Source organism: Paenibacillus hexagrammi, from assembly GCF_021513275.1.
In the GTDB taxonomy this organism is placed as follows: Bacteria; Bacillota; Bacilli; order Paenibacillales; family NBRC-103111; genus Paenibacillus_E; species Paenibacillus_E hexagrammi.
This window is the reverse complement of sequence record NZ_CP090978.1, coordinates 5,698,527-5,756,197: the sequence shown is the minus strand read 5'-3', so window position 1 is coordinate 5,756,197 and position 57,671 is coordinate 5,698,527. Positions and strand designations below refer to the sequence as shown.

At 49.6% G+C, this 57,671-nt stretch carries 51 protein-coding genes, 7 pseudogenes and 1 riboswitch (1 of these 59 only partly in view); of the genes and pseudogenes, 35 read left to right on the top strand and 23 right to left on the bottom strand.

Features of this window, described 5'->3' with window-relative positions; genetic code table 11:
- The 12 genes from tnpC to L0M14_RS26260 all read left to right on the top strand — a co-directional run.
- Window positions 1-115, top strand: the 3' portion of a protein-coding gene (gene tnpC / locus L0M14_RS26315) for an IS66 family transposase (RefSeq protein WP_235119386.1). The gene continues 1,421 nt to the left of window position 1, outside the view; the window shows 115 of its 1,536 coding nt (coding positions 1,422-1,536); the start codon falls outside the window, past its left edge; it ends in the stop codon at window positions 113-115.
- Window positions 116-213: 98 nt separating this feature from the next.
- A complete protein-coding gene (locus L0M14_RS26310) occupies window positions 214-762 on the top strand; it encodes a hypothetical protein (protein WP_235119385.1) in 549 nt (182 codons plus the stop codon).
- 356 nt (window positions 763-1,118) lie between these two features.
- Window positions 1,119-1,376 carry a hypothetical protein gene (locus L0M14_RS26305; protein WP_235119384.1) on the top strand — a complete coding sequence of 86 codons (258 nt, stop codon included), beginning with the start codon at window positions 1,119-1,121 and terminating at the stop codon, window positions 1,374-1,376.
- On the top strand, window positions 1,367-1,756 hold the full coding sequence (locus L0M14_RS26300) for a retropepsin-like aspartic protease (protein ID WP_235119383.1): 390 nt from the start codon (window positions 1,367-1,369) through the stop codon (window positions 1,754-1,756). The genes L0M14_RS26305 and L0M14_RS26300 overlap by 10 nt, the downstream gene beginning before the upstream one ends.
- Window positions 1,757-2,447: 691 nt before the next feature.
- Window positions 2,448-4,010, top strand: coding sequence for a TIGR02677 family protein (locus tag L0M14_RS26295; protein WP_235119382.1), 1,563 nt, complete (start codon window positions 2,448-2,450; stop codon window positions 4,008-4,010).
- Window positions 4,011-5,222 (top strand): TIGR02678 family protein, encoded by a 1,212-nt coding sequence (locus tag L0M14_RS26290; RefSeq protein WP_235119381.1) that lies wholly within the window; start codon window positions 4,011-4,013, stop codon window positions 5,220-5,222.
- Between the two features lie 15 nt (window positions 5,223-5,237).
- Complete coding sequence (locus L0M14_RS26285) at window positions 5,238-8,885, top strand: TIGR02680 family protein (protein WP_235119380.1); 3,648 nt, start codon at window positions 5,238-5,240, stop codon at window positions 8,883-8,885.
- Between the two features lie 4 nt (window positions 8,886-8,889).
- Entirely contained in the window at window positions 8,890-9,414 is a 525-nt protein-coding gene (locus L0M14_RS26280) for an SbcC/MukB-like Walker B domain-containing protein (RefSeq protein WP_235119379.1), read from the top strand.
- Window positions 9,411-10,862, top strand: a complete 1,452-nt coding sequence (locus L0M14_RS26275; protein ID WP_235119378.1) for a TIGR02679 domain-containing protein — start codon at window positions 9,411-9,413, stop codon at window positions 10,860-10,862. Before L0M14_RS26280 ends, L0M14_RS26275 begins: the two co-directional genes overlap by 4 nt.
- A gap of 464 nt (window positions 10,863-11,326) precedes the next feature.
- Window positions 11,327-11,530 carry a cold-shock protein gene (locus L0M14_RS26270; RefSeq protein WP_235119377.1) on the top strand — a complete coding sequence of 68 codons (204 nt, stop codon included), beginning with the start codon at window positions 11,327-11,329 and terminating at the stop codon, window positions 11,528-11,530.
- A 125-nt stretch (window positions 11,531-11,655) separates the two neighbouring features.
- Window positions 11,656-11,844, top strand: coding sequence for a cold-inducible protein YdjO-related protein (locus L0M14_RS26265; RefSeq protein WP_235123040.1), 189 nt, complete (start codon window positions 11,656-11,658; stop codon window positions 11,842-11,844).
- 55 nt (window positions 11,845-11,899) lie between these two features.
- The gene (locus tag L0M14_RS26260) at window positions 11,900-12,097 is read left to right on the top strand and encodes a hypothetical protein (RefSeq protein ID WP_235119376.1); all 198 of its coding nucleotides are present in this window, start codon (window positions 11,900-11,902) and stop codon (window positions 12,095-12,097) included.
- Between the two features lie 155 nt (window positions 12,098-12,252).
- Here the strand turns inward: L0M14_RS26260 and mscL are convergent.
- Window positions 12,253-12,624, bottom strand: a pseudogene (gene mscL / locus L0M14_RS26255) (large-conductance mechanosensitive channel protein MscL); the annotation flags it as partial.
- Window positions 12,625-12,860: 236 nt separating this feature from the next.
- On the opposite strand from mscL, the gene L0M14_RS26250 reads away from it, so the two are divergent.
- Window positions 12,861-13,406, top strand: a complete 546-nt coding sequence (locus L0M14_RS26250) for a hypothetical protein (protein WP_235119374.1) — start codon at window positions 12,861-12,863, stop codon at window positions 13,404-13,406.
- Window positions 13,407-13,660: 254 nt separating this feature from the next.
- Here the strand turns inward: L0M14_RS26250 and L0M14_RS26245 are convergent, their stop codons facing one another.
- From L0M14_RS26245 to L0M14_RS26220, 6 genes are all read right to left on the bottom strand, one after another.
- Entirely contained in the window at window positions 13,661-14,497 is an 837-nt protein-coding gene (locus L0M14_RS26245) for a MurR/RpiR family transcriptional regulator (protein WP_235119373.1), read from the bottom strand.
- Window positions 14,498-14,783: 286 nt separating this feature from the next.
- Window positions 14,784-15,542: a PHP-associated domain-containing protein gene (locus tag L0M14_RS26240; protein ID WP_235119372.1), complete on the bottom strand. Its 759-nt coding sequence runs from the start codon at window positions 15,540-15,542 to the stop codon at window positions 14,784-14,786.
- A 78-nt stretch (window positions 15,543-15,620) separates the two neighbouring features.
- Window positions 15,621-16,709 carry an ABC transporter ATP-binding protein gene (locus L0M14_RS26235; RefSeq protein ID WP_235119371.1) on the bottom strand — a complete coding sequence of 363 codons (1,089 nt, stop codon included), beginning with the start codon at window positions 16,707-16,709 and terminating at the stop codon, window positions 15,621-15,623.
- Window position 16,710: 1 nt separating this feature from the next.
- Window positions 16,711-18,459: an ABC transporter permease gene (locus L0M14_RS26230; RefSeq protein ID WP_235119370.1), complete on the bottom strand. Its 1,749-nt coding sequence runs from the start codon at window positions 18,457-18,459 to the stop codon at window positions 16,711-16,713.
- 103 nt (window positions 18,460-18,562) lie between these two features.
- The gene (locus L0M14_RS26225; protein ID WP_235119369.1) at window positions 18,563-19,783 is read right to left on the bottom strand and encodes an ABC transporter substrate-binding protein; all 1,221 of its coding nucleotides are present in this window, start codon (window positions 19,781-19,783) and stop codon (window positions 18,563-18,565) included.
- Window positions 19,784-20,052: 269 nt separating this feature from the next.
- Window positions 20,053-20,448, bottom strand: coding sequence for a VOC family protein (locus L0M14_RS26220; protein WP_235119368.1), 396 nt, complete (start codon window positions 20,446-20,448; stop codon window positions 20,053-20,055).
- 864 nt (window positions 20,449-21,312) lie between these two features.
- On the opposite strand from L0M14_RS26220, the gene L0M14_RS26215 reads away from it, so the two are divergent.
- The 7 genes from L0M14_RS26215 to L0M14_RS26185 all read left to right on the top strand — a co-directional run bounded on the left by L0M14_RS26215 (window position 21,313) and on the right by L0M14_RS26185 (window position 26,972).
- Window positions 21,313-23,409: a pectate lyase family protein gene (locus L0M14_RS26215; RefSeq protein ID WP_405031144.1), complete on the top strand. Its 2,097-nt coding sequence runs from the start codon at window positions 21,313-21,315 to the stop codon at window positions 23,407-23,409.
- Between the two features lie 187 nt (window positions 23,410-23,596).
- Window positions 23,597-24,130 (top strand): RNA polymerase sigma factor, encoded by a 534-nt coding sequence (locus tag L0M14_RS26210; RefSeq protein WP_235119366.1) that lies wholly within the window; start codon window positions 23,597-23,599, stop codon window positions 24,128-24,130.
- A gap of 11 nt (window positions 24,131-24,141) precedes the next feature.
- Window positions 24,142-25,062 carry a hypothetical protein gene (locus tag L0M14_RS26205; RefSeq protein ID WP_235119365.1) on the top strand — a complete coding sequence of 307 codons (921 nt, stop codon included), beginning with the start codon at window positions 24,142-24,144 and terminating at the stop codon, window positions 25,060-25,062.
- A 128-nt stretch (window positions 25,063-25,190) separates the two neighbouring features.
- Window positions 25,191-25,754: a TetR/AcrR family transcriptional regulator gene (locus L0M14_RS26200; RefSeq protein WP_235119364.1), complete on the top strand. Its 564-nt coding sequence runs from the start codon at window positions 25,191-25,193 to the stop codon at window positions 25,752-25,754.
- Between the two features lie 28 nt (window positions 25,755-25,782).
- The gene (locus L0M14_RS26195) at window positions 25,783-26,187 is read left to right on the top strand and encodes a DUF3995 domain-containing protein (RefSeq protein ID WP_235119363.1); all 405 of its coding nucleotides are present in this window, start codon (window positions 25,783-25,785) and stop codon (window positions 26,185-26,187) included.
- A gap of 141 nt (window positions 26,188-26,328) precedes the next feature.
- Complete coding sequence (locus tag L0M14_RS26190) at window positions 26,329-26,586, top strand: hypothetical protein (RefSeq protein WP_235119362.1); 258 nt, start codon at window positions 26,329-26,331, stop codon at window positions 26,584-26,586.
- The gene (locus L0M14_RS26185) at window positions 26,577-26,972 is read left to right on the top strand and encodes a retropepsin-like aspartic protease (RefSeq protein WP_235119361.1); all 396 of its coding nucleotides are present in this window, start codon (window positions 26,577-26,579) and stop codon (window positions 26,970-26,972) included. The genes L0M14_RS26190 and L0M14_RS26185 overlap by 10 nt, the downstream gene beginning before the upstream one ends.
- 154 nt (window positions 26,973-27,126) lie before the next feature.
- On the opposite strand, the pseudogene L0M14_RS26180 reads toward L0M14_RS26185, so the two are convergent.
- Together L0M14_RS26180 and L0M14_RS32275 are read right to left on the bottom strand one after the other, a co-directional pair.
- Window positions 27,127-31,452, bottom strand: a pseudogene (locus L0M14_RS26180) (endo-1,4-beta-xylanase).
- Between the two features lie 153 nt (window positions 31,453-31,605).
- A pseudogene (locus L0M14_RS32275) lies at window positions 31,606-32,022 on the bottom strand (polysaccharide deacetylase family protein); the annotation flags it as partial.
- 477 nt (window positions 32,023-32,499) lie between these two features.
- Between L0M14_RS32275 and L0M14_RS26175 the strand changes: the two are divergent.
- The 3 genes and pseudogenes from L0M14_RS26175 to L0M14_RS26165 form a co-directional block, all read left to right on the top strand.
- On the top strand, window positions 32,500-32,826 hold the full coding sequence (locus L0M14_RS26175) for a Dabb family protein (protein ID WP_235119360.1): 327 nt from the start codon (window positions 32,500-32,502) through the stop codon (window positions 32,824-32,826).
- Window positions 32,827-33,056: 230 nt separating this feature from the next.
- A pseudogene (locus tag L0M14_RS26170) lies at window positions 33,057-33,203 on the top strand (SDR family oxidoreductase); the annotation flags it as partial.
- Window positions 33,193-33,315: pseudogene (locus L0M14_RS26165) on the top strand (carbohydrate ABC transporter permease); the annotation flags it as partial. The pseudogenes L0M14_RS26170 and L0M14_RS26165, both read left to right, overlap by 11 nt.
- Before the next feature lie 38 nt (window positions 33,316-33,353).
- Here the strand turns inward: L0M14_RS26165 and L0M14_RS26160 are convergent.
- Both L0M14_RS26160 and L0M14_RS26155 read right to left on the bottom strand, forming a co-directional pair.
- Window positions 33,354-33,647: an AEC family transporter gene (locus L0M14_RS26160; RefSeq protein WP_235123039.1), complete on the bottom strand. Its 294-nt coding sequence runs from the start codon at window positions 33,645-33,647 to the stop codon at window positions 33,354-33,356.
- Window positions 33,535-34,275 carry an AEC family transporter gene (locus tag L0M14_RS26155; RefSeq protein ID WP_235123077.1) on the bottom strand — a complete coding sequence of 247 codons (741 nt, stop codon included), beginning with the start codon at window positions 34,273-34,275 and terminating at the stop codon, window positions 33,535-33,537. The genes L0M14_RS26160 and L0M14_RS26155 overlap by 113 nt, the downstream gene beginning before the upstream one ends.
- Before the next feature lie 380 nt (window positions 34,276-34,655).
- Between L0M14_RS26155 and L0M14_RS26150 the strand changes: the two genes are divergently transcribed.
- Both L0M14_RS26150 and L0M14_RS26145 read left to right on the top strand, forming a co-directional pair.
- Window positions 34,656-35,519, top strand: coding sequence for an aldo/keto reductase (locus tag L0M14_RS26150; RefSeq protein WP_235119359.1), 864 nt, complete (start codon window positions 34,656-34,658; stop codon window positions 35,517-35,519).
- Between the two features lie 94 nt (window positions 35,520-35,613).
- A pseudogene (locus L0M14_RS26145) lies at window positions 35,614-37,046 on the top strand (MATE family efflux transporter).
- Window positions 37,047-37,172: 126 nt separating this feature from the next.
- Here L0M14_RS26145 and L0M14_RS26140 read toward each other — a convergent pair.
- The 4 genes and pseudogenes from L0M14_RS26140 to L0M14_RS26125 form a co-directional block, all read right to left on the bottom strand.
- Window positions 37,173-37,517 carry an SRPBCC domain-containing protein gene (locus L0M14_RS26140; protein WP_235123038.1) on the bottom strand — a complete coding sequence of 115 codons (345 nt, stop codon included), beginning with the start codon at window positions 37,515-37,517 and terminating at the stop codon, window positions 37,173-37,175.
- Between the two features lie 145 nt (window positions 37,518-37,662).
- On the bottom strand, window positions 37,663-37,923 hold the full coding sequence (locus tag L0M14_RS26135; RefSeq protein ID WP_235119358.1) for a hypothetical protein: 261 nt from the start codon (window positions 37,921-37,923) through the stop codon (window positions 37,663-37,665).
- An 18-nt stretch (window positions 37,924-37,941) separates the two neighbouring features.
- Window positions 37,942-40,613, bottom strand: a pseudogene (locus L0M14_RS26130) (peptidase domain-containing ABC transporter); the annotation flags it as partial.
- A gap of 122 nt (window positions 40,614-40,735) precedes the next feature.
- Entirely contained in the window at window positions 40,736-41,506 is a 771-nt protein-coding gene (locus L0M14_RS26125; RefSeq protein ID WP_235119356.1) for a peptidylprolyl isomerase, read from the bottom strand.
- 106 nt (window positions 41,507-41,612) lie between these two features.
- Here L0M14_RS26125 and L0M14_RS26120 point away from each other — a divergent pair, with 106 nt between their 5' ends.
- The 3 genes from L0M14_RS26120 (at window position 41,613) to L0M14_RS26110 (ending at window position 44,984) form a co-directional block, all read left to right on the top strand.
- Window positions 41,613-41,984: a hypothetical protein gene (locus L0M14_RS26120; protein ID WP_235119355.1), complete on the top strand. Its 372-nt coding sequence runs from the start codon at window positions 41,613-41,615 to the stop codon at window positions 41,982-41,984.
- A gap of 121 nt (window positions 41,985-42,105) precedes the next feature.
- Window positions 42,106-43,050, top strand: a complete 945-nt coding sequence (locus L0M14_RS26115) for a copper amine oxidase N-terminal domain-containing protein (RefSeq protein ID WP_235119354.1) — start codon at window positions 42,106-42,108, stop codon at window positions 43,048-43,050.
- A 236-nt stretch (window positions 43,051-43,286) separates the two neighbouring features.
- Window positions 43,287-44,984: a glycosyl hydrolase family 18 protein gene (locus L0M14_RS26110; RefSeq protein ID WP_235119353.1), complete on the top strand. Its 1,698-nt coding sequence runs from the start codon at window positions 43,287-43,289 to the stop codon at window positions 44,982-44,984.
- An 11-nt stretch (window positions 44,985-44,995) separates the two neighbouring features.
- On the opposite strand, the gene L0M14_RS26105 is transcribed toward L0M14_RS26110, so the two are convergent.
- Window positions 44,996-45,325 (bottom strand): ArsR/SmtB family transcription factor, encoded by a 330-nt coding sequence (locus tag L0M14_RS26105; RefSeq protein ID WP_405031142.1) that lies wholly within the window; start codon window positions 45,323-45,325, stop codon window positions 44,996-44,998.
- Window positions 45,326-45,574: 249 nt separating this feature from the next.
- Here L0M14_RS26105 and L0M14_RS26100 point away from each other — a divergent pair, with 249 nt between their 5' ends.
- On the top strand, window positions 45,575-45,982 hold the full coding sequence (locus tag L0M14_RS26100) for an SRPBCC family protein (RefSeq protein ID WP_235119351.1): 408 nt from the start codon (window positions 45,575-45,577) through the stop codon (window positions 45,980-45,982).
- A gap of 161 nt (window positions 45,983-46,143) precedes the next feature.
- On the opposite strand, the gene L0M14_RS26095 is transcribed toward L0M14_RS26100, so the two are convergent.
- The 3 genes from L0M14_RS26095 to L0M14_RS26085 are packed head-to-tail and all read right to left on the bottom strand — an operon-like array spanning window position 46,144 to window position 47,268.
- On the bottom strand, window positions 46,144-46,434 hold the full coding sequence (locus L0M14_RS26095) for a Rieske (2Fe-2S) protein (protein WP_235119350.1): 291 nt from the start codon (window positions 46,432-46,434) through the stop codon (window positions 46,144-46,146).
- A gap of 34 nt (window positions 46,435-46,468) precedes the next feature.
- A complete protein-coding gene (locus L0M14_RS26090; RefSeq protein WP_235119349.1) occupies window positions 46,469-46,816 on the bottom strand; it encodes a helix-turn-helix domain-containing protein in 348 nt (115 codons plus the stop codon).
- A gap of 11 nt (window positions 46,817-46,827) precedes the next feature.
- On the bottom strand, window positions 46,828-47,268 hold the full coding sequence (locus tag L0M14_RS26085; RefSeq protein ID WP_235119348.1) for a DUF6597 domain-containing transcriptional factor: 441 nt from the start codon (window positions 47,266-47,268) through the stop codon (window positions 46,828-46,830).
- 467 nt (window positions 47,269-47,735) lie between these two features.
- Here L0M14_RS26085 and L0M14_RS26080 point away from each other — a divergent pair, with 467 nt between their 5' ends.
- Window positions 47,736-48,470, top strand: coding sequence for a DL-endopeptidase inhibitor IseA family protein (locus L0M14_RS26080; RefSeq protein WP_235119347.1), 735 nt, complete (start codon window positions 47,736-47,738; stop codon window positions 48,468-48,470).
- 10 nt (window positions 48,471-48,480) lie between these two features.
- On the opposite strand, the gene L0M14_RS26075 is transcribed toward L0M14_RS26080, so the two are convergent.
- A complete protein-coding gene (locus L0M14_RS26075; protein ID WP_235119346.1) occupies window positions 48,481-48,873 on the bottom strand; it encodes a YuzC family spore coat inner layer protein in 393 nt (130 codons plus the stop codon).
- Window positions 48,874-49,008: 135 nt separating this feature from the next.
- Here L0M14_RS26075 and L0M14_RS26070 point away from each other — a divergent pair, with 135 nt between their 5' ends.
- The gene (locus L0M14_RS26070) at window positions 49,009-49,827 is read left to right on the top strand and encodes a YihY/virulence factor BrkB family protein (RefSeq protein ID WP_235119345.1); all 819 of its coding nucleotides are present in this window, start codon (window positions 49,009-49,011) and stop codon (window positions 49,825-49,827) included.
- Window positions 49,828-50,108: 281 nt separating this feature from the next.
- Here the strand turns inward: L0M14_RS26070 and pyk are convergent, their stop codons facing one another.
- A complete protein-coding gene (gene pyk / locus L0M14_RS26065) occupies window positions 50,109-51,521 on the bottom strand; it encodes a pyruvate kinase (RefSeq protein ID WP_235119344.1) in 1,413 nt (470 codons plus the stop codon).
- 109 nt (window positions 51,522-51,630) lie between these two features.
- Between pyk and L0M14_RS26060 the strand changes: the two genes are divergently transcribed.
- From L0M14_RS26060 to L0M14_RS26050, 3 genes are all read left to right on the top strand, one after another.
- Entirely contained in the window at window positions 51,631-51,855 is a 225-nt protein-coding gene (locus L0M14_RS26060) for an AraC family ligand binding domain-containing protein (protein WP_311198786.1), read from the top strand.
- Window positions 51,845-52,426 carry a helix-turn-helix transcriptional regulator gene (locus L0M14_RS26055; protein ID WP_235119342.1) on the top strand — a complete coding sequence of 194 codons (582 nt, stop codon included), beginning with the start codon at window positions 51,845-51,847 and terminating at the stop codon, window positions 52,424-52,426. Before L0M14_RS26060 ends, L0M14_RS26055 begins: the two co-directional genes overlap by 11 nt.
- Before the next feature lie 182 nt (window positions 52,427-52,608).
- Window positions 52,609-53,415: a glycoside hydrolase family 16 protein gene (locus L0M14_RS26050; RefSeq protein WP_235119341.1), complete on the top strand. Its 807-nt coding sequence runs from the start codon at window positions 52,609-52,611 to the stop codon at window positions 53,413-53,415.
- 158 nt (window positions 53,416-53,573) lie between these two features.
- Here the strand turns inward: L0M14_RS26050 and L0M14_RS26045 are convergent, their stop codons facing one another.
- A complete protein-coding gene (locus tag L0M14_RS26045) occupies window positions 53,574-55,250 on the bottom strand; it encodes a methyl-accepting chemotaxis protein (protein WP_235119340.1) in 1,677 nt (558 codons plus the stop codon).
- A 191-nt stretch (window positions 55,251-55,441) separates the two neighbouring features.
- Here L0M14_RS26045 and L0M14_RS26040 point away from each other — a divergent pair, with 191 nt between their 5' ends.
- Window positions 55,442-55,963 (top strand): hypothetical protein, encoded by a 522-nt coding sequence (locus L0M14_RS26040; protein ID WP_235119339.1) that lies wholly within the window; start codon window positions 55,442-55,444, stop codon window positions 55,961-55,963.
- 165 nt (window positions 55,964-56,128) lie between these two features.
- On the opposite strand, the gene L0M14_RS26035 is transcribed toward L0M14_RS26040, so the two are convergent.
- The gene (locus tag L0M14_RS26035; RefSeq protein WP_235119338.1) at window positions 56,129-57,277 is read right to left on the bottom strand and encodes a hypothetical protein; all 1,149 of its coding nucleotides are present in this window, start codon (window positions 57,275-57,277) and stop codon (window positions 56,129-56,131) included.
- A gap of 183 nt (window positions 57,278-57,460) precedes the next feature.
- Window positions 57,461-57,571: riboswitch (TPP riboswitch) on the top strand.
- Window positions 57,572-57,671: the final 100 nt, after the last annotated feature.

The following is a 57,671-nucleotide window of genomic DNA, read 5'->3' as shown; positions in this document are numbered from 1 at the left end:
CAAATATCTAGTTTATCTGTTGCAACAATTACCATCGGCTGCATTTCGCCAGCAACCAGAGCTACTTGATGCGTGCCTTCCATGGAGTACGGAGGTTCAAAAACATTGTACATAACGCAGAGCCTGTGGATCTTCATGAACCATGGGTTTTTCTTTTGCAATACACCTGGTTATTAGACGCTTACAATCGAGAAGCTGCAGCTGGAAGATACTGTGTTAGAAACTACTGCAAGAGACCCGGCGAACTTGAACAGGATTGAGAATCTACCTAACGAAGGCTTCCGGGGAAGTGTTATTGTCGATGACTTTCATAGATTTGATGACAAGGTAAAAGAAGAAATAGCTGATTATATGAAAGTCCTTGCAGATCGAGATGATGAAAACACTAAAATGGTTATCGTAGGTATTAATAAAACTGGCGATTCTCCGGTAAAGTTCGCTAGTGACTTAAACAATAGAATAGATCCTATAAGATTTAAGCCTACGTTGCCTGAGCAAATTTTTAAATTAATATCAACTGGAGAGTCGGTTTTGAATGTAGAGATCGATACTAAAGAAGAAATTTCTGCGGCAGCTCAAGGTAGTCTTCATATTGCCCAAATATTGTGTAAGGATCTATGTTTGCGAGCGGTAGTAATAGAAAAATGTGTTGATAAACAACGACTCTCAGTAAGTTTGGAGCTAATAAAGCAGAATGCTTATGAGAACCTAGAACGGACATTTGCGGAGACAGCCCGCATATTTGCGCGACAGAAGACCTAAGATTCGTTTACAATTGATATTTTGAAGAAATTAGAGATGCAAGTAAATGAAATTGTTGAAGATATTGTTGAAGATATTATAAAGAAACTTTCTGAAGTAAGGATTTAAGATAGAATAGAAGGAGTTCCATGATTAAATCTATGCCATAAAAATTGAGAATAGTAAACTACGGCGAATTGTGGATGAGCCAAGCTAGGGCTCGATTGTTTGAAGCTTTGTTCATGCAAACCTACAATATTTAATGCTGGACAGGGGGGCGATATGGCTGCACTTAAACGGACTCGATCTGGATGTTATCCGGTCGAGTTTTGTTATGTTATAATCAGTATATCAATCGGAGTGCGGGAGGGATTAGGATGCGATGGGAAGAAGTTCAAGAAAAGTTTCCTGAAGAGTGGGTAGTATTCGAGGCTGTGAAAGCTCATTCGCAAGATGGGTTCCGGTACATTGACTCGGTGTCTGTTATTGATCGTTTTGAAGACTCACTTGATGCGATGAAACGATACAAGCAATTGCACAAAGACCAGCCGGGAAAAGAAATTTATTTTCTGCACACATCGCGTCCGGATTTGAAAATTGAAGAGAAATGGGTAGGATTCAAAAGATGGCGGTAGATTTGAGGCTGTTGCACGGATTACCCATTGTTTGTATTGATGTTGTGTTCTTGGGTCGTCAACTTCGTCTGGAAAATGTGTTGCTGGACACTGGTTCGGCTGGAACTATCTTGGATGCGGATAAGGTCGCAGAAATTGGCGTAAGACCGGAAGGTACTGATCGAACGGCAATTATTCATGGTGTTGGTGGAACGGAAATCGTTTTTACAAAGTGGCTTGATGCTGTGGCTTTAGGTGATTGGACAGTGAATGAGTGCAAAGTTGAAATTGGGGCTATGGATTATGGTATAGAAATTGATGGTATCCTTGGGTTCGATTTCATTCGGACAGCAGGACTAATAATTGATACAAATAAGATGCAAGTGTATGCTCCTCATTAAACTACCTCCCCAAACAACCTCAGCATCACGCGGCGGCGAATTGTGGATTTCCTAAGCCACGTCTTAGGAAATCGAACCCATGTCCGTATAAAACCACAACTTTTAATGCAAGACGGGGGCGATACACCCCAATCAGGTATAGCTTAAAATCATCATAGCGAAAGAACCGCCAGTTGCGTCTTGATGACGCATTTGACGGTTCTTTTCGCTTTATAAGGGACTAAGTACATTACGTTATAAATAGGCGAGCGGGCCTGTGCGTCGGGCTGCTGCTCTGCGGCTGTGAGGGCTAAGAAGTGGATCGCACCGTCGCGGTTACATTCCTGCTTGATGAAGTTTAATAGTCGATGCTGTGTGTGGTTCATCGTCATGCTGCTCTTCTTCTTTAGAAGAGGATGCGGTTACTGTTATAACAACAGTCTTCTGCTACTAACAGAGACATAGACAGAGAGCAGCCAACTCTTGCTGGATTCCAGCATCTGAGTTCTTCGTAGGATCGACAAAATTTTCATCCGATTCCTCCATTCCATTGCCCACTTATAATCACAATAATGTATCCGCTCAGTCAGAGCAACGATAAATTGTAACATAATGGACCCGTCATCCGATTCCCATAGGTCCCCGCTTGTCAATCGGTGGAAGCTGAATTTATGATAGGTTTATGAATATTACGGGGATGGAGGGCTGGTACATGGAAATGAAAGGAGCGGGATTGTCCGTACAGTCGCTGCGAGGAGTGCCTGAACTGAAGTATGTGAATGCGGATAATGTTGTGCGTTATCGGGCGATTATGCGATTTTTTTATCAGGAGTATAAGAGGTTAAGGTATTGGCTGAAGCCGGAAGAGGTGTTTGAAGCTCTCGCTGCTTGGAACGTGTGGCCGGATTATACGTTGGAGATGTGCCAGAACGATCTTGATCAGCTAGTAGGGTGGAAAAACTTGACTGCACGCCACGACGGTGGGCGTTCCTCGACGCTGGAGGAATATTTGCGGAAGAAGATGCAATATTTACTGCGTCCATATTCGATTGAAATTGAGAGATTGCTAGAGTCGTTGGAAAAGGTAACCGGCTACGGCGGGTCGTTGGAGGCTTCTCTGTTCGATACGATAGCAGACAAGCTGTTCACGATTCGCAGCGAAGCCGGGCTCATGCAACCGGAAGCTGCGCTAGAGCTGTGGAATGTGTTGTACCGCTCTTTTGTCAGTTTGCACGAGAATGCGGCCGATTATATTGCCAGCTTGCAGACGGCCAGAGCGGAGGAAATGCTGGTAACGGAAGCATTTCTTCTATTTAAGGAGAAGCTGACGGATTACTTGCAGAATTTTATTCAGGCGCTTCAGCGAAGTGCTTATAAAATCGAGGGCAATCTGCTTCGGATTAATGAAAATATTCGAGATCAATTTTTGGAACTGGTTGTGGAAGGGGAGTTAAACAAGCCCAGGTTGGAAGAGGGACCTGATAAGGAGGAGATGTTGGAAGAAATGAGACAAGGCTGGGCGAATATCCAGCGCTGGTTCATTGGCGAAGGTTCTTCGCTCAGCGAGTTGACGCTCCTGGAGCGAGCGACCAAGGATGCGATCGCACGCATTGTGCGCAGTGCGATTCGCATTCAGGAGCGTAAACGTTCTGGGCTTAGCCGGAAAAAAGAGCTAGAACATCTGGCTCGGTGGTTTGCTTCCGTGGAGACTGTGGATGAGGCGCATCGTTTGTCCGCCTTGGTGTTTGGGCTATTTCCTACACGGCATCTGCAAGGGGAGGATTTACGCGATTCCGACAGTTCGGATATGTCTTCGTGGGAGGAGCGTCCGACGATGCGCACGCTTCGCTCACGCAGCCGCAAGCGTGGTGAACGACAGCAATCGGATGCAGTGCGCGATAACGAGCTGCGCAAACAGCGCGAGAGGGAAGCTTTCATGTTGCGGCAGGCGGAGGAGTGGCGGATGATTGAGACGCTGCTGAAGCGGGGGAGTGTCCGCATCTCTGAGTTAGGCCCCGTTACAGCCAAGGAACGCATGCGGCTGTTGCAATGGATCGGCAGGTGCATGACCGCCGGGACTACGTATTCGTTCGTCACGCCGGAAGGGGTTCGCATCCGCATGAATAATCCGCGAACAACTGAACGGACGGTGATGTATGCCGAGGACGGAGAGCTGGAGATGGCGGACTATGAGATGTATTTTATGTTGACGGAAGCGACGTCAGGTATGGTTGCGGAAGCAGCGACGGCCAGTGAAGAAAGGCAGGAACTGTAGATGGCGACAGGAGCATTACACAGAGCAAGCAAGCGTGCGAGGAATGCAGAGCAATTGGCCGAACGCAAGCGTGCGTGTGTGCATGCGCTGCTTAACAGGCCGTGGGTGGCGAAGGAAGACGATGCAGATTTGTATTTTACAATTAAGGATCATTATGAAGAACTGCGGGACTGGTTGATGGATAAAGCGGGGTTTCCGCTCATTGTCACCAGGACGATCGCCAAGCTGGACAAGACACCGGTTAAAGCTTATCCGTGGATGGGCTTCACGGAATTCCGCGAGAAGCGGGACTATGTTTTTTTTACTTACGGACTATGGTATTTGGAAGGAAAGACGGAGCTGGATCAGTTCTTGCTCTCGGATATTGTGGAAGAGATACGTGAACAGCTTGTTGCTGACGGTATGGAGGCCGACTGGGCAAATTACTTTGACCGACTGGCTATGGCGCGAGCGCTTAAGAAATTGAGGTCACTCGGCGTGCTTCATAATGTGGACGGGGATGAAAGTAGCTGGGCTCAGGATGCGGACCGCAATGCATTGTATGAGTGTTCGCCGAATGCTCGTTATGTGCTCAGACGGTTTCCACGCGATCTGACAGGATGTTCGCAGCTAGCGGACCTGGAAGACCCGATTCCCTATGCGAGCACGCAGGAAGGCCAGTCGATGCGCCGCAGGCATCGCGTGTATCGGAGACTGTTGCTGGAGCCGGTTGTAGCCGACAGACAGTGGGATGAGGATGACTTGAATTATGTGCTGTGGCAGCGGAGAGCCATTATGGATCAGTTGGAAAAAATGCTTGGTTGGGTGGGGCGTCGCTATCGAGAGGGCTTGCTGTTTTTCCACCCGGAGTTGACCGCGGAGAGCGATTTGTTCCCCACACTGTCGGCAGCATCAGATTTGGCGCTGCTTGCAGCAGGAGAAATCCGCAAAATGTTATCGAAAGAAGCCGGGTTGCATGCGGAGGAATACGGGATGGTTAGGCTGACAAAGGCGGAGCTGGAGACCATATTCTATCAATTGCAGGAACGGCATAAAGCCTTCTGGAGCAAGGAGCTAAGGGAGTTTTCCTCGCAAGAACTGGCGGAGTTGTGTATGAAACATTTGGCTGAATGGGGCTTTGGAGAGCATGAGGGAGAGTCCTCATTTCTCATATCGCCGATACTGGGCAGATGGCAGGCAGAGTATGCCAATACGGATTTTGACAGGGAATAAGGGAGGGAATGAAGGATGGAATCTACGTATACACAACAGAATGCTCAGACAAGGGATAAGGACGGTCAAGAGACGGGCCGATGGCAGATGAATCGTGTCGGGATTCTCAACTTCTGGTATTACGATGAAGAGGAATTCCAGCTGGAGGAAGGCAGGTTGATTCTTCGCGGGTCGAATGGCTCCGGTAAATCGGTTACGATGCAAAGCTTTTTGCCGCTCGTATTGGATGGAGATAAGCGGGCGCACCGGCTCGACCCTTTCGGTTCGCGGGATCGGAGAATTGAATACTATCTGATTGGGGAGGAAGACAGCGGGAAGACGGATGCGACAGGCTATCTGTGGATGGAGTTCAAGCACGGACGGACCGGTGCGTTCAAGACGGTGGGCATTGGACTGCGGGCGAGGAGGAATGCGCAGCAAGTACAATTCTGGGGCTTTTTGTTGGAAGACGGTAGACGAATAGGCCGTGATTTCTGGCTCTATGACCGTAATCGTTGGTTGGAAGACGAGCTGCGGATACCGCTTGATCGGAAGGGACTCGAGGCCAAGATCGGCTCCGGGGGACAGGTTGTGCACGATCAGAAGTCGTATCAGGAGCTAGTGAATAAACAGATTTTTGGTTTTGCAGATGGGGATGCTTTTCAGGATTTGCTGCAGCTTATGATTCAATTGCGTAGTCCGAAGCTGTCCAAGGATTTTAAGCCTACGGCTATTTACGACATTCTTCATCAAGCACTGCCGCCGCTGCTGGAGGAGGAGCTTCGTCCTCTGTCGGAGGTGCTTGAGGATATGGATCAAATGGCCGACAGACTTGATGAAATTAAAAGGCATCGCAGTGAAATGATGAAGCTGCAAGAGCGATACGATTTATATAACAAACAGGTGCTCTTTGTGAAGTCGGAGCAGATGTTGGATGCTAAAGCTGCGTATGATGAAGTTGCATCCAGAGTGAAGGCTTCCGAGGAGACCTTGGGACTTGCGGTAAGTGATAAAGCAGCAGCCTTGTCGCGGCAGAGCTCCATTCAGATCAGGGTACAGGAAATTGCAGCAGAACGTGGTGTGCTGGAGCAGCACGAGGCGATCGGTAAGCAAAGAGAGTATGAGGCTGCTTCGAAGACGCTGGAGGATACGGACAAGCAACTGGAGCGTTCCAAGGACAAAGTGGCCAAAGGACGGATCAAGCAAGAACGATTGGAGCGAGATGGACAGGATACAGAGGCCAGGAAGGATGCATCTGAACGGGAACAGCGGGAGCTGCTAGACGAGATGGAGGCGATGGCCGGAGATATGGAATTTGCCGGTCATGCCATTTACCACAGGTCATGGATGAAAGATGTGCCTGCAGGTGATGCTTGGAGAGATGGCTGGCGGAAGGATGTGAAGGCACACCGGGAAGCGATTGATCTGGCTTTGGCCAAGGCTGTTCAGGAGAAGGCTGCTGCTTCGCTGGTGAAGGAACGTGAGCTTGAGATGGGTGAAGCGAGCCGAATTCGAGATGAAGCCGAACGTGAGCGGGCGGATAAGGAAAGGCAGTTGGACGAACAGAAAGAAGCGATTAAGGACGAGATTATAGACTGGCAAGGCGACTTGCGCCACATGGAGTTTGACGACGAGGCCGTTCGGGAGACGTTCAGTGAGATACGCTTGTATGGTTCTGGATCGGGGCATACCGCATCACTTGAACCAATCCGTGCAGCGATGTTAAATCGGTATGCAAGTACCCGAGACAAAATGGTCGCGCAGCGAATAAGGATTGAGAACGAGCGACAGGCTTATCTGACCGAGCAAGATGTGCTGCGTCAAGAAAAGCTCGGCTGGGAACAAAGCCGCGAGCCGGAGCCTAAGCGCAATGCGGGGCGCTTGGCGGCCCGCAGCAGGAAGGGGCAAGGCGAAGGCGCACCGTTGTTCGCTGCTTGTGATTTTAGAACGCATGTGACGGATGAAGCAAAGGCTCGTATTGAAGAGGCATTGGAACGCTCCGGTCTTCTGGACGCCTGGATATCACCTGAGGGTCAGCTTGGCGCATGCGACACGGGTGAGGAAGAGATGTGGATTATGCCGAATCCACTGGAGTTCGGTTTCACTCTTGCGGACTTACTGGTCGCTGCCCCCGCGGAGAACAGTGGATTGACCTCGGATGCCGTGGACAGGGTGCTAAGAAGCTTTCTGTGGGATGAGGAAGGGCATTTTGTTGGGGACAGTGACTGGCATGGAGTGATTGCTGCCGACGGCTCTTATCGACTGGGACCATTGGTAGGTAAAACCAGTGTGAAGCCGCGCGCGGAGTATATTGGCAAAGAAACCCGCGAGCGTACGCGTCTCATGGAAATCTCCAGATTGGAAGAGGCGATTGCTGTCCTGACGAGTAGAATTGACGAAGTAGAACGGCAAGTTGTTAAGCAGCTGGACGCTGAGCGTGAGCTTGCAGAGGAACGCGATGCGTTCCCGAGCGGCGATGATTTGCTGCAGAGCGCCAGCGATTGGCAAGCTGCTACTTATCGCCTGCAAGCTGCTGCCCATCAGGAAGAGCGGGCCATCGAGCGGTATAAGTCGAAGTCTGCCGAGTGGCGAGAGCTTCAGCGTGAATTGCATGGACTAACGACTGGCTGGACACGGCTAAAAAGGGAGAAGGAGTTGGCGGAGGCTATCGCGATCCTTCGCGATTATGAAGGCTGTCTCTCCGAGCTGCACTCTGCATGGCGGCAGTACCAGGATGCTCAGACAACGTGGCAGAGATTGCAAGATGAACTGGAATCTGTTGTTGCTGAGTTGGAAGACGAGGAGATACTCGCTGACGAGCTTGATGAGCGGCGGCGGAAGTATCGGGCAGAGGTTGAAACGCTAAGACAACTCATTGAGGAACTGGGGCTCGCCGACGTAGCCCGCAAGCTCCAGGAGCTTCGCACCGAGCTCACAGGGTTGCTGGCACGGAGCAAGGAGCAGGAAGCGCTTCTGGATGAAGCGAAGAGCAAAGAGGCGCGTGCGGAGGCTCAATTGGTGCTGCTGAATGAGCATGAGGTAGAGCTTCGCACAAAGCTGGAACGTGCGAGGGGGCTGTGGCAAGGCGAATATCGCCGTGGTTTGGTGGCCGATTGGCGCGCCAGGGCAGACGAGACAGGCGACCCGGACGGTTCAGGGGCTTCTACATTTGCACAAGCGAAGGACATCAGGAGACAATATGAGACTCTGTTCGCAGCGCGTAACGCCGAGAATATCCTGAATCGATTGCTGGAGCAGTTTAATGCAGCGCGCATGTTGTTAACTGAATATGTGCTGGAGACGCTAACGGATGAGGCATCTGGACGGTTATTGCTGCTGTCGATGCGCAATGTTCAGCAACCTCTGCCGCCCCAAGCGCTGCTTGAGGAACTGGAGGAGCAGGAAGCGGAGCAGAGTTCTCTATTAAGCGAGAAGGACCGCGAACTGTATGAAGAAATTATTTTACGCAGTGTAGGGGAAAGCAATTCGGCAACGGATTCACCGTGCCGAGCAGTGGGTGAGGCAGATGAACAAGCTGATGGAGGAGCGCGATACGTCCAGTGGCCTGCGCTTGAAATTGGAATGGGAGCCGAAGCCGGCGTCCGGGGATCAACAGTTGGATGTCTTCGATCTGGTGGAACTACTCAAACGCGACTCGCAACGGCTTCGGGAGGACGAGATTGATGCGATGATTGGGCATTTCCGGGCGCAAATCACCAGCGCCAAGCAGTCCGCGCAGGAGGAGCAGGAGTCGCTTCGTCAGCATCTGTATCGTGCTCTTGATTACCGCAGTTGGTTCCGATTCGAGCTTAAATATCGTAAGGGGGAACAAACAGGATACCGCCCGCTGACCGATGCAAGGTTTAACGTGCTGAGTGGCGGCGAGAAGGCCATGGCGATGTACATTCCGCTTTTCGCGGCTACATGGTCCCGTTATTCCGATGCGCGCTCGGACGCTCCGCGTCTCATCTCGCTGGATGAAGCATTTGCTGGAGTAGATGAAGAGAACATGCGGGATATGTTTAAGTTGCTGACCGACATGGGCTTTGACTATATGATGACTTCCCAGGTACTGTGGGGGTGTTTTGACACGGTGCCGAAGCTTGCGATCTACGAAATTTACCGTCCAAAGGATGTTGACTTCGTCACGCTCTTCCGCTATCGCTGGAACGGCAGTCGGAAGGAATATGTGGAAGGCGGTATACGGGCTTGAGTCAGCAGGAGGGAGTGATTCACGTAGCCGTTGGAACAGACGTGACTCGGATCGAGAGAGCAAGAAGGTACTTCTCGCTGCCGGGGTTCGAGCGGATGCTGCGAGAGGTGTGGAAAAGGTATGCGGGATTGGAAGAAGCGAAGGGGCATGCTGTTGTGCGAGGAGCGACAGCCGAGGAATGCGAGGCGCTTAATTCATTCTTTGGCTGGTACAAGCGGCCTGGAACTGATATCCGAATTTCATTGGCGCAGTTTGAGACGGAGCTACAGGAATCAGCATTTCCTTTTACTATTACTGAACTGCATGAGATCATGACGGGGAGCCCGTTGTTGACGAAATCAGACTTGAAGCTGCTAGCGGAAACCGAGTGGCATTCTTTATTCGGGAAGATTGAAGAAGCATATATGGATGCGCCTGTACACCTCGCACAGGCTGTTCAGGACTGGCTCGCCGGGTTAAAAACTGGTGCGGCGGGCGGCTACCGAACGCTTCGGGAACTATGGCGAAGTTCCCCTGAGGCGGCTGAGCGAGAACTGGGGATTGCGGTAAGGGCTTGGCAATTGCTGCTCACAGGAGAAGCGGGAAGATTAGTAGGGGATCAAGCGCGGGCGGCGATCCGAATTCCAGTGCTGGCTGCTCTGGCGGCGGGACAGCCTCACGCGCTGGACCGGAACCAAGCAGCAGGCCGGTTGTTCTTTCAGGCACTGCGTTCGGCACTGCAGGAAGGACAATCCCTCAGCGAAGCGGATGCCTCAAGTCCCGGAGAAATCACAAACGTAGCCTCTGGCATTGACAGCCTGGTCGCCAGGAGCATTTATCGCAGCGTTGGTCTCCTGGATGATGATATCTCGTCATCTGTTCATCTCTATCATCCTAGCGGGGGAGCTATGAAAGGCCCGTATGTGATGACGCTTAGACAGGTGGATGCCGCCCCTGTGTTGCCGCTTGTTCAGCATATCTATGTTGTAGAAAATCCTGCTGTATTTTCTACCCTTGTAGATGCGGCGGATAAGCGTTCGTTTGTCGGGTCAGTAGAAGATCAAGATACTGTCGGACCTTTGCTGATGTGTACAAGCGGTCCTGCCAGCGCTGCCGCACTGCGGTTACTAGATCGATATATCGAAGAAGGCCGGATGCGGGGCAGTTTGTACTATTCAGGAGATTTTGATATTAAAGGTGTTGAGATTGGTAATGTTCTAGCTCTGCGGTACGCTGAACGCTTTGTTCCGTGGTTTTTTGATGGGGATCATTATAGAAAACGCGTTGAGATTGGTAGTCAAATGTTTGTACCGTTCTCCAATGAGGAGAAAGCTCGACTTGCGAGGACGCAAGCCGAGTGGGACGAATCACTTTGTGTAACAATGGGTTCAAGGGGCTATAAATTGTTTCAAGAGCAGTTTATTGTTCCGCTGGCACAAACATGGATGCTCGGGCTTGGAAGCGAGTAGAAGGGAGGACATGCAGACACTCAAAAAAACTGATTCCGGTATAATGGGAATAACACTATTAAAGCCAAAACATGCTTGGGAAATTAGCAGTAATTTTTAATGGATGGCAAGGTATTCCTCGGTTTGCTCTGACATTAGCGTCTAAGGGGAAATTTAAAAGCTACCTCATAGAAAACTGTGAAAAGTAGCTTTTAATTTCCTAATTTCATAAAACAAAATTGCTTCAATTTACAGATACATATCTAAAATCCAATCTAAGTGGAGTGTATCTTCTAGAGGCGCTGTGCATCATTACCAGCTGGCTTTTAGAAGATGGATGTGTTATAATGAAGTTAATTATATAAATGGAAACTAATTCGCATATTGGAAAAGGTCTCATTTTATGATGGTACTTTTTCCAATGTGTGAATTTTTTTATACACGGAAAATGAACATGTTAAAAAAATAGTAGCGGAGGTTTTATCATGCAAACAGGTACAGTAAAATGGTTCAACAGTGAAAAAGGTTTTGGATTTATTGAAGTCGAAGGTGGAAGCGATGTATTCGTACATTTCAGTGCGATTCAGGGCGACGGCTTCAAATCGTTGGACGAAGGCCAGTCCGTTCAATTCAATGTGGTTCAAGGAAATCGCGGACCGCAAGCTGAGAACGTTACAAAAATTTACTAAACGCACGCGAAGCTGCTCTTAACTTATCAAGAGCAGCTTCTTTTTTTAATAAAAATGATAAATAGGGGGATAAACATGTATTTTAATGCTCGCAATAAGTTTTTGAAGCACTCCCCGTTGAAGATATTCAAATTTGGTCTTGTACGAAGGAAGGGTGTAAGGGATGGATGCGGGATAATTTTGCATTTGAAACCCAACCACTCTGCTGTTTATGCTCATCACCTATGGTTAGGAATATGAAGCTGCTGCCGCAGCTTATTAATTCTAACAACGATTTAAAGGCGCTTAAGAGAGGCGTTCGGATTCAGCCGTAAGAGTGACCACTATGTCAATTCGTGAGGTCAGTGTATTCATTGGGAGGTGTTTGATTTGTTTATCAATCGTCAGCTGCTGCTGCATGAGGTGGATTTTGACAATGCCGTATTTACCAGAACTCCAATATCCGTTTGGAAAGAGAATCAGCAAGTTGATTTTGGTGGGAGAATGACCAAGCACGACGAAGCAGCTGTATATATTGAAGGTGGGTACTTTCTGAAAGAAGAATTTGTTTTTTCCGTGAGGCTGTAGAGCCGAACGGGAAAATTTTTGCGAGCTGAGGCGAATTGTGGATTATGTTGAATGAAAGGCACCCATCCTGTTTAATTGGATCGGTGCCTTCTTTCGTCCCGTGGAGCCATTCCTCGGAGAGTTATTTTGGTCTCGGCCGCGCCTTGATTTCGATATCTTTGTACGAGTAAATCCCTAATTTCAGAAAGTAATATTTCCTCTTTTTTAGGAGCGGGTGATTCGGATGCCTTGCTCTTTTCTTTTCGCTTGAATCTGTGGATTCCTTTCACAACGAAGAAAATGGACAGCGTGATGATCGCAAAATCAATCACGGTCTGAAGAAATGTTCCGTAGTTGATGACGGCTTCTCCATATTGGAAGTGTAGTCCGTGCAGGTCGACCCCGCCAATAAGTAAACCAATGAGAGGCATGATGAGATCATCGACTAGAGAGGTAACGATTTGTCCAAACGCCGCACCGATGATGACTCCTATCGCAAGGTCGAGAACGTTGCCTTTTAAGGCAAAAGTTTTAAATTCTTTCCACATTGACAGGCCCCCTTCGTTAAAGGATATGGGATTTTGAGTAGCAGTAGAACGAACGGTATCATTTGCTGGCTAAAATTTGGGTGCTTTCTCTTCTTGATTTATTATTTTATAGGCTGCACTTATGTGATGTTTGATATGGATTTTCACTCAAAAGCTAACTTACCCACAAAAGGGCATATGGTAAAATAAGGGGGAGTTTTGTTATCTTGAACTAGATCAAAGGGGGGCGTACTCTATTGAAAAAAATGCAATGGATCGGAGTCCTCGGAGGACTCTTGTGGATCGTATGCTGGACGAAGGTTTCTATGTATCCTCCAGCTCCTTTGGGGGGATATCGGGAAGGTGAGGATGTCCATGGTTTATTGATTACCGCTATTCTGTTATTGGTGATAGGGCAGGTGTTCTGGATAAGGGCTGAGCGTGCGCATGTCGGAACCGCAGCTTTGATTAGTCAGGCTGTCGTTAGTGCAGCGATTTTGCTTATGGCGATTGGTCGTTTTATTCAATCATTGGGCGGGGATCCTCAGCCTACTGTGGCGATCGGATGGATATTGACGGTGCTCAGCATGCTGGTATTCAGCATGACCTTAGGGAAACCGTATACATTTTGGAGCAGGGCTTTGATTTTATTAACGGCTTTGTGTTTTGCCTTTCTAAGTGAGCTCGATTGGCGGTCATGGCTTGCCTTGCCATACGGCATCTGTTGGTCGATTCTGTTTCTTGTTCCTGTGCGGCGAAAATCGAGGGAGAGCGCCAAGGTGCTAAATCGACTAAATCTGTAGGGAGGATGAGCTTTCGAGCGGTTCGGTAAGCCCGGAAAGGAAATCATAAACGGATGTCAGTGTCCGGAAGTATACAGAAAAACCTCCTGATCCTGTGTGAGGCATTCCTTAGAGTTTCAATGAAATAACCAGGGGGTTATTCGTTGTCGTTCTGAGAAAGGGCTTGGATCAAGAGGTTTTTTTCGTTATGAAATCGCATAGTTTGAAGAACGCCGCCGTATTTGATTACAGTGTACTAACGTTTATGCACCTCGCTACACTCGCTTCGGCAGTAGATGCTTGAACTTGCGCCGCAGCTCGTGGAGCTTCTCTCCATTCTCGAGAGCGGAGTGTTCCTGCATTTTGCCGACGGCGACGACAAGGGTTTCGATTAAGGCGATCGGGGCGGTCATGGAGTGAAACTCCCAGAGCTCTCCCCGCTCTGTGTACAACAAGATGTCTGCTTGATCCAGCATGTCGTTCACGGCCAGGTCCGTGACCAAGAGCGTCTTGCAGCCGCAATCGGCTGCGTACTCCAGCAGCGCCTTCATTTCCGGCGATTGCGAGACAAAGCCGAAGATGACGATCACGTCGCTTGGTCCCACGTGAATTAACGTGTTCAGGAGTTCATGACCGCCACGTGAGAACGTTTTGACGTTCGCTCCGAACCGCGACAGACGGAACTCCATGAGCGCAGTCAAGCAGACGGCCGATCCCGGCCCGTATAGATAGATGGTGCTGGCTTCATGCAGGACAGTCACGGCTTGCTCGAATGCTGCTTGATCCAAGCGCTCCGCTGTTTTCTGCAAATACTCCGTCAGTTGGAGTACACCTGAGGCGGCTGTGCCGGCTTCTTCCAGCTTGCCGAATGCGGACTGCAGCTTGATGGAAGGGGAGAGCAGCCATTCTTCCTTGGCCTGCTGCTTAAACTCGCGCAAATTGCGGTAGCCGATTTCTCCCCAGAACCGAGAGACGGTTGAGGTGCTGACTCCACAAGCCTGTGCGAGGTCCTCTTCGACCATGAACGGGATGTTTTCCGGGTTTTTGGCAATATAATCGGCAATTCGTTGATGTCCTTTGGACAACTTCGTGTCTTCTAGTGCAAAATTCATGGATGTATCACCTGCCTGCTATGTTTGGGGGAGCTTGTCGCGCTATCAGTCCGCTAACTTCGAGAGGATCTTGTTAAGCCTACTACATGCTATGTTTGAGGGAGCTTGTCACGCTAGCAGTCTGCTAACTTCGAGAGGATCTCGTTAAGCTAATCACCTGCTATCTTTGAGGAATCTCACTACGCCAACTGCCGCTCTCTCCGAGAGATCCCAAGATCTTATTACTCCTACTGCCTGCTACGTTTAAGCGATTTACAATACCTTCCGTACGTCTTTCAACGAAATACTACGCCACTTCCATGGTTCGCTTCAACAGCTTCTTAACCATTTGGGCTGCGCGCACCTGAAGGTCCAGCTCAGGTGACAGCACACGGTTAAACGCTCCTGCACGAACCGCTTGCTTCAATTCGGCGATGGTTTCGAAGTTTTGGTCGAATTCGTTGTAGACGCATCCGGCTTGCAGCAAGTGATGGGCATCGCTGCCTGCAACGACAGGTACGTTAAGACGCTGGCCCAAACCGAGAACTTTGGCTTTGTTGGCCTCAATTCCGATTTCGTGCAGGTCTTTGCCATTCAGGTCAAAGGCGTCGAATCTCCGTAGCAGGTTCTCATCCACGTGATGAAGCGGGTTGGATTCGCGGAACGGATGCCCGCCAATGACCATCATCTCCGGTGAATCGCAGAGCTCGAACAGCTTGGCAAGCGGGATGAACCGTTCCAATGACACATGGGGCTCGAGCTCCGAGCGGATGTCCAACAACCGGTCCTTGGGCCCGCTGACAAGGATATGTCCGCCTTCGGCTACGTCAACCTCCATACCGGTAAATACACGGAATCCGTCAATCAGATAATAATGTCCATTATATGGATATAAGTCATCCAGTGAACTGTAGACGTCATCAAAGCGATGCGTGTTAAAATGTTCCGTCAAGGTGATGGCTGTGAGCCCTCTTGCACGTGCCTCTTCCACAATTTGCCGAAAATGTTCGGCGTTAAATTCGGTTTTTTTCGAAAGCTTGGCGTGAATATGAAAATCAATTCTCATGAGAATACCTCCTGTTTGTGGGTGAGTAGGGCAGCATCCAGGGAAGGGGCTGCAGCTGCATGCAAGCGAACCGCTCGTCTAACACCGGTCGCTTGGTCGTAGATGTTCACGCATTCGCAGCGAATGTCGGCATGTACGATAGCACCAGGGGAGATATCGATATCCCCCGCCACGCGGGCGATCAGTGAAGCTTCGCCGAATTGAAGGCGCAGCAAAGGTTTCCGAGCCCGAATTGATGGTCTCTGTAACTACAGCCGTTACGCTCCGTCCGTTCGGGCGGTCATGCAGCAGCACGTCTTCCGGCTTGATCAGGACGGTCCAATTCGTATCTGCGGGTAATTGCCCGCCTTCGATGCGGAAGCGACAGGCTGGCGTTTGCAGCCATTGGATTCCTTCTTCCTCGATCGTTTGGCCTTGCAGAACATTCATTTGAAATCCGGTATGCCCGATGAAATCGGCGATCTGCAGGGTGGCAGGATGCCGGTACAGCTCACGGGGCGGCGCTGTCTGGACAATGCGCCCGTCAAAGAAGACGGCTACGCGATTGGAGAGCGTCATGGCTTCATATTGATCATGGGTGACGAAGATGATCGTGGTCTTCAGCTCCTTGTGCAGGCGGCGGATCTCTTCGCGCATCTCTACCCGCAGGCGGGCGTCGAGGTTGGACAACGGTTCATCGAGCAGCAGAATTCCCGGCTCGGTTACGATGGCCCGGGCAAGCGCCACGCGCTGCTGCTGTCCGCCCGACAGCTCACCGGGATAACGATTCGCCAGCTCTTCGATGCGCATCACCTTTAGCACACGATGAACGCGCTCCCCAATCTCTGCTTTCTTCATTCCCTGCACCTGCAGGCCGAAGGCTACATTATCGCGCACCTTCATGTGAGGCCAAAGCGCATAGCTCTGGAATACCAGGCTGACGCCGCGCCGCGCAGGGTCCGCATGCAAGCGGGTGCTGCCGTTCGCAACTTCTCGGCCGAGGATGGATACGGTGCCTCCGTCGATCTGCTGCAAGCCGGCGATGACCCGCAGCAGGGTCGTTTTGCCGCAGCCGGACGGCCCCAGGAATGTCATCAGCTCGCCCGGCTCAATCGTCAGGTCGATGCCGCGGAGCACGGGCTTGCCGCTTAGCGATACATGTATGTCCTCCAATTCGATAGCCTGCATCTTATTGCCCTCCGATTCCTTGTGTCAAATCCGCTTTGCCAAGCTTGACGCTCAGCGCATAAACGATCAGCACGATTGCAATGATGATCATCAGCATTACGTTCATGAGCTGCGTATAATTGCGTTCCGCGTAAAAGAATGTCAGTGTCGTGAGCGTCTCTGTGCGCGGCGTCACCAGGATGATGATCAGCTCCATCTCCTTCATGGCACCGATGAACACGAGCAAAAACAGAGAAACGAAGCTCTTCCTCGTTAGCGGCAGCAGAATACGCCGAAAGCTAGTTAGCCAGGATGCTCCCCCGACGACCGCTGCTTCTTCTAATTCCTCGCCAAGCTGCATGATCGCAGCGCCGCCTGCTTTGACCGTGAACGGCAGCTCTTTGACCACCGTAATTAGAACGAGCAGACTCAGCGTGCCGTATAAGGCTGGGAGGTACAGAACCGGCTTGGCGAACATGGTTATGTACATCGCGGACAGTGAAATCCCCGGAATGAGATAGGGGAAGAACGAAACGTTATCAATCAATCGTCCCAGCCATGACCTCTTGCTTCGAACGGTGACGTAACCGAGCAGCAGACCGCCTGCCGCTGCGAGAATGGACGAGATGCCGGCGATTTTCAGCGAATTCTTCAGAGCAAGCAGGAAAATGGGATTCTTCAGGATGCCGGGCTCCCCGCTGTTGATGTCCGGGTCAGAGCCTCCGATCCAATAGTGAAGCGTGAAGTTTTGCGGCCCGATCGGTGCCCCCTCCTTCAGCAGGAACGTTTGCGCGAGTAAAACGAGCAGGGGCAGCACCGCCATAGCAGCCATAAGCAGCAGCACGACAACCGCCGCAGGATTTCGCCAACGGCCGAGCGCCTGTGCGCTTCCTCCTGCGCTTTTGCCGGATACCGTGACAAAGCTGCGCCTTTTTCCGAGTGCCCGGAAATAAAATGCGATCGCCGCCACGGAGATCAGCAGCAGCAAAATACTGAGCACGCTCGCTTCCGACGTCATGCGGGAACGCATGCTCGAATAAAGCATAGTCGCGATCATCTGATAGTCGACCGGAGTGCCAAGCAATTGCGGGACGCCGTAGGAGCTTAGCGCTTTTGTAAATACGAGAATCACTGCGGACAGGATGGAAGGCAGCACAACCGGCAGCACGATCCTTCGAAGGATGGTAAATCGTCTCGCCCCAGCCAGGCTGGCCGCTTCCTCCAACTGCGGGTTAATCGTACTTAATGCCGCTCCGACGATCAGGAAGAAGTACACGCAGTCATGCAGCGAGAGTGTCAGCACGATCGGCACGAACCCGTAAGAGAGCCAATCCGGCGGCGATATATGAAAGATCGATTGTATAAAGCCCGGTACTCCGCCGATTTTCTCGTTCTTAAAAAACATCAGCCAAGCCTGCGACAATACCCAAGCCGGCAGCAAATACGGAATCACCGCTAGAAAGGTGATCGTCCGCTTCAACGGCATATCGGTACGAGTGACCAACCAGGCGAGTCCGCATCCAATGACCATGGATAGGAGAGAGGTTGCTGCACCCACACAAATGGAGTGGAACACAGGGTGATAAAACAGCGCATAGCTCGTGTCACTGGCCAGCACGCGAATCCAATGGAACCAGGTGAAATGTCCGGGAATCGCTTGGTCGCTTAATCGCAAATCCTGCAGGTTCCAACGGAACGTCGAGCTGACGATCATAAACACCGGCCATAGGACGACATAGCTCAAAAAAGCAAGGCCGGTATCCGGAGCCAATAGACGGGACTACGCAGCCTGTTCGCCGTACGATGAAACATCGGCAAAACGATGGGGAGTAAGAGTTGTTTCGTTCGGTTCAAAGCATGGCTCTCCTTGCTTTTTATTTGTTTTTGATCCAGAAGTCACGAACCTTAGGCTCGATCTTGTATAGGGCCTCACCGTCATAATTCCACAAGTTCAATTGGTCGAAGGCGATTTCGTTCTTCGTTTTTACATCGTCTCGCGGGACCCATGAGCCAACTTCATTGAAAGGTTCGATTCCTGCGCCCTGGCCATCCGCTTCTCCGAGCATCCAGCGTATAAACAGCTTGGCAGCAGCTTCATGCGGCGCATTTTTGGCTAGGAAAAAATATCCCGCATCCACAACCGACGTCTTTGGCTTCAAGTCGTAGATTGGCTTCGCGTGCCAACCTTCTTCCTTCAGGTCTGCCACCTCGCCTGTAACCGCAATGGCCAAAGCGTCACTGTCCTTTTTGCCGATCGCGTCCAGCACATCTGTGCTGCCGTCCAACGTTACAAGCTGGTTATCGAGCAGCTGCTTGATAAATTCATAGCCGGCGTTTTCCGTGCCGTGCAGTTCGATATCTTTGCCGAACTTCATCTTGTAAGCCGCCGCCATGTCGTCCGCGTGGACAGCGAATGTACTGAACAAGTTCATGAAGGAAGGATCACCAACCGGATCGGCTGTGTATACTTTCCCTTTCCATTCCGGCGTCGTCAGATCCCACCAGTTCGTAACAGGCGGTTTATCATAATGGTCGCTGTTGTACCAAAGTGTCCGGAATTCTGCGTAGCCGGCAACGCTTTCCGCTTGTGTGCGGAACGGCTCGTCTTCATGCGGCGCGATATCCTCCGGCAAATATTTGAGGTAACGGCCTTGCTTGACCATCTCGAAATCGACAGCACCGCTGACTTCTTTGGTGACGAGCACATCGGGGTTAAATTGACCTGCGTCTTGCTCGCGCGCGACTTTATCCATCATTTGATCCGACTTCACTTTGCTGACCTCGACTTGGATGCCCGGGTATTGCTTCATGAACGTCTTTGCAGCATCGTTGGCGCGACCTGATGTCGAGTAGACGATGACTTTTCCTTCCTTCTTCGCTTGCTCATACAAGGCGTCGACGGGACTCGCTGACACAGTTGCCGCTGGGGCCGTGGTTGTTAGGACCGGGCTTGTGGATGCCTCTCCCGCTGCCGAACTCTGTACTGCTGCTGCGCCCTCGCTTCCTCCGTTATTGCCGCTGCCGCAAGCGCTGAGTGTCACTGCCAACATCGTTGAACTCAACAAACTGCCGATGGTCTTCCAATTGCTTCGCATGCTTCAAATCCCCCCTCCTACATAGTCTGGTACCTTGTGGACAATTTGTCCTCTTCACTGCTTTTTATAGTAAAGGGGGTTTGTAAGAGCGGTATTAACGGAATTTCAAGATTTGGTAAATAATTATCATTTGATCAAAAATGGTAGTTTTCTACCGAAAGAACTAAAAATGCTCCCCATACGGCTCTCAGGCGTTCACGATCTCACCTGTTACCCATATGAGGAGCATGCTGTGTTTAAAAAATGGATCCGGCTAAGCCGGTAAACCCTTACTTCGCGTTCTGGTCGGGCTGATGGATGCCAAAAATATTGCCTTCCGTATCCATGTAATACCCTTGCCAAGCCATCCCCGGCAAAGCGTACTTCGGCAATGCGACCTTGCCTCCAAGCTCGAGAATCTTGGCTTCCGCAGCATCGTAGTTCTCCACGCCCATGGTGCAGGCATAGCCGCTTACAGCTTGTCCTGGCTGCGGAGAAGGTCCGCGGCGCTGCATCAACGCTCCGTTAATCCCAGGTTCATCGGTATTACCTGTCACTGCGCCATAATAAGGCATGCCCGCATAGCTGCTCCAATCCTCGAACTTCCACCCAAATACTTCACCGTAAAATGTTTTAGCACGATCCATGTCATCAACATGAATTTCAAAATGAACGAGTCTTCCCATAATTCCCTCCTTAGGTTAGGCCTTCCTATAACTTCTCTTAGTATGATCTCTATTCCTACTCGTTATATGTGAAATGCTTGCAGTCATGGAACAGACGAGAATGAAGTACGCCCAGAAGTGCCTAGGCATTCATTTTCTTAGCTTTAACCTTATAAGCAATCTAAGTATAAGAAGAATAAGAACTGCGTTAATGCCGTAGTATAGGTAGGCCAATCGCACTCTTTTTTATCCATTCATCCCCTAAATATCCGGATATAGCGATTTTCTTAACGTGGGATTCTAACTGCGAAAATGAATCGAATTTGGATTTGGATAACATCGGATATTCCAGGATCTCCAATTGAAAGTGGAGGAAAATATTCAACCCATGCTTGATGGGTCCAGCGGTCCGTTTTGTACCTAAAACCATTCTCATCAATGGAAGTACTGTAATTCCATCTGAAGTGTGCGAGGACTTGTAAGGAGCAGATCAGGATAATGAAAGCTGCCAGCACGGTTTTTTTCTGGACAGGAATCTCACCTCATTCGTCTTGTTCTTAAGAGCCCTCCTAAATCGTAGGCCATCACCAAGAGTCTTGGTGAAGGTTTCTTTGCTTATTTCCTAATCGTATCATTTCTTCCAGTAATAATCATTAACTCAGAAATGGTGGAAATACCTGGGTGACGTAGGCGATTGTGAGGTAATGATTGTTTCGGAACCGATTGCGGGGTTGATAAGCTTAGGGTGCTTCACCTGAAAGCCCATTTCATGATAAGGAGGGGAGTAGTCACAGCTTTTTGCAAGCGATTTCAGAAGTTAGTTCAATAGAACCTGGGAGGATCCAATTGAAGAAAAAAGCAGCCAAGTTAACGAACATCGTGGTCATGTTGTCACTTGTTTTGTCCATCATGGTTTGCGGAATCGTGAGTACGGCTAAAGCAGACGCTGCAGGTGTTACAATAACCGGTAGTGGAGGCTGGAATGAGACGGCCTATGTGGAGTGGGCGCCTGTAAGCAGTGCGGAAGGGTACAATGTGTATGTGAAGTCTAGCGGCGCAGCGGATTCCCAGTATCAACAAATCGATACCGAGCTTATTCGCAAGTATCCTTCTAATTGGAGAGCCGATGCAGTCGGGCTTGCTGCGGGAAATTACGTGATGAAAGTCGAAGCAAGGCTAGCCGGCGGCTCTACATCAAGTGCGGTTACAGGGGTAATCTCTGTGGCAGCGCATGACCGGTCTGGATTCGCTTTTTCATCAGATTCGATGTACGGAACCGGTTCAGGTGCTTACAACGATAACGGAACGCTCAAAAGCGGTGCCCAAGTCGTGTATATCACCTCTGAAACGGCCAAAACCGTTACGCTGGATGTAAAAGTCAGCAGCTCAGGCGAGAAGCAAACCGCTGTGGGCCTTGGTGAAATTTTGACATTAAGGCAGAAAGGTTATGATACGACGCCTCTTGCGATTCGATTCATTGGACAAGTGACGGCGGATGACCTGAGCGGACAACTGAACAGCAGCGGCTACCTGCAAGTCAAAGGCAAAAGCAATTATGCCGAAATGAATATGACGCTCGAAGGAATCGGCGACGATGCGTACGCGTACGGCTGGGGAATGCTCCTTCGGTATGTAGGCAACGTGGAAGTGCGCAATCTGGGCTTCATGCTATTCCCTGATGACGGCATTTCTTTGGATACGGGCAATGAAAACGTGTGGCTGCATAACAACGATATTTTCTATGGAACGGCAGGAGGGGATGCGGATCAGGCAAAAGGCGACGGATCCACCGACATGAAGAAAGGATCCACGTATAATACGATCTCCTATAACCACTACTGGGATTCCGGCAAAGCAGCTTTGGTAGGCTTGAGCGAATCCGCAGAATTTTTCATTACCTTCCACCATAACTGGTTCGATCATTCCGATTCGCGTCATCCGCGCATCAGAGTGGCGTCCGTTCATATCTATAATAACTTCTATGATGGCAACTCCAAATATGGCGTAGGGGTAACAACAGGGGCATCGGCCTTCGTCGAGTCGAACTATTTTAGACATGCCAAGAATCCTATGATGAGCTCCTTACAAGGGACCGATGCCTTAGGTGAAGGTACGTTCTCGGGTGAAAATGGAGGTATGATTAAAGCATTCGATAATAGCGTTGTGGATGCTCACAGCTTGATCTATGCGAACTCCAATGCAGGAACCGCTGCGGCGAATGCAACCTCCTTTGATGCCTACTTAGCTTCTTCGAGAACGGAAAGCGTTCCTAGCTCGTATAAAGCGTTGGTCGGCGGAACAGCTTATAACAATTTTGATACGAGTGTCGATATGGGTGTGAACGCAGCCGATATTGATCAGGTAGGCTCTGTTGAAAGTATTGTGACGACAGAAGCCGGTCGCATGAATAACGGGGACTTCCAGTGGAATTTCGATGATTCGGTGGATGACGAGTCGTATGCCATTAACCAGCCGCTGATGTCCAAAATCAGAAGCTACACAACCAAGCTCGTAGCTGTTGGGGGCAATTCCAGTTCGACTGATCCGACTCCGGATCCTACGCCAACACCGACTCCAGATCCTACACCAACCCCAAGCCCGGATCCGACTCCTGACCCTGCACCAACACCAACTCCGGGGACTGATACATCCTATGTTCAGAACTTCACATCAAGCGGAACAGCAAGCGACTTCTTTGATATTCAGGGGAATTTATCTACTACCAAAGGAACCGTATCCTACAACGGATTAACGCTTACGCAATGTCTGAAAATGGAGAGTTCAACAAGCATCGCATTTACGACAAACGCAGCATCGACGTTAACCCTGGTATTGAATTCCCCAGACGGAACCAAAATCAAAGTGGATGGCACCAGCTATCCGATGACAGGCGGTATTGTCACCGTTCCACTTGCTTCAGGCACACATACGATTACAAAAGATAACGTAGCGAATCTTTATTACATGGAAGTAGCTTACTAGAGGCGATGTCTCCATATTTTAGGATAAGACAGGATAGGCCACCTTCACGGGTGGTCTTTCTGCGTGCTAATCTTTGCAGGCCATATCCAGGAAGGGGTCTCTTCTTACCGTTGCACAAAACATTATATTATGTTTTAGGGAACCTTTGACATGTTGTCTTGTCTAATAGGTTGGAAGGAGGGCCTGCATGGAATCGGAATATTTAAAATTTATACAAGGCGTCGATAGCACGGAGCTATACAATCTGATGACTCAATACGGCGACGACGTGTGGAGATATGCCTATACATTGACCCGTAATTACGAGCAATCCAATGATATTGCACAGGAAGTGTTTATTAAGGTTCACTTGAAACTGTCTAGCTTTCGAGGTCAATGTTCTTTCAAAACATGGCTGTTCTCCATCACTAGAAATATCGCAATAAATGAAATGAAGTCCAGTTACGTTCGGAGGATTTTATTGTTTGAAAATGTGAGAAGTAACCGGACGGAGCAGTCGGCTGAGATTGTCTACCTGTCCGATCAGGCGGTGTCGGAACTTCGGAACATCATCATGAGTTTGTCCCGTAAGCTAAGAGAGGTTCTGATTCTGCATTTGGAACATGATCTGGCCACTCAGGAAATGGCGGAGCTGCTCCATGTGCCAGAAGGAACAGTAAAGTCCAGACTAAGCAGAGCGCGTAAAAGAAGTCGAGATGAAATGGGGGAGAATGAACAGTGAGCCCTGACAAAATGGATTGGGAAACCATAGTGAAGGTAAACCCATTAGGTAAAGGCGCATTCACAGAACAAATGAAACAATCTGTACTTGCTCAGGCTGAACAGACACAGAGAAGGAAAGGGAAGAGATCACTCTTTTATATGACCGCTTTGCTCACAATCATAGCTTGTATGTTGATCCTACCTCGTGTTGATGGATCCCCAGAGGTTATTCGACAAATGAGTCTAGTGTTAGAAAGAGCGACCTTGAGTTCGAATGCATCCTCCATGGATGACATCGTCCTACATTACGAGCCTGCGGCAGATTTGACAGTCATTCCTGATACGGATAAGGGAATTAGAAGCGTACACTTGCTGAAGCTGCCGTTAGCGTCTGTGCGTATCAACGAAGAGGTCTCAGTAGGTGGTGTCGGCAGATATATAGATTATACAAAGTCAGGAAACGATTCTGTATCTTACTTTGGATTTGAACTCACTAATGATTCGAATAGTAAGAGTGGGGAATTTTATGAGATTGGCTATGGGAAAATGACAAATGTCAACTTTCAGAAGAGTGATGCCTTTGGGCTGTCTGATTATCGGTTGAATGGAACGTGTGGGCCTGAAAGAAGATGTGTGTACTGGATCCATGCAAAAAAAGATAATGTCGTAGCCTACGAGCAGCTTGATGCATCGAGTATTTATGAGCAAGACCTGGACGGAGATAAAGTAAAGGAGGCGATCGTTTTGACCCATGATGGAAATATGTACATTTACAAAAATATGAACGGTCAAATACAGTTCGTTAGTCTCCATGCAGCGTTGCGGGCAACCGAAGGAGATAAGGTAACTTATTCTCCCGAACATCAAGAGTTTCAACTGCATAGTAGGGGTCAGGTGGAAAGGTTTCATTACGCAGTTGGAGTGGATTTGCTGCATCCTTTACGTGATTAGGCGGGGAGTGGTATCAATGCTCTGCAGATCTTACCTGTGATATTTTTATGAACGGCAGCGTACAGTTGTTGTGTTTTTACAGGATATGGAATACAATCTTTCTAGACGTTAACGTACAGAAAAGTGAGGTGAGCATCATACCGAAGGTTATCGTGACAGAAGAGCAGTGGCTCCAGAAAGGGATCGAGCAGTTCGCGCAAAGCGGAATAGACGGGTTAGTGATCGAAAAGATGTCAACAGAACTGGGCTGCAGCAAGAGCAGCTTTTACTGGTATTTCAAAAATCGCATCGAATTTATTACGCGGTTCATTCATCAATGGGCAGAGCGAACCACGCAGCAGGTGATTCAGAACTCCTCCTTGCATGAAAGGGAAGAGGATCAGATCACGAGTATGCTGACACAGATGTTCTCTGCAACTGGCAAAGGCGACTTTTTGTTTTACTTCAGGAAGCTAAGCAAGGAAACCCCCGTTTTTGAACCGACGCTTGCAGCTATTGAGCAAACCAGAATGAAGTACGCCCAGCAGCTTTTTGAAAAAGTCGGAATGCCATCTGAAATCGCCGAACAGAAGTCCAGCCTCTTATATCATTATTATTTAGGCTGGTATGAACGGCATAAGCATGAATCTATTACGGAAGAAGACAGCCACCGACATATTGAGATGCTGCGAGCCCAATTACTAGGAATATAGGAGGGATTACCATGGTGGTAGTACTCGCATGGATCGTGGGAGTCTTGTTATTTGTGTTGAGCGGAATTCACTTGTACTGGATGGCAGGCGGAGAAAAGGGGCATTGGCGGCCATCCCCAGTACAGGATCAGAACCCTTGTTTCGGCCGGGGAAAACGGCTACAGTTGTAGTCGCTGTTGCATTAGCCTTGGCGGGCTGGTTCGTGTTAGAGCTTGGCGAAGCGGTCCATCGGTTCCTGTTTCCCAGCTGGTTATTAATGTGCGGAGGATGGTTGTTAGCCGCGGTATTTATACTGCGAACCATTGGAGACTTCCGTTGGGTAGGACTTTTCAAGAAGCAGAGAGGGACGCTTTTCGCCAAATGGGATACCCGGCTCTATTCGCCGCTGTGTCTGTTTATTGGAGTCTGCTTGCTTGTGGTGGCTGGCAGGTGATGGTGTGGGGAGGCGGAATGAGGGCTGGTTCATTGTTAAAAATTTACAGGGGAATAAACAAATAATGACTCGATCTGGATGATATTAGGTCGAGTTTTGTTATGTTATAATTAGTACCAACAGGAGTGCAGGGGGATTCGAATGCGTTGGGAAGAAGTTCAAGAAAAGTTTCCTGAGGAATGGGTAGTATTCGAAGCTGTGGAAGCTCATTCACAGGATGGATTCCGGTTCATTGACTCGATATCTGTTATTGATCGTTATGATGACTCACTGAATGCGATGAAACGGTATAAGCAATTGCACAAAGAGCAGCCAGGGAAAGAAATTTATTTTTTGCATACGTCGCGTCCTGACTTGAAGATTGAAGAGAAATGGGTAGGATTCAAAAGATGGCGATAGTTTTGAGGCTGTTGCACGGATTACCCATCGTTTGTATTGACGTTGTGTTCTCGGGTCGTAGGCTTCGTTTGGAAAATGTATTGTTGGACACTGGTTCTTCTGGAACCATTTTGGATGCAGATAAGGTCGCAGAAATCGGAGTGAAGCCGGAAGGTACGGATCGAACAGCAATTATACACGGTGTTGGTGGAACGGAAATTGTTTTTACAAAGTGGTTTGATGCTGTTGCTTTAGGCGATTGGACAGTCAAGGAGTGCAAAGTTGAAATAGGGGCAATGGATTATGGCATAGAAATTGATGGTATCCTTGGATTTGATTTCATTCGGACAGCAGGACTTATAATTGATACAAATAAGATGCAAGTATATGCCTCCTTACATTTCTAAATAAAAAAACTCAGACATGAAGCATAGCTTTGCCTAGACTATAACCTCCTAAAGAGAGCGGAAAAGATAGAAAAAGCAAAGAAGCTAAGCCCATACAAGCGGCTTAGCTTCTTTGCTTTTTGAATCAGTTAAATTTAAGTTAACCGAGACGCTACTACAACTTCCAAATCCGGTAAAGGATAACCGCCGCTTCCGCGCGGGTTAGTGAATCGCTAGGCGCGATCATGCCGTCGTCTTTGCCGGTTACGATGCCGGCTTTCACCAGGGCTGCGACGCTTTCTTTCGCATAATCCGAGATGCTTGCCGCATCTGGGTAGGCGTTCAAGCTTGCGCTTCCTTGACCTGCTTGCCGGCTGCCGCCAGCGCGCGTGCGGTTAGTACCGTCATGTCTTGACGGGAGATCGTCAGACTTGGCCCAAAGGTGTTGTCCTCGAAGCCGCTGGCGATTCCCAGCTCCTTCGCGATCTTCAGGTCGTTGTAGTAATAATCCGATGGCTGCACATCGCTGAACATGCTTGTGTTCGTACCTGCTCCCTTCAGTTCAAGCGCTCTTACAAGAAGCGTAATGAAGTCAGCTCGCTTGATGGAGTCAGTTGGGGAGAAGTTGTTCGCTGCGGTTCCTTGAATGATGCCGCGTGCCGCCATAGCATCGATGGCTGCTTTAGCCCAGCTTACGTCTTGCAGGTCTCCGAAGGTCTTGATACGGAAGCTACTGCATACGTGCTGAAGTGGGTTGTTTGGAACACGACGGTTCCCGTTGCTGCGTCATATCGGCCGTTTGGAATCGCTGTGGCATGGCCATTTCCGTCGATGTACCAAATGACGATATGATCGGTATTGCCCAGCTCTTCTGCTGTCGGCGTGTAAGGAATGGAGACGCTTATAGGTGCATTCGGGTTGTTCCACGCAAGCACCTTATCACCATCGGCTAAGCTTAGGTCGATGACCGGGCGATTGCCAATGCGTTCGCGGGTAGCTGCATCCAGCTCGTCTGTAGAGGCTTTCTCAACACGAATGGATACCTGTTCAGGGCTGTCTGTGACAGTAGAGAGCATGTTACTTGGAATTTGCAAGGTAGCATGGTCCGTTTTCATCACAACGTCAAAGTCTTCTTGACCTTTTCAAGCTCTGAGCTGGCAGCTGTACTTCATACGATGTTGCGTCTGTTTGTTTAGGTACTTCAATCGTGAACTGCTTTTTGCCGTTTGCTGCTGGAGCGGCTTGCTCTAGTGCCTTTTTCAAGCTGTCGCTGGTAACGGTGCCTTTGGCGCGGCCGTTTTCAACTTTGACATCAGGCTTGACTGTTACTGAGCCGTCCTTCGTTTCCACAGTAGCTGATTGCGAAGGGGAGCCTCCGCCACCGGTATGTTTGCTACTGCTGCCACTGCTTCCTTGGCCCGCAAGAGTAAGCACACCATATACGGACGTATCCTGATAGCCTTGGCCGGTTGTATCATTCCAAGCAGCGACACTTTGACGAGCGCCGTCTTTGGCGTCATTCACTTGTACATCAAAGCCAAGCTTGGTATCAATCGCAGGTGTAACGGATTTTAAAGGAATTTTTAACTCAACGGTGTAGTTGGTTCCGTTCTTCTTAGTTGCTGATGCAAAGCCGTCTGCGATGCTTGATGGATTAAAGGATGTTTCATTGTCAAAGTTGACCCGGTACTGTCCATCATCCGCTTCATAGGAAGAGGTTTTGCCATTGTTTTGATCTACGAAGACCTCGACGGAATCCTGTTCCCAAGCGTTCGCATTGCTTTTATCAAGCTGTGTGTCACTTACCTGGACGAGTACATACAGATTTTGGTTATCCCAGAGAGCTTTAGCCACTGCGGATGCGCCTTGCCATGCCAGCTGGTAACGATTCACGTTCATCTGCGGTGCATCGTTCCAGATCGCATCGACAGTTCCGTCTACGACAGGAGTGCCATACTGCGCAGTACCCTGGTTGGCTGTTGACGAAGTAGGCGGGTTGTTTGTCATGAATGTATCTGGGTCGATGACGCCGTAATAAGCTGGTTTGGCCTGCAAATCCTTATCGAATAGCAACGGAGGAGTGGTCGATCTCCAGCTCGTGGAGTCATTCAGTCCCCAGAAGGTAACGCGCTGAATGCTGTCTTTATGCGCTTTGAAAATGTTCATCAGCTGCGCGTAGAGATAACCTTGCGCAGTAGCCTGCTTATCGGTAAGTTGCGAGTTGCTTCCGGCCGAGATATCTAGCTCGGAGATCGCTACCTTGCCGCCAAGAGAGATGAATTTCTCAAGGGATTTTTTTACATTGTCCGGGTTGGTATTGCTATTGTAATGGCCCTGCATCCCTACGCCATCGATGAGAAGCTTGCCCGGGTGTGTTAGCGCATAGCGGTCATTGATTTCTTTGACCATGCTATAGATCGCAGTTGCTTTATTCTGATTGTCTTCGTTGTAATCGTTGTAGAACAGCTTGATATCCCAAGTCGGATGAGCGTCGAGCACAGCTCTGGCCGCTAAGAAAGCTTGCTCTACGTAGTCGTCTCCGATGGCTTTATACCAAGGGGATTGACGCAGGGCGGCTTTCCAGTTCGTTGGGTTGGAAGGATTATCGTTCATTGCTTCGTTCACAACGTCCCAGGAAACCACTTTATTCCCGAAATGCTCCATGACGGTGGAGATATGAGTCTGCAAATTGTTCAGAGCCGTCGTCCGGTCGAGAGGCACGGAATTGCCTTGCCCGTCAGTCGTTGTCGTCAGGAATGCCGGTGTCTGCTGATGCCATACGAGCACGTGACCATGCAGCTGTAGACCTTCCGCCTTGATTCGATCAACTAGTATATCCGTTGAGGAAGGATTGAAGACTCCGTCCTTATAGAGGTCATTCGGTTTCATAGCATTTTCTGCTGTAACAATGTTGTGATGCATCTTCAGAAGCTCGAGTCTCACTCCATCCATTTCGGTCATGGATACTGCGTTACCGATCAGGAAGTCATTTTGGTAGGCATCTTTGATCGGTGTTAAATCTTTTTGGATCGTAACTGGAACTGCATCTGTGCGCACGAAGCTGATATCGTCGATGTAGAAGGATGCTGTAGCGTTGTTCGAGCTTTCGATATAAATCGTTAAATATTCGCTGCTTGCATTCGCATAACGATAGGTTCCTTCGTATTTCACCCAGCCGTCTGCGGTACTGATGGTTTGGCCGGAAAGGTTATTGTAGCTAGGGCTGGCATCGCCGACCTGTGTGGACAGCTGAAGCTGGGAACTATCCGGGGAGATCAGCTTGACCCAGAACGTAACTTTATATTCGTAGCCTTGATCGACATATTTCTCTACACGTAGTGCCGGTCCATGCCATGTATTGCTGCGGTTTTCTACTTTAAGGGCATAAGAGCCGCCTGAAGTATGATTCGCTTCGTTGGTAACGGTTAGCGTCTCGGTGCCTGCCCTGCCGACAAAGCCGCTAGCCGTTTGATCCTCAAAGGTAATGGTGTTGAAAGGTAAAGCTGGAGGTCTGGAATCGCCGCCGCTTCCTCCACCGTTGGTTACAACGGCTTGCTCAGTCACCAGTACGTCCCCGATATAGAAAGGAACGGACGCGCCTTCTGTATTCGATTGAACGCGAAGCGCAGTGTCTTTGCTGGTATCAACGGTAAACTCTTTGGTCAGCGTGAGCGCTTTTACCGGCTTCATAATTAACACCGGCCAAAAAGTCATAGCTGTCTACAGTTTGCAGAAAAGCTTGTGCACCGCTAGGTACAGTAGCGTCAGCGTCAACATATACAGAGACGGTTACCGTGTAGGTTTTACCGTTCTCCAGTCCCATATCGCTGAATTTGAAGTCCGCTGCATCCCAATTGTTGGTGCGGTTGCTGACGTATAAGGCTGCGCCGTCCGAATTACCGGTAAACGCCTTGCCAGTTACCTGCGTCAAGTTTGCACCGCCTGCTTGTGTAGCGGCCCCTTGGCCATCTGCAAAGGCTTCATGATAGACCGTTACCGTTTCCGGCACTGCCTTTTTAGCAGTAACTAGCACGTCCCCGATATAAAAAGGAACAGCCGCACCTTCCGTACTCGATTGAACGCGCAGCGCAGTGTCTTTGCTGGTATCAACGGTAAACTCCTTGGTCAGCGTGAGCGCTTTACCGGCTTCATAATTGGCGCCAGCCAAAAAGTCATAGCTGTCTACAGTTTGCAGAAAAGCTTGTGCACCGCTAGGTACAGTAGCGTCAGCGTCAACATACACAGAGACGGTTACCGTGTAGGTTTTACCGTTCTCCAGTCCCATGTCGCTGAACTTGAAATCCGCTGCATCCCAGTTGTTGGTGCGGTTGCTTACGTATAAGGCTGTACCGTCCGAATTACCGGTAAATGCCTTGCCCGTCACCTGTGTCAAGCTTGCGCTGCCCGCTTGTGTAGCAGCCCCGTTGCCGTCTGCAAAGGTTTCATGGTACACCGTTACCGTGTCGGTTTCATCTGCAACCGGAGCAGGTCCGCCGATCATTGAGGCAAATTGGCTCAGCGTAGTGGTCTTCAACATGATATTACGGCCCATCTCATAGTTGTTGGCGCCGTTAGAGCTATTGACCGTGAACGCGTACTTGATGCCGTTCTCTTGCGCGGCCGCTTCCGCGTTAGCGTTAAAGCTTCCATACGGATACGCCAGCAGGACAGGGTCCTTGCCGGTTACGTCTTTCAGAAACGTATTCGCTGCGGCAATTTCATCAGATGCTTGCTGCTTCGTAATCGAGCTGGTCCAAACTCCACCTTTAGAAGTATCGTTGTTGTGTGTCTTGGAATGGTTTTGGAGACTAACGCTAGGCTCAGAAGCAAGCGCTTCCAATTGGGCGCTGGTCATGCTGTAGCCGCCGTCGATCCAGTCGCTGATAATAAACTCCACAGATTTCATGTCGTATTGCTTTAATACCGGCAGAGCATTGGTGACAAAATCGGGCGTACCGTCGTCAAAGGTCAGCAGGATCGGTTTATCCGGCGCTGTTTCCGTGCCTTCACGGATATTGATATATTGCTCGGCAGACAACGTGTGATAGCCGTTATCATTCAGATATTTCATTTCTTTCGTAAAATTATCCACACTCGTGCTGTAATCATCCGGCGTATTCGCAACGATCCGGTGATACAACATGACGGGTATCTCTGGCGCCGTAGCTTTGGCAACCGGTGTTGATGCCCAGCCTGCTGGAACAAGTAATGCTGCTGCAAGCAGAGCCGAGGTGATTCTTTTGAACGATCTACTCATTTCATGCATTCCCCCTGAGAGAATATAGTTAGAAATAAAGCGTTTACATTGAGGCGTTTGAACATGCTCCTCCTTTCGTGAGTCCAACTATATCATGGACCTAATCCGCTTTTCACTAGCAGAACTAAAGGATAAACCGGAAATAATTAACGTCTTTTTTTCGACAAAATGCGACATTCCCTTGCCGTTAACGGCTGCGGTACGGTTCATAACAGGTCATATTGGTGTAAGCACAAAGCCCATATCCTGATGGCTATGTGCGTTAAGTCATCCTTCGGGATGAAAGCAAGAATGGCAAGAGACGGAGACCAGTGGTTGAGCCAGTTCATAGCCATTCTGACCACTATCATTGAGATGATGAAAATGAAAGTAGCAGCAACTGTAGGAAGTATTCATAAGGAATCGTATAACTTTTATGAACATATCGTATTATTGAAACTTAAGCCTGATGTTCCGATTGAGGAACAAGAAGAAGCAGTGACGCAAGTCCAAGCCTTCAAGAATAAGATCCCGGGCATTGTAGACCTTATCGTCGGGGTTAACGTTACAGAAGAAGTGGAGCATACACAAGGTTATACGTTAGGCATTCGGGTAACCTTTACGAATCTGCAGGCTTGACGGGATTATATCCAGCATCCGTTGCATCAGAGCCTATTGCAGGGAGTCGGCCCCTTTGTGGAAGGGGTCGCTGTCGTGGACTACCCTTTTTCTTGAGCGCATCCGTTTATTGCTATTCTAGAATACGTACAAGGAGATGACATGAATGGAGAAGTGGCTTTCTGGAAAAGTCGCTTTAATCACTGGAGCATCCAGAGGAATCAGCAGGAGGATAGCCGAAGATTCTGAACGGGTGGATCATCAATTTCTCCACCTCTGTGACGGGGCGGATGTTCCCGGCCTACAGCTTGTACGCCGGCTCCAAAGGAGCGGTGGAACAGTTTTCGCATCAATTGGCAAAGGAGCTTGGTAAGAAAGGAATCACAATTAATTTTGTTCATGGAGCGTTGGGTAGAGCTCCTATGGGATATGCTCGTCGTCAAGAGCGAGAAGCTCATCACGCTTAACGTGATGCTAGCGCAAATGTTTGGTCCTTACCAGGAGTATCCGAGTTGCTCCTCATATTCCGGTCGGTGTTATTGCTTCAATTAAAAGAGTACCATCGCAAGATTCACGACGACGGTCAGCGTGATGCTGCTTAAAAGCATTGACACAAGAACCGCCTGAGCTGCGAAACCCGGCTCATTGCCATATTCGAGAGCGAGGGCGGCACTATTGCGTGATGTCGGGATCGCGCTCGCAATAAACAAGGCTTGTGCGGTAATGCCGTCAAGGTGCAGCAGCATGATGAGTCCATAAGCACAGATTGGCGATATAATCAGTCGCACGATGCTGCTGAGCAGAACGGCTGAGGTATGCTGCTGCCGCTTGGAAGAAGCGATCTGGGCTCCGATCGAGACAAGTGCGAAGGCGAACATTCCTGCTGGAAATTTGATCCAACGGAAGAAGAATCGGATCAGGGATTTGTATGTGACAGAGCTTTAATATCGTACCGGCAATAATCGCGTATAGAACCGGCATCTTGGCAAACTGTACTAGCGATCCTTGTAATCCCGAGACCGTTTTGCTCGCATTAAGAAGTCCGAATGTAAACGTAACGAAGAGCTCAAACACGACCACGATGACTTGAATCGACATGGCTAAAGCATCTTGCTTGAAGGCTAAAGCGTTAATCGGTATTCCTACGTTGCCATTGTTTGTTAAGGAGACACTGTTGGAGAAGCTTGCGGCTAGCGGCTTGGAATAGCCCATGATCCTGCTGACCGCATATCCAATAATGACAATAGCTATAAATTGAATCATTAAAAATCCGAAAACGGACGCGATGAGCTTGGTTGACAACTCCGCTTCATATATCTTGACGAAGGCTAAAGCAGGTACATAGTAATGGATAATGAGCTTGGAAAAACTATTCAAATCGAACTTGTAACGACGATGAAGAATGGCTCCAATTCCAACGGGTATCAGGAGAGGAAGCATAATGTGATAGAACGTATATAGGATGGACATCGTTACCCACTCCTTTCGGGGATTTTGTATAAAAAGGAACGGTTTCGTCCTCACTCTATGCAAATATAACAAATATAGTATCGTTCGTGTTGTTTTATGTTATGTTATACGCATAACGGTGTGATGTCAATACATAACCATGCAGATCACAGGGGACAATGTCCAAGGAAGAAAAGAGATTCGACTAATGTCCAACAAACTGTATCAGTTTGCGAAAAAACTGTGAATGCTTTCAGATCCTGCTGACGTGTAAATCCGGCTTGCATGGCGTACAATGAAAGTGACAAGCTTCTGATAAGAATGCAGTCAAACAGCAACGTCAGCCTCATTCATCGCGAACTGGTGAAAATGATGGTAAGACTGCCCAAGGAGGAAACAGGTTGGAAACACGTAAATTTGGACGGACGGGGCAAGAATTCCCGATTCTTAGTTTCGGTGCCCAGCGTATTGTTGACGAGCATAACTGTACAGAAGAAGAAGCGATTCAAATTGTGAATCGTGCTATCGATGAAGGGATTACATACTTTGACACAGCCCCGATATATTCAAACGGGCAATCCGAAGAACGGCTCGGTAAAGCCTTTGGAAGCCGCAGGTCGAAGGTGTGGATTGTGACCAAGACGATAGACCGGACTAGAGACGGCTCATGGCGTTCGCTGGAAGCGAGCTTGAAGCGACTTCAAACCGATCACGTCGAGGAGTGGCGTCTGCATGATGTGCGGACGATGGAGCAGCTCGATGCCTGTTTTGCCAAGGATGGCGCGCTGCAAGCATTGATCGAAGCTAAGGAGCAGGGGATCATCAAGCATATCAGCTTAAGCGGCCATACGAATCCGAACGTACAGCTGGAAGCGATCGAACGGTTTCCATTCGACAGCGCTTTAGTCGCTTTATCCGCAGCGGATCACTTTATTTACAGCTTCGCTCATGAATTTCTGCCCAAAGCTAACGAGAAGGGTGTGGCGGTCATTGGTATGAAGGTGATCGGACTCGGCAGATTGGCTCAGTGGTATGAAAAAGCGCTGCGCTACACGTGGTCGCTGCCCATCTCCACAGCGATTATCGGGATGGAATCGATGGAGCAGCTGGAGAATAATCTGCGGGTCGCCAAGGATTTTAAGCCGATGACGGATCTGGAGAAGCTTGAGTTTTTCAAAGAAATCATCCATATGGCGAACCCCGACGTCCTACGCTGGAAGGCGAAAGATTGGAGCAATCAGGAAGAATGGGCCGAGAGGCTCTAGCCCTATCAGGAGCGCGCATCCGTCTGCAGATGGAGGGAGGCGCTCTTGTTTTTTTTCGTGTAGATTCCTGTACTTGCTTTCGTTTAGTAGTATAATGAAGGGGTTTCCACAACTACGACAAAAAGAATGTGATACTGTGTTGAAGCTGCGAGTCTTTCTAGAAAAGTATCTGTCAGGGGAGTCCATCGATTATCGTCAGATTTTCGCCTTGTTTTTGCCGATTCTGGTTGATCAGGCCTTTATTGCTTGTTTGAACCTGGTGAATACCGCGATGATTAGCTCGTCGGGTGTTGCGGCCGTCAGTGCGGTCAATATGGTCGATTCTCTAAACATTTTTCTAATCAGTGTATTTGTAGCCGTATCGACGGGGGGACCGTAGTCGTAGCGCAGTACAAAGGCAGCGGCAATGAACAGATGGTTTCCACAGCGGCTGCCAGTTCCGTGTCTTCCGTATCTTTGCTGGCGCTGTGCATCAGCGTAGCGGTTCTCGTCCTGCATCACCCACTGCTTCAAATTTTGTTCGGGTCGGCCTCGCCGGATGTGTTCGCAAATGCGAAAACCTATGTAATCGGCAGCAGTGTGTCATTCGTAGGGATCGCGGTGGTTGAGGCGGTTTGCGGAGCACTTCGCGGAATTGGGAGGTCCAGGGCATCTCTGGTCCTCTCACTGATCATGAATCTTTCTTATGTACTGCTCAATCTGGTATGCATCCACTTGCTGCATATGGGGGTACTCGGATTAACGATTTCTGTTAACATATCCCGATACGCTGCAGCTGTATTTGCCATTTACTTCTTGGTTCGAATGGATGTAAATCTGCACATCCGCTTGCGTGATATGATTCGAGTCCAAGGCGCGATGCTGAAAAAGATCTTATATATCGGTCTTCCGTTCGCGTCAGAGCAGATGTTTTTTAACGGGGGCAAAATATTGACCCAAATCTTTATTGTTGGCCTGGGGACTTACGCCATGGCGACCAATGCGATTGCTTCCTCGTTGGCAGGCGCACTGCAGATTCCTTCTAATGCGCTGTCTTTGACCGCGATTACGGTAGTGGGCCAATGTATCGGCCGCAGGAACATCCGTGACGCCAAAAAGCTGACAAAATCGTTCCTTGGCTTATCGTCGTTATCTTTTCTTATCATGTCGCTGATCGTGCTTCCGCTGTTCCATCCGTTAGTAGGCTTGTTTCATCCTCCTGCGGATATTATAGATGATATTTTCCTGGTACTGCTGATCACTGCCATTGCCCAGATCCCGCTATGGCCAATCAGCTTCTTGCTGCCATCAGCGCTTCGGGCCGCAGGCGACTCTAAGTATACGTCCGTCACATCCATGCTCTCCATGTGGCTCTTCCGGGTTGTGCTGGGGTATATCCTCGGTATCGTGCTGCATTTCGGCATTGTCGGCGTATGGCTGGCGATGAATATCGAGTGGGGCGTCAGGGGCGCTATTTTCCTCATGAGGTTTCGTGGAGAGAAATGGTATAAGCATCGATTAATTGAATCAGAGTCGGAGGAAATATAATCCTGCGATCGTATAAAAAGGCACTGTCCCCCTCGGGGCAGTGCCTTTAGCTTGTCGATCAAGTAGGGTCCACTGCGAACTTCCGTAGATTTTCTCCAATTCACCGCCAAGCACGAATCTGTTCGACTAAATGGAAATGGGCGGCAGTGTGTTACCTGTCTCTAGCAATGTTTTCAAATTACTAAGCACAGCTGGCCAGCCATTATTGAATCCTTCAAACGTATCATCCCGTTCATCCCAATCCGATGGCAGCAAATCCTCATGCTTCAGAGATAATTTGACCGTCTGGCCCATCGGAGTTAGCTGGAAATTCACCCGCGTCGGCCGCTCACGCTCGGTTTTGTCCCCTACGTACTGCCATGTGAAGGACAGGAGGCGGTGAGGCTCGCACTCGATGATGTGCCCGTGGTCCGTGACTTCCCCATTTCGCGAGTATGTTACGCTAGAGCCTTCCCGCCAATCGGACTCGATCCGGCTTCCGAAAAAATATTGTTCCGTGTATTGGCTGGAAGTCAGCGCTTCCCAAAATAAACGATTCCATCTCGTCTACCGTAAGGGAGTACGGCAGCCATGCTCGTGCCTGTTGGGTCACCCTCTTTTTACAGTTTCTATGACTTTACACGGATTGCTGATGCACCAAGTGATGGTAGATGCCTTTCTCTAGCAGCAGTTGTTCGTGCGTGCCCATCTCTGCGATGGTACCTTGATCCAGCACGACAATCAAATCGGCGTTCCGTATTGTGCTGAGTCTGTGAGCTATAATCAGCGTGGTGCGGTTCCGCAGCATCTCATCCATGTTCTGCTGGATGATGCGCTCTGACTCCGTATCCAAGGCGCTCGTGGCTTCATCGAAGATGAGGATGCGCGGGTCGTTCATGAGCGCGCGCGCTATGACAATCCGCTGCCGCTGCCCCCTGATAGACGGATACCGCCTTCGCCGATCATCGTGTCGTAGCTGAGCGGCATCGCTTCGATGAATTCGTGTGCTCCGGCTAGGCGGGCGGCGCGCTCCACTTCGTCGAACGAGACGTTCTCGTTGTTCAGCGCGATGTTGTCCCTGACCGTGCCTCGGAAGATCACGGTCTCCTGCTGCACGACACCAACCTGTCGGCGTATGGATGCGGCGTGCACCTCCCGAAGCGGATAGCCGTCGATATAGATGGCCCCGCTTGAGGGCTCGAGCAGCTTGAGCAGCAGGTTGGCGATGGTCGATTTGCCGGAGCCGCTTCGCCCGACAAGCGCGATGGATTGGCCGGGTTGAATCTCGAGGTCGAGATTCTGCAGAATCATTTTCCCGCCGCGGTAATATTGGTAAGAGACATTCTCGAATCGAATATGGCCTTGGATCGTAGGCAGCAGGCGCATTTTTTCCGGCTCGGGGTGCTCGGGAGTGGACTCGAACACATCATTTAACCGCTCCATCGAAATCCGCCCTCCCGAAAGCTCACCGCTGCGCTGGGAGATGGATTCCAGGGCGAACATAAAGGAAGTGAACAGGACGGTATAGGCAACAAGCTCACCGACACTAAGCTGTCCCTCCATCACAAGCTTGGAGCCAAAGTAGAGCAGAATCAGATTGCTGATCGAGCGCAGCGTAGTGGCTGCCGTCTTCGTGTAGGCTTCGAGCCGATTTCCTTGCAGACGCAGCTTCAACTGCTCTTGCAGCTTGCTCATCAGCTTGCTGCGAACGGCTTTTTCCATCGAAAGCCCTTTGACCGTAGCGATCGCATTGATCGACTCCACCACATGGGTCTGCGACTCGCCCTCCGCACCCATCTGCTTGCGGAAGTTGATGCGCATCTTCGGCAGCATGTACATATATAAGCCGATGTAGATTGGCATGAGCGTCAGCGAGATCAAAGCCAGGCCGAAATGGTAGTAGATCATCAGGCCGCCGTAGACAAAGAGCGTTAACACGTCAAGCAGCAGTTCAATCGCATGGTCAGTGATGAGACTGCGGATCCGTTCGTTCTCATAGACACGGGTCAGGATATCGCCGGAGGTCCTTTTTGTAAAATACGTATAGGGCAGCCGGAACAACTGACGATAAAAGTTCTCGAGCATGGATTGATCAATGACATAAGCGAGACGCCCGAGCAGCAGCTGGCGCAGCGTCATCCCTGCTGTATTCACACAAGTGAGTGTAAGCATGGCGATTAACAAAACATGCAGCAGCGACAAGTTGACATCGTTCAAGACCCGGTCGAAAATTTGCTGAGTCATAATCGGGAAAATCAAGAAGATCAGCTCAATCATGACGGATAGGGCCAAAGTCGACAGCATCAGCTTTTTGAAAGGCTTGAAGTAGGCCATGTAACGTCCCCATAGCGATTCCTGCTCATCCATTTTCGTAAATCGGGAGGTAGGCTCTAGTGTAATGACATAACCGGTCCAATGCTTTCCGAAGGACTCGATCGTCACCGTATCGAGATAGCCCACTCCAGGGTCGGCGATGGTTACAGAATTTCCCCTGACTTCGTAAACGACAATATAATGGTTGCCGTTCCAATGTGCGATGAAGGGGGTCGGCAGCTCGGACAAGAGGTTTGTTGTCGCTTTGATCCCCTTCGTCTCGAAGCCCAGCGCGTCGGCACTTTCGATAAGTCCCAGCATCGAGGTCCCCTCGACTCCTACGTTGCATCTCTCGCGCATCCGGTTGACGCTGGCTTTCATGCCATGATAACGAGAGATCATGGTTAGACAGGTCGGCCCGCAGTCCATCTCGTTTTGCTGCATGAGTGCGGGATACCGCCTGCGCCAAAGCTTAAATGAAGGCATGCGGAAGGGAGATGGGAGCTTGTCATCGTCCGGGATGTGGACATAGTCGGAAGCCGCAGCCGACTCCGGCTCGTCCGGGGCATCCACCATCAGCATGGCATTGGCCGTATAATGCGCCGAGATTCGGCGTATGGATTCCAAGATGACCGGATATCGGCGGATCAGCTCATCAAAGTCCGATTTGGCTAACCGGAACACCGTTACAGGCTCCGCCGCCCGTATACTTGCTTTGCGCGGTTCGCCGGTAAGCAGCGCCAGCTCTCCAAAGAAATCGCCGGGATACAGACGATTCACAACGGTGCCTTCGCTGCCCTTTTCTACCCATGCCGTTCCCGACTTGAGAATGTAGAAGGCATCACCGTCATCGCCCTCGCGTACCAGATACTCGGACCCTTCATAGGTGCGGACCTCCAGATTATCCAGCAGTGAGCGAATCGCAGCGTGGTCGACATGGGTCAGCACCGTATTGTTTTTCAGGAACGACCGCAATATGTCCGAAGAAATAAACTCGCGAAAATAGTTGTCCAGCGTCGGATGCTCGGTAATCATCTGTTGAAACTGAACGCGGCTGATCCGCAGTACATCCAGGTCGGTGGAGGCGCGAATAAGGAAAGGCGGGGCTGTCCCCTCCTGGAGCAGAATATGCTCACCGAAGTGCTCGCCGGGCTGCATGAGTCCCAGATTCGTCTCTTTGCCGATCGCGTTATGACCGATCTTACGGGCCTTGCCCGATACGATAATATAGAACGAGTCCGAGGAGCCGTCTTTATCCACGATCGTTTGGCCCATCTTGTAGCTTTCCCGCTGCATATGGTGGGCCAAGAGAAGTTTCTCTTCGACACTAAACACATCAAACAGCGCAATGTTATGTAAATAGTCGATGCTGTTTTCGTTCACACGTTCCATTCCTCTCATAGATTCCATATATCCTCGCTAATGGTGAGTGTGCTTTGGTAGGCTTCCAGCTTGTGCTGAAACAGTATCTGGCGGATGTGCTCTGCTGTCTCTTCGTCAAGCTCGGCAGGATAAAGCTTCTCTACGAGCAATAGGATGAATTCCCGCCTCCGCTCGAAAGGACCGAGGACAGTGCCGCTGTCTGCAGCGAACAGAGCGGCTGCTTCCTCGGGCTCCAGCATGTCCCGTGTAACGATGCCTGCGTAACCACCTGATTTGGCTGTGGCCGTATCCAGCGAATACTGACGCGCCATCGCATGAAAGTCGGCTCCCTCCTCGACGCGGAACAGGAGCTCCTGACATTGACCGTAGTCACCCGTGACAATCCTGGAGATCTCCGCTCTTTCAAAATCTAGCATATGCTCTTGAAAATAATGCCGGACCTCCCCCTCCGAAACAACGGAATCGGTCAAGGCTTGCCGAAGCACTTGAGGGTGAAGACAGGCTGCCAGATCCTCCAGCTGCATATTCCTGTGCTCGAGCCATTCCTTGGCCTGCGCAGCCGTAAAGAGTCCATGAGCCTTCCGGAACTGAGTAATGAGCTGTTGCAGAGCGGCCGCTTCAGCTTCAATACCTTGCTCCTTCGCCCAGCGCTCAATCACGAGAGCGTTCCTCGTACGGTCGATCATCTCCGCGAGTGTCCCCAGCTTGTTCCGCTGAAGCAGCTGCTTCAAGGTGAGCTCCAGCTCCTCCACCCGAATGGCAATTAATTCATCTATAGTATGCAATTGTCACATTCCTCGCATTGTGATAGTTTTGCTTTTATTCTATCATGATGAGAGGAGATGTAGGGCTTAAATCTTGCCATATACGAGAGGAAAAAGGGGGGGAAGTATGATAACTGCCTGGATCGGAAGTATTGCGTTTATGCTGATAGCTGTCTTGTATGTGCTTTTAGTCCTGGGTTTGCCGTATGGGGAATTCGCGATGGGCGGGAAATATCTCGTATTGCCCAGACAGATGAGGATTGCCTGCGGCGTTTCCGTTATCATTCAAGTCATTGCTATTTTGTATGTATGGCAAGCGGGGCGGGTCTTGCAGATCGGTTTGCCTTATGATAAGTTAATTTGCTATTTGTTTGCCGCCTATCTACTGCTCAATACTTTGATGAATGCCTTCTCCAAAAGTCCGAAGGAAAGATGGGTAATGACGCCTTTATCTTTCATTACGGCCGTATGTTTTGCCCTTACAGCTATACATGCATAATCGTACCGACAACGTGCCGGGATAATTTAAGTAGAAGGTACCCACCTAAATAAGCCCCCACATTCGAATCTCTGTTTCAAAGCTTGTACATTCCATTACATCCAAGAAGAGGACGAATTCAATGAAAAAAATATTGTTGGCTACAACATCCTGCCTGCTCGCTACTGCACTGATGACGGGGGCTGCTTACGCGAAGTCCGATAATGCGCATGGTGCGGGGAAGACGACTCAGAATCAATCCAGTGTGGAGCAGGATAGCTCGACTACCACTAGTCAAGTGCAGGTGGACGGAGAAGTGGATGCTGCGGTAACTACCGATACTTCCACGACTGCCGCTACCGTAGATAGCGAAGACACTGATGGTACCGCAGATACTACCGAGGCAACTGACACTACCGACACCACTCAGAAGCATGGCAAAAACGGTTACAAAGGTCTTTTGAAAGCTATTGAGAACGTCAAAGACAAACCGGCGGGAGCGGTCATCGCCGATCACCTGCTTCAAGACTATGGAACTCACCTGACAGACGAAATGAAAGCAGAATTAGAAGGGATTCAGGAAGCGGATGCAGCCCTTAGTGCTGCGGCCGATATGCTGGATCAGCAAGGCAGTGTGACGGAAGCAGTGTATGCGCAAGAGGAAGCGATTCAAGCCAACGTGAAGAACCTTGACCTATACAAGAAGCTTGGGAAGCTTAACAAAAAGCTTGGGAAAACAGGCGTTCAGCTGTTTGTTAATGGCGAAGAGCCATCCATGGAAGTAAAGCCGTTCATCCGTGAAGGCAATACTCTAGTTCCATTCCGTGCGATTTCCGAAGCGCTGAAGGCGGATGTGAGCTGGGATGCGGAGGAGCGTTCCGTTACGGTTACTCGTGATGGAGTTACAGTGAAGCTCTACATCGATAGTAAAACCGCTACGGTGAACGGAGAAGAAGTAACGCTTGAGGTTCCTGCCGCTATCGAAGACGGAAGCACGGTAGTACCTGTTCGTTTTGTAAGCGAGGCGCTTAAAGCGGTTGTGAAATGGGAAGATGAGTCCGATACGGTTGTCATCTACGAAGAATAACTTAAATCTAATACTTGAAACAGAAAGGTCCTGCCAACTGGCAGGGCCTGTTTTCTTTTTTATTCCGGTTTGCTTGAATTTACCAACATATGAATCTATGAACAGAAGTTCTCTTATGCCGATATGAAAGGGTAGAGAGGGGGCGCAGGAACGATTACTAGACAAGCATCCAACTAGTCAGTGGATGATCAGCAGACAACAGGGAGCAGTACGACAACAAGACAGGAGGGTTTAGCTTGCGCTTACAATCTTTATTTCGCCGCTTCTTTTCGATAGCAGCTATTATTGTGCTTATTGGCACGTTGTTCACTCCGGCTGCTTATGCAGCCAAAGATAAAAAAGCGCCAACCGCTCCGACGGGGCTTAAGGTGACTCGTGTAACGGATTCATCGGTAACGCTAGCCTGGAATGCCTCTACCGATAATGTGAAAGTGGCATCCTATCGGGTATATCAAGGAACAAGTCTTAAGGCGACAACAGCCTCGCTCACCTATGGTGTAACAGGGCTATCTTCCGGAAGCACTTATACATTCTATGTCAAAGCGGTCGACAGCGCGGGGAATATATCCGCTTCCAGTAATCAGGTGACGGCTACAACACTGAAGGCAGCGTCGACCTCGCCGAGCCCCACACCAAGCCCGACAGCGAGTCCAGCACCAAGCACGTCGCCGAGCCCCACACCAAGCCCGACAGCGAGTCCAGCACCAAGCACGTCGCCGAGCCCCACACCAAGCCCGACAGCGAGTCCAGCACCAAGCACGTCGCCGAGCCCCACACCAAGCCCGACAGCGAGTCCAGCTCCAAGCCCGTCGCCAAGTCCGACTCCTGCGATTTCAACAGCCAAGGCTTTGATCGGTTATTACTCAAGCTGGTCCACCTACAGCGGCAAGCAAATTGCCGACCTGGACGGAAGCAAGTTGACGCATATCAACTATGCGTTTGCCAACATCGGTTCGGATTTGAGAATTGCTCTTGGTGATCCTTATGCGGATGTGGAACAGAGGTTTCCTGATGATACCGGAACGGAGCCTTTCTTTGGCAACTTTAATCAATTGCTCAAGCTGAAGCAGAAGTATCCGGGACTGAAGACGTTGATATCTGTAGGAGGCTGGTCATGGTCCAGCAAATTTTCGGATGTCGCTCTTACAGATGCCTCCCGCACGGTTTTTGCCGATAGTGTTGTCACATTTATAACCAAATATGGTTTCGATGGAGTAGATATCGATTGGGAATATCCGGTAGAAGGCGGAGAGGAAGGCAACGTTCATCGAGCGGAGGATAAGACGAACTTTACTTTGCTTATGCAGAAGCTGAGAGAGAAGCTTGATGCTCAGAAACTGGTGACTGGGAAAACGTATTTGCTTACCTTTGCAGGGGCTGCAGATGCGGGCTATGTCAATCATATTGAACTCGGCAAGCTGCAGCTTTCCACGGATTACATCAACTTGATGAGCTATGATTTCCATGGCACATGGGATGCAAAGACAGGTCTTAATGCACCGCTTTACAAAGATCCTGCGAGCGGTTCTTCCTATGAGACGAGTGTGAAGGATGCCGTTCAGTTGTATCTGAATGCAGGTGTGCCTGCCGGTAAGCTTGTGATGGGAGTTCCGTTCTACGGCTACAAATATGATAATGTGACGAACGCAAGCAATGGTTTGTACCAGAGCTTTTCGGGAGGGGCTTCGGTCACCTATGCCGAAATCGTATCGAAATATTTGAATCAAGGCTATACAAGATATTTCAACAGTGCTTCACAGGTGCCTTATTTATTTAATGGAACAAGCTTCATCAGCTACGATGACCCGCAGTCTATTGGACTCAAGGCCGGCTATGTAAAAAGCAGCGGACTTGGCGGCGCTATGATTTGGACAGTCAGCCAGGATACCTTGAACCGCGACCTGTTGGACGCTCTCTATCAGGGCATGCGATAAGAGAAAGACCCCTAGACGGGGTCTTTCTCTTTGTCCATCATTTCCTTCAGATAATCGTCCAATTGATCGAAGCGTTCTTCCCATAGGCGGCGGTATGACTCCAACCATTCACCCATTTCGATAAAAGGCTCCGATCTGGGTGTATAGATGCGCCGGTTGGCGCTTGGGTGTACCTCGACGAGTCCGGCTTCGCTAAGCACGCGAAGGTGTTTGGAGGCTTGAGGCTGATTCAGCCCAAGACGTTCTGTGATTTCGCCTACGGTAAGAGGTCCTTCGCGCAAAAGCTCGACGATGTGCAAGCGGTTGGGCTCGGCGAGTGCGTTCCATGTTGTTGTTTTCATCCCCATTGCACCGCACTCCTTCCTTCAAAATATACCAGTTTAGCGGTCATTTTTAAAGGAACTGCGCTACCTTAATGCTGCCAAATGGCAGTGCGGCAGGGCGAGGTCCTCCAAACCCGGTGCAGGCGGTCAGAGTGCACAGCGCAGCCAGAGCTCTGGATCATTCAGATCATTCAGAATCCATTGATAAAAACGAAAAACATGGCTATGATATCTACTATTGAATTCATGGAGAAAAGGGGCCAAGCAGTGGTAGACGTTCAAACAGAGATCATCCTATACTGTCCCTGCGGTAAAGTTGCCGACTATGCAGCGAACCCAGACCATGCTCCAGAATGGTATGTGAATATCGATTCGGTAGAGTGGTTAACGGACAGACCCCTGCAGGTTGGTTCGAGGATCGCTTTTAAAGCGAAATTTTTAGGCAGGCAGCTCTCATATGTGTATGAGGTTGCCGAATTTAAGCCCCAGAGACGAATGGTCATGAGAACGGCGGACGGTCCGTTTCCGATGGAAACGACGTATTCCTGGGAAGCCATCAATGATCGTACAACCCTAATGACACTTAGGAATCGGGGTAACCCCCACCGGGTTTTTCTTTTTCTTTGCTCCCTTCATGTCGATGATGATGCGCAGGGCAAACAACAAGGATCTTAGGAAAATCAAAAAACGGCTCGAATGCGGCTAGGAGCCGTATGTGGCTAATTTCGACGATGATGTAAAAAATTTTACGACCATAAGCGCAAAAAAAGGACTGTTGGGATCCGTTTGGGGTTCCCCACAGTCTTTTCGTGCTGCAGCCAGACGCGGCTGCTGTTCTAAATCTGTACAAATAAGTGTCCGTTTCGTTCAATTACCTCATAGTTCTTAAGAGCAGCGCTGGGAACGTTATGACATCGCCCGGTATGAGCTTCAAATGTCCAGCCGTGCATAGGACAGACGAATTCTCCATCCTCAAGCTCTACGATGTCACCGGCATGGGGACATTTCCTCGAGAATAGCTCGTATTTGTCGTTTTCCTTAACAAGAAAATACGGCTTCTGTTCAACTTCGACTTCTACCGGGAATTGCGTCCACTCCGTTAATGGGCCTAAAGCAATTTCTTTCATGCGTTGCACTCCTTTTTTCCGTGAGATGAAGGTGTTAGATACTGCGGGCATATTCGTCGGGCGTTTTGCCGATAACGGACTTGAAGTCCTTGATGAAATGTGACTGATCATGGTACCCGAGATCCATGGACAGCCTCACCCAGTCGGGCGTTCCGCCCATATCGAGCGTATCCGCGGCATTCCGCAGCCGGGATAGCTTGATAACCCATTTGGGGCTAACGCCCACATATTGATCGAACAGACGCTGCAGCGTTCTTTTATGGATTCGTACATGCCTGCAGATATCATCCACTTTCGTTAGCTCGCGGTCTTCGGCGATAAGGTCGACGATTTGATTGATGAAGGTAACGTTGTCGTCCTGTTTCGGCAGTCTGGGGAGCATGTAATGCTCCATCAAAGAGACCATGTCTGATGCATGGCTTCGTGAGAGGATCTCGCGTTCGATTTGAGTTGTTCCAATTCCAAGAATCTCAACAGGGTCCAGGGGATGGCTGATGAGCTGCGAAACGGGGCGCTGTATAAAGGGATAAAACCCCCGGGCTTGAATTTTACGCCAAATACACAACCGGCGCCTTCGACCAAATAAGTAAATTTCGAGGTGCTGGGACCGAAGCAAGCTGAACGATTGTTTTCGATGACAAGGTTCACACAAGGGTTGGGAACGACATGCTGAGGGTGGGGAGGTTGTCCGGTTAAGTCCCAGCTTACGATCCAGAAATGTTTGATAAAGAACGCCAAGTCTTCCAGGGGAAGATGCCGGGTCAGTTGAAACTTTTTGGATCCCTCCTGCAGGTGCAGGATTCCCATACTCGGCATGGGGGCTTCTAAGTTCATATCCATCTCTCCTTGCCTAAAACTACTTCTATAGTAACATATCCGGCGGATTCAGTTGAGAGCAGCTTGCTGCAAATGCGCCCCTTTATCCACAAAATTATTCACAATGTCCACACGGTAAAAAGTCCTGATGTGCATAACTTTAAAGCAGACTATCAACATATCCACAATCCTAAATATCCACAGCTGGGATTATCCGATAAAAGTGTGTAAACACATTCTTCACAATATGACAAGGTTCGCAGTAATTCGCCTGAGTGATTAGTATCATGGACTTATTCAAGGTGAGAAAAAAGGTTCCCGGGACCTATGATGACGAAGCTTGAAGCGATGAAGAGGGGGATTTATGTGCATATGTAAACACAGGGGAATGACCGGAACTCGTCGGCCGCGTAGGTGTTGCAACATTTTTCCATTTGCTGACGTTAAACAAACAAAGTCACTATAGCTGAAGGAGTGAGTTGAATATGTGGTCGATAAATGTGAAGTCGTTTGTCTGTGGAGCTGTAGTGGGCTCGCTCGTGTTAACAACGGCTGCTTACGCCGCGCCAAAGGCGCTGAAGCTTATCGTGGATGGCAAGGAGCTGCATACGGAGGTGCCCGCACAAATCATTGACGGCAGCACGATGGTGCCGGCCAGAGGTATAGCGGAGGCTCTTGGAGCTTCGGTGACCTGGGATGAGGCGAACCAAACCGTCATCATTGAAACCAAGCCTTTCGCAAAGCTGGAGGATATGAATGAAGCGAAAGCGGTTCAGCTGGCTGCAGCCGCTCAGCGCCATTATTGGCATGCAGCTAGCGGGGGCGAAGCCGCTTCTGATGGAGGACCTATTGAAACTTTTTCGGTAGAAGGCTCGGACTATCGGTGGATGGGGAAGGACTTGGACACCAAGGCCAAATATCTGGCCTACTTGCAGGAGGTATTTACTCCGAAAAGCGCAGAGGCCTACTGGCAGGCGCAGACCTCCTGGGGAGGCATTGTCGAGATCGACGGGAAGCTGGCGCAGCCTAATGCCGACGGAGGCAGTCTTATGGCTTGGGGACAAGCGAAAGCGGCGCTGGTACAAGACGACGGCAGCCAAAAGGAGTACCGCTTTTCCGTGCCGGTTGGAGATGCGGACCCTGAGCAAGCGGACGTACATGTGACATACATCGAAGGTCAGGGCTGGCGCATAGATGATGCTGTGGCAACGATTCGTTAGCAGCAAAAAATTATTTTCCCCATTTCAAGGACATACTCAGTTCGCAGCATGGTATGCCGGCCGTATGAGGGTTGAGTGTAAACTTCACACTGCTTGGCGAAAATGTAGTTGCAATGGAGCAGTTACAGCCAAACGAGGCAACAATACGGTCAACCTCTTGATGATTACCTGACTGGGCGGCTGACATGAGCTGCTGGGCCGTATGGGGGTCATGCAGCTTGGACAGCAGCATAGAAGCATCCTTCATGAGCTTAGGATAAGCGGCTACAGATTGATTCAATGTTGCCGTGTTGATAGGCGGGAAGTCCCTCCAATCGGCATAGAGCGGGTAATACCCGTATAAGGGCGTTTCCATGACACCCATGGGAAATGGGTAGTAATAAACAGGAGCAGGGTAATTCATCGTAAGTCTCCTTTATGGCGGGATCACAGATATTTGCTATCACTATATGTAAGGAGCCTACCTCAGGTGATGAATGGGGGTGGTCCTGTTGACATATACTAAGAAACGCTATGCTTTCTTGAAAGGAATCCTGCTATGTTCACCTACTTCAAAGAGTTATGGAGGCAATTCGAGCAAGATGATGCACTGGGACTTGCCGCGCAGTGTGCATACTACTTTTTGCTGTCGGTTTTCCCGTTCCTCCTCTTCATCATGAGCTTGTTCGGCTACTTGCCGATTCAGTCTACAGATGTGATAACACTGCTCAAAGAGTACATTCCCGGCGAAGTAGCCAAAGGGATGGAGGCTAACATTGTGAACCTTCTTGAGGTTAAACGGGGAGGGACGCTTTCCTTCGGGCTTGTCTTCTCCTTGGTTAGTGCTAGTGCTGCGATGAATGCCATTGTACTGGCTGTGAATAAAGCCTACGGTCTGCCTGAACGAAGGAGCTTCATTCATTCCCGCTTTCTGGCGGTGATGCTCACCATCGGTATGCTCATCGTCATCGCCTCTGCGCTGCTGCTCAGCGTATTCGGGCATTGGATCGGCGACTGGATGCAGATGCATTTCCATCTTCCTTTGGCGCAAATCGAGAAGTGGAACATCTTTCGCTGGGTGATTAACTTTGTCATCCTGTTCATGGTGTTCCTGGGCATCTACTACATAGCTCCTAACACGTGCCTAACCTGCAAAAGCGTGCTTCCAGGCGCTTTGTTCGCGGCAGCAGGCTGGCAGCTCACTTCGCTGGGCTTTTCGTACTATGTGAATAGCTTTGCGAATTATAGCGCTACGTACGGGAGTCTCGGGGGAGTCATTGTGCTCATGACATGGTTCTATATCTCAGCGCTGCTTATTATCGTGGGCGGGGAAATCAATGCAATGGGTCATTTGCTTAGACAGAAGACTGCTGCGTAAGGCAGTGAGAACGGGAAGTTCTCCTGCTCATTGTTGATTGACGAGTGCTGGCTGAGAACAGACGAATAAGGCGATGTATCCTGCTCACGTCAGTTTTCAACCAGAAGCATCGTCACCGAGCTGTCCGGGCGCGGCATCGGATAATCCGCCGTTCGCAGTGCAATCGAAGAGCTCGGATCGACTAACGGGTACTTATCATTCTTCTGTATACATGACAACATGAAAAGGCACTGATTCCGGAGCAGGAATCAGTGCCTTATTCATATTTGCTTCGCTGTATATTAGACTTGCTCCACTTTCAAGAGGTTCGTCGTGCCGGATTTGCCGATCGGAATGCCCGCGGACACGATGGTCAGATCGCCGGACTTCACGTACCCGAGCTTCTCCGCTTGCTGGATGGCTGAGCGGATGATCAAATCCGTGGACTCGTGCTGCTCGCCGCGAATCGGGATTACACCGCGAACCATGCTGAGCTGATTAATCGCATGCTCGTTAAAGGTAATCGCCAGAATCGGCGCCGAAGGCTTGTACTTGGCGATCATTCTCGCCGTGAAGCCGCTCTCCGTCGGCGCTAGAATGGCTGCCGCCTGCAGGCGCTGCGCGGCGGATACGACCGCTTCACAGATGACTTCTGTGACGTCATCTGTGCAATCAGAGGCGGAGCCGAGGGAACGCTCGCCTTCCTGGGACTTCTCGATGCGCTCGGCGATCGCCGCCATCGTCTTCACCGACTCTACCGGATACTTGCCTGCGGCCGTTTCTCCGGAAAGCATCACCACGTCGCTGCCGTCTAGCACGGCGTTCGCGACATCGCTCACTTCCGCGCGCGTCGGACGCGGGTTGCGCTGCATCGAATCCAGCATCTGCGTCGCTGTGATAACAGGCTTGCCCGCGCGGTTGCAGGCGCGGATCATTTCTTTTTGTGCAATCGGAACTTCTTCCGTAGCGATTTCAACGCCCAGATCTCCACGTGCAACCATAATGCCGTCGGAGGCTTCCAGAATACCGTCGAAGTTCAGCATGCCTTCTTCGTTCTCGATTTTGGAAATAATCGGGGTGCGCCCCGCGCCGTGTTTCTCCAGAATTTCGCGAACTGCGCGTACATCGTCTCCATTGCGGACGAAAGACATCGCGACGATACTGATATTCTCTTGTACGCCGAATTCCAGATGCATGATATCGCGCTCGGTTACGCCCGGCAGAGAGGTGCGGATACCCGGCAGGTTGACGCCTTTGCGGGATTTCAGCGTTCCGCCGCTGATCACCTTACAAGTGATCTCCGTACCGCTGACACTTTCAACACGAAGCTCGATCGTCCCGTCGTCGATCAGGATCATAGCTCCCGGATATACGTCATTGGGCAGCTCCGGGTAGTTCACAGATACACAGCCGCCGTTGCCGGCAATCTGGCGGGTCGTCAATACGAAGGTCTGATCTTTTTCTAAATCGTAGGCCGACTCTTCCAAGACTCCTGTGCGGATTTCCGGTCCTTTAATGTCCATTAGAATGGGAATTGTTGTTTGAAGCTCTTCCGCAGCTTGTCGAATGTTGCGAATTCTGCGGCGGTGCTCGTCCAGATCGCCGTGCGCCATATTCAATCGGGCGACGCTCATGCCGGAAGTGATTAGCTCTTTTAATACAGGTACGGAATCACAGGCAGGGCCCATGGTGCAAATGATTTTCGTCTTTCTCATGAATCGGATCTTCCTTTCGAAGCAAGCTCATATTTGATATGCCTTCATTTTAGTACGAATGGTAAACAGAGGCTATGAAATATAGTATGATATATGGAATATAGTACGAATGGATGCGACTGTTATGGAAATTAGCGAGCTTGCCTATCACAAAAGCAGCACCTGGTATGAGGAAGAACGCCAGGATGAGCAATGGACACTTGTATTGGTTAGCTATGGCAAATGTGTGTATTGGGTAGAGGAGAGGAAATATGTCCTTGAGAAAGGCCAGTTGCTCCTGATTCCAAAAAATGTCCCTTTACTATGGGAAAAGTGTCCCTACCATGACGCATGAAAAATATGTTGTCCGCTTCTCTCCCGTCAGCAAACTTTTAGCGCTGCCTATACTTACATCTCTCGAGATCACATACCGAAGGATCGCTAAATATGAACTGATTCTGGAAAGGCTTCGCACTATGCATGACCAGTGGCAGGAGAAGCAGTCCTACTATGAGGTGATGTGTGAATCCCTTTTTGCAGAGGTGTTGGTGCACGTGCAGAGGGAATGCGATCAAGGGGCGGGAACGCGCCATACGGAGCTGCTGCTGATTCAGATGAAAGAGTACCTGCAGGACCATTACCGCGAACAGGTAACGAAGGAGGAGCTCGGCGCCGCGGTAGGGCGTTCGCCCAACTATACGGCTACCCTGTTTCGCGGGCTGACCGGACAAACGATCAGTGATTATGTACACGCACTGCGTGTCAAAACAGCGATCTATATGCTCCGGCATTCGGCGCTAAATGTAACGGAAATCGCCGAGTTTGTCGGCTACGCGGACCCTTCTTATTTTTATCGCATATTTAAAAAGCTGACCGGCGAGGTGCCGACGACATACTTGGCCGATAGGGAGTCGGTACGCAAATAATCGGATGAGCTGTTCGCTCTTATTGTAAGCCGCTAGCAAAATATCATCTGCACTCGGTTGAGTTCAAAGGAACTGATGATTCGTGCTTTCATAAATGAATAACGAACAAATGTTCTTGCTTTCGAGAGGGAATGTGTTATGATATATACAATAAATTCCAGATAAATAGGGGTTGTGTGAGGATGGAAGAGAGTTTCCCAAGAAATCATTTAGATAAACCAGGCTATATCGTGACATTTCATGATGATTTTAATGATGTTGAGCTAGACCGTGCTAAATGGCTGCCGTACTATTTGCCGCAATGGAGCAGCAGGAAGAATTCCTGCGCTTCTTACAGAATTCAGGACAGTGAGCTTATTTTACAGATTAAGGCGGATCAGCAGCCATGGTGCCCGGAGTTTAATGGAGGGGTTAAAGTCAGCAATCTTCAGACGGGGGTATTCTCCGGTCCTTTAGGCAGCAAGCAGGGCCAGCATAACTTCTCGGGAGAGTGTAGGGTACGCGAAGAGCAGGCAACTGAACAGCTATTTATTCAGCAGTACGGTTATTTTGAAATTCGCGCCAAAGGATTAAGCAATCCCAATAATGTCTGTGCGTTGTGGATGATAGGCTTTGAGGATCAGCCTGATCGTTCAGCTGAAATATGCCCTTTTGAGCTAAAAGGCTGGAATGTTGCTGAGGATCGATGCCTCATAGGGTTCGGTATCCATCCTTTTGGTGATCCCACTATTCAAGATGAGTTCTTCGAAAAGCCCTTTTCCATAGACCCTACCCAGTTTCATCTGTACGCTGTGGATTGGACGGAGAATGGAGTCGAATTTTATTTGGATAACCAACTCATCCATAGCTCTAAGCAATCTCCGCAGTACCCGATGCAGCTTATGCTGAACCTATATGAGATCCCGCCGCAAGAGAGCGGATCAACAGCAAAGCCTGAATATCCCACTGAGTTTGTAATCGACTATATTCGCTGCTATCAGAGGGTATGATACAGGCTGCAGACGGTAAAAAGCGCTTCCCGCTTAGGATGCCGGGGAAGCGCTTGATAATGGTAACGACTTTATTTTCAAGTCATAGGATTCGGCTGCTATATGGAGCGAACGTATCGGTGACTGCTTTGTGGAGTTGCGAGCTGCCAGCTGTCGGATCATACTCGAAAACGCTGTACCATGCGGCGGAGCTGCTCGGACATTTGAGACAAGGCAGCAGCGGATTGCGAAATTTCATCCATGGAACGCACCTGGAATTCCGAGGATGCGCTGATCGACTGGGTATCCGCTGCGGATTCTAGCGACACTTGTGCGAGCTGTGACATGGAGTTGACGATTTCCTGTGAGCTGGCCGCAATTTGCTCCACGGCAGCTGATACCTCTTCCACCTGGGATGCAACGCCGTCAACCGATTGCTGAATGGAGCCGAAGGCAAGTCCGGCCTCGGCAAGGATAGCTTCGCCCGCAGCGACTTCGTGCATGCTAGTTTCCATGGAGTGTAGAGCCGATACCGTATCGTTCTGAATGGCTCGGACAAGCCGTGTAATTTGGCCGGCAGATCCACTGGATTGATCGGCCAGTTTCTTCACCTCATTGGCTACGACAGTAAATCCACGGCCGTGTTCACCTGCCCGAGCCGCTTCGATGGAAGCGTTCAGCGCGAGCAAATTCGTTTGTGCGGCAATCTCTGTAATTACGGCGATGATTTGTTCGATTTCTTTGGAACGATTCGCGAATACATGCATGACATCGGATAAATCCCGAATGGAGTGCTGGATTGATTTCATTTGAATGCCAGCTGTCTGAATGGCATGATGCCCGGAGGCTGCAAACTGAGAAGATTGTGTGGATGCTTGCGAGACCTCCTGCACGTGCTCGGCAACTTGCTGAATGCCCGTAGAGATTTCATGAATGGTCGTTTGATTATTTCGCAGATCGCTAACCTGCTTATGGGAAACTTGCGCAACAGCATACAAAATGTGGTGCATTCGTTCGCTGCTCTTCCGTCCTTGCGCCGAAGCGTTGTTGAGCTGTTCCGAGGAGGCTGAGACGTGAACGGCCGAATCCCCGATTTGCTCAATCATGCTGCGCAGATTTCCGAGCATTTGGTTGAAGTATGCAGCCAGGTCCCCCACTTCATCCTTGGAGCGGACCGTGATGGTTTTGGTCAGGTCGGCTTCACCCTCGGCAATTTCTTTTAACTGGCGGGAGACAAGCTGAATCGGGCGGGCTATGCCTTTAGCAATCATGAGTGCCAAAGTGATGCCGAGCAGAATGGCTGTGACCGTAATGATCGGACTGATTGTAGCGACTAGTTGATTCTTAGCATCGAGCTCTTGCTGTTCGTCCGCCACCTTGTCGGTAATTTGGGAGCGGTATGTAATTAAAGGATCAAGTACGCTGTCCAGGGGATTTTGAATGAACGCGGATTGTGCCTTTTCAATCGAACCCTGCTTATGAAGAGCGAAGGTGGCATCATTGTTGGCTAAGTACTGTTTCCAATTATCTTGAAATTCGTTAATGGCTTGTAATTCAGTATCATCGTGGTCCTGATTTTGAATCGTTTGGAGCTGATCTGTCATGACTTGAAGGGAATTTTCATATCCAGTTAGGGATTCCTGGTCGCTGCTGAGCAAGTACCTGGCGGCACGGTCGTCAATGGTGCGGGCCAGATAATGCAGCTTTTCGATGTCGGTCAGCTTGTCCTTATTGGCAATCATTGTCTTCGTGAGATCCGCTAGCCTGATCTGCAAGAATGTCGTACTGGCTATCGTAAGGACGAACAAAAGCATAATTGCAGAAATGCCTGTAAGTAATTTTTTGCGAATGGTCATGTTGGGCTCCTCCTGCCAAATCTTTCATGACCTCAGTATATAGCCGTAAGCTGAAAGAGAAATGAATGCAAACTGAAAGTCGGCTGAATTCAGAGATTAGCAAAATAGTAGTATCGTCCATTTGCAAACATCCATACCCTTTGATCATATTTGCATATGATATGTTAATGGAAGAATAAAAGGGTGATCGTATGACTGATACAATTTTAAAATCTGAATATCGGTCTGTCATTCATAAATGGATCAAAAAAATAAAGCGGAGAGACAGTGCCCCCGCGAATAAAAGAGAGGCCGCTAAGACTGGATTGAACCTGCCCTTTGAGGAAGTTGGATGTGGATCACGCCGCATTGTGTATGACCTTGGCAACGGCTACATTCTGAAGGTCGCTATTATTAGACAAGGCATTGTATCCTGCCAAAAAGAAACGGATATCTATGAAAGGGTACCATTGCCTCTCAAACAAAACTTGGCCGAGATCAAAGAGTATGGAGAGGGATGGATTGTCATGAAAAAGTTCGGTAGGATGCTTGCAGATACCGCAGAGAACAGGCGCAAGGTATACCAATTGTATAAAGAATTTAAAAAGCTGGATATCGAAGCGGGCGATATCATCAATATGAAAAATAAAGAACCCAGATGGCATAATATCCGATATAAGAAAAGAAATGATAGGATCATGCTCATTGATTATGGCGATTTCCATGTGAAGTAGTAGTCAAGAGGTGAACACTGCTTTATCAACAAACTCTGCTACTTTCTTACGAAACGCTGCTCAATATTGAAAACAAAAAAAGCACCGCTCTCTCCCGGAACGGAAGAAGAACGGTGCTTCGTTTCTATTCATTCACAGCTGCGCTATTCGTTCACTGTTGCGCTGCTAGTTTACTGCTGCTGTGCTATCGCCGGTTTCCGCGCCCGAAGCAGGAGCAGCAGGCTTCTGATGCTTATCTTCTACAAACTGCTTCAGCTTATCGTTCATGCTGTCCTTCAACTTGCTGATCAAGTCATCTTCGCTGATACCTTGCGCGGAAGCAACCTCAGCGACCGATTTACCGGCGTCAAGTTGTGTCTTGAGCTCATCCTGTGTAATGCCCAGAATCGTTGTTAGAGATTCAAATCCGCCAAAACCAAAGCCTTTGCCTCCATGACCCTGACCGTCTTTTCCTCCTTGAATTCCTGCGTTTTCAATACGCTGCTTCAGGCGAGTGGACAGATCAGAAATCATTTGATCAGCTTGAGTTTGTGTTAGTGTACCCGCCGTGACTTGCTCATTAATGGAAGCCGTTTCTGCGGCTGTGAGCTTCGCCAAGAAGTCATCCTCACTCAAGCCTGCTGCCGTTGCGAGATCTAGCAGTGATTGGCCGCCTTGCAGTGAAGTTTGAAGTGTGCTCTCATCAGTACCCAGGATGGTAGCCGCTTCTTTCAAAAGATTGCCACCGCTCCTGCCGCCCATTCCTTTGCCGCCAGAGGCGCCGGGTGCACCTGAGAATCCGCCATTTTTCCCGGCAAAGCCTTTATTCTCCACCTGATTTTTGATGCGAGTCGCTAGGTCAGCAGTAAGCTTATCCGCTTGGTCCTGAGTCAGTGTACCTGCTGTTACCTGCGCGTTAATGGAAGTCGTTTCTGCAGCAACTAGCTTCGCCACGAAATCATCTTCGCTCAGGCCTGCCGCTGTCGCGAGATCCAACAGTGTTTGGCCTCCTTGCAGCGAGGTTTGGAGCGAGCTCTCATCTGTGCCTAGAATTGTAGCCGCTTCTTTTAGTAGGTTGCCGCCGTGCATACCGCCCATTCCTTTGCCGGCAGGAGCGCCTTGGTTGCTGCCACCCATACGTCCTCCACGGTCTCCATGGTTTCCAAAGCCTCCGAATGAACTGCCGTTTTTTGCTGTCTTTTGCGTTTGTGCAGTAGTGCTGGTGCTGTCTGTTGCTGCGAAGGCTTGATTATGTAAAGAACCAACGAAGCCAACGCCAAGTACGAAGGATGCTGCGATTGTGCCTGCTAGGATTTTTTTGTTGATTGCTTTCATTATGATTACCACCTTTTTAGTTGAGTTGTTGTTTACAAGACTTATATTAGCCCCCTTTCCTGAATTTCCCCTGAGTATGAACTTAAGAAACCATGAGAGCTTCCTGAGGAACGGCTGAGTGTGGAAATAAAAATCATTGCATTTCCATATCTCTGGTGATATAGTCACAATAGCAAACAACTGAATAGCCGATCCGGGAGCTTGATGAAGTCAGGCTGAGAGTGCGGGCGTGTGCCGCTGACCGTTTAATCTGATCAGGATAATGCCTGCGCAGAGAAATGATGAACTACAAGTGTTTGTGTTTTTCCATTCACTTATAGACCTAACAACCGCCTACGGATCCATTCAATAGGTGGTTTTATTTTGTCTATTGAATCCCTGGGAATGCCAACGA

What these genes read in the sequence shown, in the direction of transcription:
- L0M14_RS26090 (WP_235119349.1), bottom strand. Translation starts at nt 46,816, where the DNA reads ATGCTCCCCAGACTGCCGAAACAGGACGACAACGTTACCTTCATCAAT.
- L0M14_RS26290 (WP_235119381.1), top strand. Translation starts at nt 4,011, where the DNA reads ATGGCGACAGGAGCATTACACAGAGCAAGCAAGCGTGCGAGGAATGCA.
- L0M14_RS26075 (WP_235119346.1), bottom strand. Translation starts at nt 48,873, where the DNA reads ATGAATTACCCTGCTCCTGTTTATTACTACCCATTTCCCATGGGTGTC.
- L0M14_RS26300 (WP_235119383.1), top strand. Translation starts at nt 1,367, where the DNA reads ATGGCGGTAGATTTGAGGCTGTTGCACGGATTACCCATTGTTTGTATT.
- L0M14_RS26285 (WP_235119380.1), top strand. Translation starts at nt 5,238, where the DNA reads ATGGAATCTACGTATACACAACAGAATGCTCAGACAAGGGATAAGGAC.
- L0M14_RS26155 (WP_235123077.1), bottom strand. Translation starts at nt 34,275, where the DNA reads ATGTCCATCCTATATACGTTCTATCACATTATGCTTCCTCTCCTGATA.
- L0M14_RS26225 (WP_235119369.1), bottom strand. Translation starts at nt 19,783, where the DNA reads ATGCGAAGCAATTGGAAGACCATCGGCAGTTTGTTGAGTTCAACGATG.
- pyk (WP_235119344.1), bottom strand. Translation starts at nt 51,521, where the DNA reads ATGAGAAAGACGAAAATCATTTGCACCATGGGCCCTGCCTGTGATTCC.
- L0M14_RS26295 (WP_235119382.1), top strand. Translation starts at nt 2,448, where the DNA reads ATGGAAATGAAAGGAGCGGGATTGTCCGTACAGTCGCTGCGAGGAGTG.
- L0M14_RS26220 (WP_235119368.1), bottom strand. Translation starts at nt 20,448, where the DNA reads ATGGGAAGACTCGTTCATTTTGAAATTCATGTTGATGACATGGATCGT.
- L0M14_RS26040 (WP_235119339.1), top strand. Translation starts at nt 55,442, where the DNA reads ATGACTGATACAATTTTAAAATCTGAATATCGGTCTGTCATTCATAAA.
- L0M14_RS26280 (WP_235119379.1), top strand. Translation starts at nt 8,890, where the DNA reads ATGATTGGGCATTTCCGGGCGCAAATCACCAGCGCCAAGCAGTCCGCG.
- L0M14_RS26190 (WP_235119362.1), top strand. Translation starts at nt 26,329, where the DNA reads ATGCGTTGGGAAGAAGTTCAAGAAAAGTTTCCTGAGGAATGGGTAGTA.
- L0M14_RS26060 (WP_311198786.1), top strand. Translation starts at nt 51,631, where the DNA reads ATGGATGCGACTGTTATGGAAATTAGCGAGCTTGCCTATCACAAAAGC.
- L0M14_RS26210 (WP_235119366.1), top strand. Translation starts at nt 23,597, where the DNA reads ATGGAATCGGAATATTTAAAATTTATACAAGGCGTCGATAGCACGGAG.
- L0M14_RS26135 (WP_235119358.1), bottom strand. Translation starts at nt 37,923, where the DNA reads ATGAACGACCCGCGCATCCTCATCTTCGATGAAGCCACGAGCGCCTTG.
- L0M14_RS26215 (WP_405031144.1), top strand. Translation starts at nt 21,313, where the DNA reads ATGTTGTCACTTGTTTTGTCCATCATGGTTTGCGGAATCGTGAGTACG.
- L0M14_RS26045 (WP_235119340.1), bottom strand. Translation starts at nt 55,250, where the DNA reads ATGACCATTCGCAAAAAATTACTTACAGGCATTTCTGCAATTATGCTT.
- L0M14_RS26175 (WP_235119360.1), top strand. Translation starts at nt 32,500, where the DNA reads ATGGCAAGAGACGGAGACCAGTGGTTGAGCCAGTTCATAGCCATTCTG.
- L0M14_RS26095 (WP_235119350.1), bottom strand. Translation starts at nt 46,434, where the DNA reads ATGAAAGAAATTGCTTTAGGCCCATTAACGGAGTGGACGCAATTCCCG.
- L0M14_RS26085 (WP_235119348.1), bottom strand. Translation starts at nt 47,268, where the DNA reads ATGAACTTAGAAGCCCCCATGCCGAGTATGGGAATCCTGCACCTGCAG.
- L0M14_RS26050 (WP_235119341.1), top strand. Translation starts at nt 52,609, where the DNA reads ATGGAAGAGAGTTTCCCAAGAAATCATTTAGATAAACCAGGCTATATC.
- L0M14_RS26105 (WP_405031142.1), bottom strand. Translation starts at nt 45,325, where the DNA reads ATGAAAACAACAACATGGAACGCACTCGCCGAGCCCAACCGCTTGCAC.
- L0M14_RS26055 (WP_235119342.1), top strand. Translation starts at nt 51,845, where the DNA reads ATGACGCATGAAAAATATGTTGTCCGCTTCTCTCCCGTCAGCAAACTT.
- L0M14_RS26185 (WP_235119361.1), top strand. Translation starts at nt 26,577, where the DNA reads ATGGCGATAGTTTTGAGGCTGTTGCACGGATTACCCATCGTTTGTATT.
- L0M14_RS26205 (WP_235119365.1), top strand. Translation starts at nt 24,142, where the DNA reads ATGGATTGGGAAACCATAGTGAAGGTAAACCCATTAGGTAAAGGCGCA.
- L0M14_RS26245 (WP_235119373.1), bottom strand. Translation starts at nt 14,497, where the DNA reads ATGAATTTTGCACTAGAAGACACGAAGTTGTCCAAAGGACATCAACGA.
- L0M14_RS26035 (WP_235119338.1), bottom strand. Translation starts at nt 57,277, where the DNA reads ATGAAAGCAATCAACAAAAAAATCCTAGCAGGCACAATCGCAGCATCC.
- L0M14_RS26305 (WP_235119384.1), top strand. Translation starts at nt 1,119, where the DNA reads ATGCGATGGGAAGAAGTTCAAGAAAAGTTTCCTGAAGAGTGGGTAGTA.
- L0M14_RS26240 (WP_235119372.1), bottom strand. Translation starts at nt 15,542, where the DNA reads ATGAGAATTGATTTTCATATTCACGCCAAGCTTTCGAAAAAAACCGAA.
- L0M14_RS26115 (WP_235119354.1), top strand. Translation starts at nt 42,106, where the DNA reads ATGAAAAAAATATTGTTGGCTACAACATCCTGCCTGCTCGCTACTGCA.
- L0M14_RS26120 (WP_235119355.1), top strand. Translation starts at nt 41,613, where the DNA reads ATGATAACTGCCTGGATCGGAAGTATTGCGTTTATGCTGATAGCTGTC.
- L0M14_RS26070 (WP_235119345.1), top strand. Translation starts at nt 49,009, where the DNA reads ATGTTCACCTACTTCAAAGAGTTATGGAGGCAATTCGAGCAAGATGAT.
- L0M14_RS26195 (WP_235119363.1), top strand. Translation starts at nt 25,783, where the DNA reads ATGGATCGTGGGAGTCTTGTTATTTGTGTTGAGCGGAATTCACTTGTA.
- L0M14_RS26270 (WP_235119377.1), top strand. Translation starts at nt 11,327, where the DNA reads ATGCAAACAGGTACAGTAAAATGGTTCAACAGTGAAAAAGGTTTTGGA.
- L0M14_RS26080 (WP_235119347.1), top strand. Translation starts at nt 47,736, where the DNA reads ATGTGGTCGATAAATGTGAAGTCGTTTGTCTGTGGAGCTGTAGTGGGC.
- L0M14_RS26235 (WP_235119371.1), bottom strand. Translation starts at nt 16,709, where the DNA reads ATGCAGGCTATCGAATTGGAGGACATACATGTATCGCTAAGCGGCAAG.